The sequence below is a fragment of the Kitasatospora sp. NPDC001539 genome (genome assembly GCF_040298565.1).
Taxonomy (GTDB): domain Bacteria; phylum Actinomycetota; class Actinomycetes; order Streptomycetales; family Streptomycetaceae; genus Kitasatospora.
Genome location: NZ_JBEPAK010000003.1, coordinates 56,917 through 102,702 on the forward strand (window position 1 = coordinate 56,917; position 45,786 = coordinate 102,702).

The 45,786-nt window shown below is 72.8% G+C and carries 41 protein-coding genes and 1 pseudogene (1 of these 42 only partly in view); 25 read left to right on the forward strand and 17 right to left on the reverse strand.

Annotation, left to right across the window (positions count from 1 at the left end; genetic code table 11):
• On the forward strand, positions 1-377 hold the 3' portion of the coding sequence (locus ABT247_RS01500; protein WP_350736170.1) for a TetR/AcrR family transcriptional regulator C-terminal domain-containing protein. Its footprint begins 352 nt before the window's first position; the window shows 377 of its 729 coding nt (coding positions 353-729); its start codon lies beyond the left edge, outside the window; the stop codon is at positions 375-377.
• 199 nt (positions 378-576) lie between these two features.
• On the opposite strand, the gene ABT247_RS01505 is transcribed toward ABT247_RS01500, so the two are convergent.
• Both ABT247_RS01505 and ABT247_RS01510 read right to left on the reverse strand, forming a co-directional pair.
• Complete coding sequence (locus tag ABT247_RS01505; protein WP_350736173.1) at positions 577-1,209, reverse strand: MBL fold metallo-hydrolase; 633 nt, start codon at positions 1,207-1,209, stop codon at positions 577-579.
• A gap of 314 nt (positions 1,210-1,523) precedes the next feature.
• Positions 1,524-2,087, reverse strand: coding sequence for a hypothetical protein (locus ABT247_RS01510; RefSeq protein ID WP_350736175.1), 564 nt, complete (start codon positions 2,085-2,087; stop codon positions 1,524-1,526).
• A gap of 317 nt (positions 2,088-2,404) precedes the next feature.
• On the opposite strand from ABT247_RS01510, the gene ABT247_RS01515 reads away from it, so the two are divergent.
• Both ABT247_RS01515 and ABT247_RS01520 read left to right on the forward strand, forming a co-directional pair.
• Positions 2,405-2,764, forward strand: a complete 360-nt coding sequence (locus ABT247_RS01515; protein ID WP_350736178.1) for a hypothetical protein — start codon at positions 2,405-2,407, stop codon at positions 2,762-2,764.
• Between the two features lie 54 nt (positions 2,765-2,818).
• Positions 2,819-3,314: pseudogene (locus tag ABT247_RS01520) on the forward strand (helix-turn-helix domain-containing protein); the annotation flags it as partial.
• A gap of 66 nt (positions 3,315-3,380) precedes the next feature.
• Here the strand turns inward: ABT247_RS01520 and ABT247_RS01525 are convergent.
• A complete protein-coding gene (locus tag ABT247_RS01525; protein WP_350736181.1) occupies positions 3,381-4,025 on the reverse strand; it encodes a TetR/AcrR family transcriptional regulator in 645 nt (214 codons plus the stop codon).
• Between the two features lie 333 nt (positions 4,026-4,358).
• Between ABT247_RS01525 and ABT247_RS01530 the strand changes: the two genes are divergently transcribed.
• From ABT247_RS01530 to ABT247_RS01555, 6 genes are all read left to right on the forward strand, one after another.
• A complete protein-coding gene (locus ABT247_RS01530; RefSeq protein WP_350736184.1) occupies positions 4,359-5,654 on the forward strand; it encodes an FAD-dependent monooxygenase in 1,296 nt (431 codons plus the stop codon).
• A gap of 428 nt (positions 5,655-6,082) precedes the next feature.
• A complete protein-coding gene (locus tag ABT247_RS01535; RefSeq protein WP_350736187.1) occupies positions 6,083-10,105 on the forward strand; it encodes a Pls/PosA family non-ribosomal peptide synthetase in 4,023 nt (1,340 codons plus the stop codon).
• Positions 10,106-10,254: 149 nt separating this feature from the next.
• Positions 10,255-11,664 (forward strand): M1 family metallopeptidase, encoded by a 1,410-nt coding sequence (locus ABT247_RS01540; protein ID WP_350736190.1) that lies wholly within the window; start codon positions 10,255-10,257, stop codon positions 11,662-11,664.
• 142 nt (positions 11,665-11,806) lie between these two features.
• Positions 11,807-13,228: a serine hydrolase domain-containing protein gene (locus ABT247_RS01545; RefSeq protein WP_350736277.1), complete on the forward strand. Its 1,422-nt coding sequence runs from the start codon at positions 11,807-11,809 to the stop codon at positions 13,226-13,228.
• Between the two features lie 346 nt (positions 13,229-13,574).
• The gene (locus tag ABT247_RS01550; protein ID WP_350736193.1) at positions 13,575-14,405 is read left to right on the forward strand and encodes a GNAT family N-acetyltransferase; all 831 of its coding nucleotides are present in this window, start codon (positions 13,575-13,577) and stop codon (positions 14,403-14,405) included.
• The gene (locus ABT247_RS01555; RefSeq protein WP_350736196.1) at positions 14,402-15,409 is read left to right on the forward strand and encodes a lysophospholipid acyltransferase family protein; all 1,008 of its coding nucleotides are present in this window, start codon (positions 14,402-14,404) and stop codon (positions 15,407-15,409) included. Before ABT247_RS01550 ends, ABT247_RS01555 begins: the two co-directional genes overlap by 4 nt.
• Positions 15,410-15,645: 236 nt before the next feature.
• On the opposite strand, the gene ABT247_RS01560 is transcribed toward ABT247_RS01555, so the two are convergent.
• On the reverse strand, positions 15,646-16,425 hold the full coding sequence (locus ABT247_RS01560; protein WP_350736199.1) for an SDR family oxidoreductase: 780 nt from the start codon (positions 16,423-16,425) through the stop codon (positions 15,646-15,648).
• Between the two features lie 336 nt (positions 16,426-16,761).
• The gene (locus ABT247_RS01565; RefSeq protein ID WP_350736279.1) at positions 16,762-17,682 is read right to left on the reverse strand and encodes an NADP-dependent oxidoreductase; all 921 of its coding nucleotides are present in this window, start codon (positions 17,680-17,682) and stop codon (positions 16,762-16,764) included.
• 82 nt (positions 17,683-17,764) lie between these two features.
• Between ABT247_RS01565 and ABT247_RS01570 the strand changes: the two genes are divergently transcribed.
• From ABT247_RS01570 to ABT247_RS01580, 3 genes are all read left to right on the forward strand, one after another.
• Positions 17,765-18,334, forward strand: a complete 570-nt coding sequence (locus tag ABT247_RS01570) for a TetR family transcriptional regulator (protein WP_350736203.1) — start codon at positions 17,765-17,767, stop codon at positions 18,332-18,334.
• Positions 18,335-18,551: 217 nt separating this feature from the next.
• On the forward strand, positions 18,552-19,139 hold the full coding sequence (locus ABT247_RS01575; RefSeq protein WP_350736205.1) for a ribosome-inactivating family protein: 588 nt from the start codon (positions 18,552-18,554) through the stop codon (positions 19,137-19,139).
• The gene (locus ABT247_RS01580; RefSeq protein ID WP_350736208.1) at positions 19,082-19,402 is read left to right on the forward strand and encodes a ribosome-inactivating family protein; all 321 of its coding nucleotides are present in this window, start codon (positions 19,082-19,084) and stop codon (positions 19,400-19,402) included. The genes ABT247_RS01575 and ABT247_RS01580 overlap by 58 nt, the downstream gene beginning before the upstream one ends.
• Positions 19,403-19,778: 376 nt before the next feature.
• On the opposite strand, the gene ABT247_RS01585 is transcribed toward ABT247_RS01580, so the two are convergent.
• Positions 19,779-20,525 (reverse strand): MBL fold metallo-hydrolase, encoded by a 747-nt coding sequence (locus tag ABT247_RS01585; RefSeq protein WP_350736211.1) that lies wholly within the window; start codon positions 20,523-20,525, stop codon positions 19,779-19,781.
• Entirely contained in the window at positions 20,522-21,487 is a 966-nt protein-coding gene (locus tag ABT247_RS01590; RefSeq protein ID WP_350736213.1) for a saccharopine dehydrogenase NADP-binding domain-containing protein, read from the reverse strand. The genes ABT247_RS01585 and ABT247_RS01590 overlap by 4 nt, the downstream gene beginning before the upstream one ends.
• 243 nt (positions 21,488-21,730) lie before the next feature.
• Between ABT247_RS01590 and ABT247_RS01595 the strand changes: the two genes are divergently transcribed.
• A complete protein-coding gene (locus ABT247_RS01595) occupies positions 21,731-22,210 on the forward strand; it encodes a MarR family winged helix-turn-helix transcriptional regulator (RefSeq protein WP_350736216.1) in 480 nt (159 codons plus the stop codon).
• Between the two features lie 409 nt (positions 22,211-22,619).
• Here the strand turns inward: ABT247_RS01595 and ABT247_RS01600 are convergent, their stop codons facing one another.
• Together ABT247_RS01600 and ABT247_RS01605 are read right to left on the reverse strand one after the other, a co-directional pair.
• On the reverse strand, positions 22,620-23,120 hold the full coding sequence (locus ABT247_RS01600) for a hypothetical protein (RefSeq protein ID WP_350736218.1): 501 nt from the start codon (positions 23,118-23,120) through the stop codon (positions 22,620-22,622).
• 580 nt (positions 23,121-23,700) lie between these two features.
• Entirely contained in the window at positions 23,701-23,922 is a 222-nt protein-coding gene (locus tag ABT247_RS01605; protein ID WP_350736220.1) for a hypothetical protein, read from the reverse strand.
• A 336-nt stretch (positions 23,923-24,258) separates the two neighbouring features.
• On the opposite strand from ABT247_RS01605, the gene pip reads away from it, so the two are divergent.
• Positions 24,259-25,221 (forward strand): prolyl aminopeptidase, encoded by a 963-nt coding sequence (pip, locus tag ABT247_RS01610; protein WP_350736223.1) that lies wholly within the window; start codon positions 24,259-24,261, stop codon positions 25,219-25,221.
• Between the two features lie 160 nt (positions 25,222-25,381).
• Here the strand turns inward: pip and ABT247_RS01615 are convergent, their stop codons facing one another.
• The 3 genes from ABT247_RS01615 to ABT247_RS01625 form a co-directional block, all read right to left on the reverse strand.
• The gene (locus ABT247_RS01615) at positions 25,382-25,930 is read right to left on the reverse strand and encodes a PaaI family thioesterase (protein WP_350736226.1); all 549 of its coding nucleotides are present in this window, start codon (positions 25,928-25,930) and stop codon (positions 25,382-25,384) included.
• A gap of 77 nt (positions 25,931-26,007) precedes the next feature.
• Positions 26,008-26,901, reverse strand: coding sequence for a mycothiol conjugate amidase Mca (gene mca, locus ABT247_RS01620; RefSeq protein WP_350736228.1), 894 nt, complete (start codon positions 26,899-26,901; stop codon positions 26,008-26,010).
• A 114-nt stretch (positions 26,902-27,015) separates the two neighbouring features.
• Entirely contained in the window at positions 27,016-28,389 is a 1,374-nt protein-coding gene (locus tag ABT247_RS01625) for an MDR family MFS transporter (RefSeq protein ID WP_350736231.1), read from the reverse strand.
• A 288-nt stretch (positions 28,390-28,677) separates the two neighbouring features.
• On the opposite strand from ABT247_RS01625, the gene ABT247_RS01630 reads away from it, so the two are divergent.
• From ABT247_RS01630 to ABT247_RS01645, 4 genes are all read left to right on the forward strand, one after another.
• Entirely contained in the window at positions 28,678-29,325 is a 648-nt protein-coding gene (locus ABT247_RS01630; protein ID WP_350736234.1) for a TetR/AcrR family transcriptional regulator, read from the forward strand.
• A gap of 146 nt (positions 29,326-29,471) precedes the next feature.
• Positions 29,472-30,152, forward strand: coding sequence for a DUF6445 family protein (locus tag ABT247_RS01635; RefSeq protein ID WP_350736237.1), 681 nt, complete (start codon positions 29,472-29,474; stop codon positions 30,150-30,152).
• 124 nt (positions 30,153-30,276) lie between these two features.
• A complete protein-coding gene (murQ, locus tag ABT247_RS01640) occupies positions 30,277-31,251 on the forward strand; it encodes an N-acetylmuramic acid 6-phosphate etherase (protein ID WP_350736240.1) in 975 nt (324 codons plus the stop codon).
• Between the two features lie 239 nt (positions 31,252-31,490).
• Entirely contained in the window at positions 31,491-32,369 is an 879-nt protein-coding gene (locus ABT247_RS01645) for an MBL fold metallo-hydrolase (RefSeq protein WP_502892360.1), read from the forward strand.
• A gap of 232 nt (positions 32,370-32,601) precedes the next feature.
• Here the strand turns inward: ABT247_RS01645 and ABT247_RS01650 are convergent, their stop codons facing one another.
• Together ABT247_RS01650 and ABT247_RS01655 are read right to left on the reverse strand one after the other, a co-directional pair.
• Positions 32,602-33,114: an isochorismatase family protein gene (locus tag ABT247_RS01650; protein ID WP_350736243.1), complete on the reverse strand. Its 513-nt coding sequence runs from the start codon at positions 33,112-33,114 to the stop codon at positions 32,602-32,604.
• Between the two features lie 5 nt (positions 33,115-33,119).
• A complete protein-coding gene (locus tag ABT247_RS01655) occupies positions 33,120-33,806 on the reverse strand; it encodes a TetR/AcrR family transcriptional regulator C-terminal domain-containing protein (protein ID WP_350736246.1) in 687 nt (228 codons plus the stop codon).
• Positions 33,807-33,996: 190 nt separating this feature from the next.
• Here ABT247_RS01655 and ABT247_RS01660 point away from each other — a divergent pair, with 190 nt between their 5' ends.
• Positions 33,997-35,292 (forward strand): MFS transporter, encoded by a 1,296-nt coding sequence (locus ABT247_RS01660; RefSeq protein WP_350736249.1) that lies wholly within the window; start codon positions 33,997-33,999, stop codon positions 35,290-35,292.
• Between the two features lie 330 nt (positions 35,293-35,622).
• On the opposite strand, the gene ABT247_RS01665 is transcribed toward ABT247_RS01660, so the two are convergent.
• Positions 35,623-36,318 (reverse strand): NADPH-dependent F420 reductase, encoded by a 696-nt coding sequence (locus ABT247_RS01665; protein WP_350736252.1) that lies wholly within the window; start codon positions 36,316-36,318, stop codon positions 35,623-35,625.
• A gap of 74 nt (positions 36,319-36,392) precedes the next feature.
• Here ABT247_RS01665 and ABT247_RS01670 point away from each other — a divergent pair, with 74 nt between their 5' ends.
• On the forward strand, positions 36,393-36,773 hold the full coding sequence (locus tag ABT247_RS01670) for a winged helix-turn-helix transcriptional regulator (RefSeq protein WP_350736255.1): 381 nt from the start codon (positions 36,393-36,395) through the stop codon (positions 36,771-36,773).
• A gap of 111 nt (positions 36,774-36,884) precedes the next feature.
• Here the strand turns inward: ABT247_RS01670 and ABT247_RS01675 are convergent, their stop codons facing one another.
• Entirely contained in the window at positions 36,885-37,649 is a 765-nt protein-coding gene (locus tag ABT247_RS01675; RefSeq protein WP_350736257.1) for a class I SAM-dependent methyltransferase, read from the reverse strand.
• A 447-nt stretch (positions 37,650-38,096) separates the two neighbouring features.
• Between ABT247_RS01675 and ABT247_RS01680 the strand changes: the two genes are divergently transcribed.
• From ABT247_RS01680 to ABT247_RS01690, 3 genes are all read left to right on the forward strand, one after another.
• Complete coding sequence (locus ABT247_RS01680; RefSeq protein ID WP_350736260.1) at positions 38,097-38,861, forward strand: ASCH domain-containing protein; 765 nt, start codon at positions 38,097-38,099, stop codon at positions 38,859-38,861.
• 302 nt (positions 38,862-39,163) lie between these two features.
• Positions 39,164-40,834, forward strand: coding sequence for a hypothetical protein (locus ABT247_RS01685; RefSeq protein ID WP_350736263.1), 1,671 nt, complete (start codon positions 39,164-39,166; stop codon positions 40,832-40,834).
• 228 nt (positions 40,835-41,062) lie between these two features.
• Positions 41,063-41,653 carry a hypothetical protein gene (locus tag ABT247_RS01690; RefSeq protein WP_350736266.1) on the forward strand — a complete coding sequence of 197 codons (591 nt, stop codon included), beginning with the start codon at positions 41,063-41,065 and terminating at the stop codon, positions 41,651-41,653.
• A 33-nt stretch (positions 41,654-41,686) separates the two neighbouring features.
• Here the strand turns inward: ABT247_RS01690 and gltD are convergent, their stop codons facing one another.
• On the reverse strand, positions 41,687-43,339 hold the full coding sequence (gene gltD / locus ABT247_RS01695; RefSeq protein WP_350736269.1) for a glutamate synthase small subunit: 1,653 nt from the start codon (positions 43,337-43,339) through the stop codon (positions 41,687-41,689).
• Positions 43,340-43,504: 165 nt separating this feature from the next.
• On the opposite strand from gltD, the gene ABT247_RS01700 reads away from it, so the two are divergent.
• Positions 43,505-44,185, forward strand: a complete 681-nt coding sequence (locus ABT247_RS01700; RefSeq protein WP_350736272.1) for a response regulator transcription factor — start codon at positions 43,505-43,507, stop codon at positions 44,183-44,185.
• Positions 44,182-45,567 (forward strand): sensor histidine kinase, encoded by a 1,386-nt coding sequence (locus ABT247_RS01705; protein WP_350736275.1) that lies wholly within the window; start codon positions 44,182-44,184, stop codon positions 45,565-45,567. The genes ABT247_RS01700 and ABT247_RS01705 overlap by 4 nt, the downstream gene beginning before the upstream one ends.
• Positions 45,568-45,786 lie beyond the last annotated feature (219 nt).

Here is a 45,786-nt window from a genome sequence, read left to right on the forward strand (position 1 = left end):
CACTGGCCCTGCTCGAACGCGGCATCACCGTGCTGCGCGACGACGGCGTTCCCCTGGCCGACGCTCTCGACGTGCTGAACTCCGTGGTCCGCTGGACCCTCGGACACGCCCTGGCCGAGGTCGGCGAGACACCCCATCACGAGGGCACCGAGCCCCAACCCGAAGAGTTCGCAGCCCTGGACCGCGACACCTATCCTCACCTGGCGCGGGCCTTCGCCACCGGCGAGGGCCTCGACTCCGAACAGTGCTTCCACCGCACCCTCCGCATCCTGCTCGCGGGCTACGCCGCCGAGTTGGAGCGCGCGAAGCAGGGACTCGCCGAATCGGAGTTCACGAAGGGACCGCACCCACGACCAGCTGGGAGCGCGGGTCAATAGCGAGCAGGCGACCCTGCTCCGGGACAGCGGCCCCTGCCTCCCCCGGCGCGGCGGAAGACCTGGCGGAGACGATGGCAGGCGCCGGCAGGGCCGGGAGCGCAGTTCATGTGCCCTGCACTCCGCGCGCGTGCCGGTCACCGGTTGCTGCTTGCCGCTTGCCGCTTGCCGCTTGCCGCTTGCCGCTTGCCGGGACACGCTCCTATCGGATTGCCACAGACTCCCCGACCGGGATGCGCGCGTACGCGGTGCCGCCCTTGAAGTCCAGCCAGCCGTCGAAATACTCCTGGCCGAGCTCGTTGAGCGTGGCGTCGTGGACCGGGAACGCCTGCTCCGGCCGCACCGCCCGCACGAAGTCCAGCGCCTCGGAGAGCTTGAGCCAAGGTGCGGCGGCCGGCACGAGCAGCGTCTCCACCGGCGACGGCGGGACGAACAGCGAGTCGCCCGGGTGGTAGAGCGTGCCGTCGATGACGAACCCGACGTTGGCGCAGCCGGGCAGCCCGTCGTAGATCTCGGCGTGCGTCCCGCCCACGACGTCGACGGCGAACCCGGCCGCCGTGAACCGCTGCCCCACCTCGACCGCGACCGCCGTGCCACCCAGCTCGGGGGCCGACTCGATCGCTGCCGACGGCAGGTACACCCGGAACGCGGAGTTGCGCCGACCCGCCGCCACGAGCTTGGCGGCGTCGAGGTGGTCGGGGTGCTCATGGGTCACCAACACCTCGTCGACGCCGTCGAGCGCTTCGGCCTCCGAGAACGTCCCCGGGTCGATCACCAGAACCCGGTTGTCCGCCTCCAGGCGCACACAGGCGTGGCCGTACTTGGTCAAACGCATGCGCCCACTATCGCAGGGACAGCCGAAGGCGAGGCCCCGTTCGACGAAGTCCGCCGCGAAGAGATCAGGCCCTCCCGCAGCGTGACAACCAGCTCGAACCGCTTGCTTCCCACCATGGATATCGGTCCTGCCATGGCATCCCATGGCAGGACCTGTCGGGGCGCTACGGGCCATGGGGGACGGCCGACCGGGCTTGACGCTCTGAGGCAGCAGCGCTTCCAGCACGGCCCATGGGGTGGCCGTCAGATCTCCTCGGGCCAAGGGGCACGATCATCGCATGACCTTGATCCACTTCTGGCGGCGGGCAGCTTCCCTCAGCCGCTCGTCGGCGACGGCTCCGCCGGTGGCGGCTCAGGTGAGTAGCGAGCGCCACGGGCGTTGAAATGCGCCAGGTAGTAGGTGACACCGTCGAGGCGCAGTTCCATGGGCGGAGGATCGGTAACCAGGTGGGTCCGACCGCCCTGGCCGTCCACCTGAGCCGCCATCTTCGGCGTGTTCCAGGAGCGCGCCCAGTTCTCTGCCTGTTCCGGTGACCACAGGAAGCGGGTGCCGAACTCCTTCTCGTCACCCGGTTCCGCTGCCGTCAACACCCTTACCAGCGCGGGGCTGTAGACGGCGCGGACCCGGAAGTTCACGAGAAATCGACTTTTGATCACGATTCGCATGTAGCGACGGCTGTTGCCTCGACGGCGTCCAGCCACGATGACGCTCTCGCCACCGTCTCCCCAGGCCGGCGGTGCGATCCACACCTTCGCCCCCGGCGCGAAGTGCCGGATCCCCCTGCGAATCTCGAGCCCGCCTTCACCGTGGCTGGTCTCCGGGGCGACATTTGCCACAACGCACACGCCCAGCGGCTCGGGTCCGGTTCCATCCGTCATGGTTGCCATCATCGCCCAGCGCACGCGTAGTGGCGTGACCATTTCTGTGGGCCGGGTTCGCGGCACAAGGTCATCACGATACTGGGACCGTGCTGGTCACGGCCATCAACGAGTAGCTTTGACCGGCACTTTTCAAACGCGCCCCAGGTGCGGGCGAGCTGTCCTGCCTGGCATCATGGATCCCATGATCATGTGTCGAAAGGCCGATGCCGCGTAGACGGCCACGCGCGCTGCGCGCTGAACGACCGGTCGCCCGCGTCTGGGGGCCGGCTCCTCCGCTCCGGATTCACGGACTCTCCGCCGAGGCGAGCTTGGCTGTGCACCGGGTCGAGTACCTGAGCAACAGCTTCTACCTACACCTGGGCGCCACCGACCGGGCATTGCGGCGATACCGCATGTTCCTGCACCCGCCGGGACGACGTCCTCTGTACCCGCAGGAGTCGCATTGCTCGTGCCCGTCGTGTTCCTTCGACGATGTCCGGCATGCGCGCGACGTGCTGGAGGAGATCCTGGAGAGACTACCGAAGCGGGCTCACGCCGAACTCGGCCTGCTTGTGGAGCCTCTGGATACGGTGTTCTTGCGCCGCACCCTGCCCGACCCGTTCGCCTACCAGCGTGAGTGGCGCACGGAGTTCTGGTGGTACCGTCGCCTGGCTGACACGTCGGAGTGGGGATGAGCGGACCCTCGATCGGCCCCGTACCGAAATGGGGTGATCACGGCCACGGCTGTTGTGATCACGGCGTCGCACCTGTTCCTTGATAGCCCCTTCGCGCGGGGCCAAGCCCGCGCGAATTTCCACAAGCTAGTGACAGTCCTCCCCGGGGACGGCGCTGACACCGCGTGGCTGGGCGGCCCTGGAGTCTTCCGCTGAAGGATCGGGTCCTGCTGGTAGCGGCATACCGGCGGACCAACCTGACGCTACGACCGCTCCTGCCACTCTTCGGCGTGTCCAAGTCGGCGGCCGACCACATCATCAACCACGTCGACCCCTGCTGGCACTCAAGCCCCGACGCCGGTTCCCCACGGACGCAGTCCTGATCGTCGAGGGCACTCCCGCCCCCACCCCCGACCACGCCATCGCGAAGAAGTCGAAGAACTACGGGTCCTCCACCCACCACCGCGTCGTCACCGACGCCCACACCCGGCTGGTCGTCGCGGTCGGCACACGGTTGCCGTTTTCGGGCAGCCGGAACAGCCGTAGAGCATGGGCCGAGTCCGGCGCCAAGGCCTTCTCCAGGCCGCACAGTCCAGGTCTGCCGCGATGGGCGAGACTGCTCAGCCACTGCCGAAGATCAACTGCGGAGCAGCCCTTGGCCTCCGGTCGCGCCCCGCAGGGCCGCCGCCACCAGTCCGTGGATCTCGTCCGCCCCGGTCTCCCCGCCGCCCATCAGGCGGTCGAAGACCAGGCCGTCGATGCAGGCCAGCAGCGTGGTGGTCCGTCCGTCGGGGTCGGCGACTCCCTGGTCCGCGAGGAAGGTGCGGACGACGGCCCGGCCCGCGTTCTCGCGCGGCACGAGGATCTCCCGCAGTTCGGGGTCGCGTACGCTCTCCACCGCGCAGGCGTACCGCGCGAGCGAGCGCCGGCGGCCCTCGCCGGTCAGCCGGTGGCGCATCAACTCAAGGATGCCGCTGACCAGTTCGTCCGTGGTGCGGATCACCACCCGCTCCCCCATGGCCTGCAGCTCACCCTGGTCCAGTTCGACCAGCCGCCGCACCAGGGCGGTGAGCAGCGCCTGTCTGGTCCGCAGATAGGCGGAGGTGGTGCCGACCGGCAGTCCGGCCGCCGCATCCACCGCCCGGTGGGTCAGTCCTCGCACACCCGCGTCCGCCAGCACGGCGATCGCCGCGTCCGCCAGCGCGGTCCGGCGGTCCGGGCGACCAGCCCGACCCGCGGCACCCCGACGCTGCCCGCGCTCCTGCTCCTCATCTCGCCGCATCCCTCCTTTCTACCGGGTCCGGCCAGGGCATCGCCCTTCCCGGTGCCGGCGGGGCCGTCGGGAGACCTGTCGCTCGGCCGCACGGGGGCGGTCGACGCCGCGGCCTCGAGAAGGTCCACCGGTGGACCGGCGGCTCGAGGGGCCGGGGAGCCCTGTCATTCGGGGTGTTCGGGCGGACGAACGGCTACCGCGCAGCCCTTCTCCGCGACCGGTTGCCGGTACCGGCCGAGCCCCGCCCGGTCCAGCCAACCCCCGCCCGGCCGTCGGACGAGCCCGTAGTACGCTCCTTCTACAGGTGTAGAAAACACTGCGACGACACGGGAGGGACCGGGCATGGGCAGCAGCAACGCGGTGGTGGTCGGCGGCGGGATCGGCGGGCTGGCGGCCGCGATCGGGCTCCGACTCGCGGGGTGGGACGTGACCGTGATCGAGCGGGCCGCCGTTCTGGACGACGCCGGCGCCGGGATCTCCCTCCACGCCAACGGCATGCGGGCACTGGCGCTCCTCGGCGTGGACAAGGCCGTCGAGGCGGCCTCACGGCGCCAGTACACCGGCGGGACCCGGACGCCGGACGGCCGTCGGCTCGCCGTGATGGACGGCAGGGCGCTGGAACGGGAGCTGGGGTCACCGATCGTCGGCATCCCGCGCGCCGACCTGCACCGCATCCTGCGCGAGGCCCTTCCCGCCGAGTCCCTGCTCATCGGCGCCGAGGTGACCGAGGTCGACACCTCCCGGCCCGGCCGGGTCGCAGTGACCTCCACCCGCACCGCCTCGGCGGCCGGCTCCGCGAGCACCGACCCCCTGAACGCCGACCCCCTGAACGCCGACTCCCTGAACGCCGACCCCGCGAACGCCGGCTCCCCGAACACCGGCCATCCGGCTGCCGATGTCCTGGAAGCCGACCTCCTGGTGGCCGCCGACGGCATCAACAGCCGGATCCGGCGCCGCCTCTTCCCCTCCCACCCCGGCCCGGTGTACAGCGGCTCGACGGTGCTGCGGGCGATCACCGAGCGCCCGGTCGACGGGTTGTCCGCCGACTTCGAGCTGACCTGGGGCCACGGCGCCGAGTTCGGCCACATCGCCTTCCCGGACGGCCGGGCGGAGTGGCACGCCGTGCTCAACGCCCCGGCCGGGGTCCGCTACCGGGATCCGCTGGCGGAGGTGCGCCGCCGCTTCGCCGGCTGGCACGCCCCGATCTCCGATCTGCTGGCCGCGACCCGCCCGGAGGACGTGCTCCATCACGACGTCAACGAACTGGTCACCCCGTTGCCCTCGTACGTCTCGGGCCGGATCGCCCTGCTGGGCGACGCCGCGCATGCCATGACCCCGCATCTCGGACAGGGCGCCTGCCAGGCCCTGGAGGACGCGGTGACGCTCGCGGCGGCGGTCGCCGAGGGGCCGACGGTCGAGGGCGCGCTCGCCCGCTACGACGCGGTGCGCCGCCCGCGCAGCCAGGCCGTGGCCCGCGACGCCCGCCGGGCCGGTCGGATGGGTCAGCAGCTGGCCAATCCGCTGGCGGTCGGCCTGCGCAACGCCGCGATCCGGCTCACCCCGCCCGGGGTAATGGTCCGAACCGTCCTGAAGCACGCCGACTGGACGCCGCCCCGGATCGCTCCCCGCGCCGCCTAGCCACGGCATCGCGCCGCACCGCAACGCGCCGCACCACCCCGTACGGCGAGGCACGCTGCACCCCCCTCCGACAAGGCGGGCCCGGGAAATGGCCGAAATGCCGGGCCCGCCACTCGAAGGGAGCAGCATTCCCTGTGGCATGAATCACGCACCGAAACGCGACCTGACTGTCCGTCAATATCGCTGACGCCTCGTCACATCAGGCCCTGTGTGCCGAACTTGGATGCTGACGACTCGTCAGATCGAGCCACTGCGAGCCCAGTTGGACCGAAGCGGCGTTCCTGCCGGACCGGATGGGCGGAGCTACCATCGGTCGGGTTGTCCGCTCCGGCCCCGGAGTGGGGTCACCCGGCCGAGCGGTGCTCCCACCGCCCCAGGGGCCGGGCATCGGTCGGAACGGGGCGAGGACGAGGAGCGCACGGGCTGCCATGACCGCTGAACCGATCCATCTGGAGCAGTACACCGGGCCACCGCAGGCCGAGCCGACGCGCGCGCTGTTCCCCGGGCGTCCGGCCGCCGCGCCGCGCACCCTGGTCGACGTCCTGGACGCCACCGTGCGCGCCCACCCCGACGAACCGGCCCTGGACGACGGCCGCACCGTGCTGAGCTACCGCGCCCTGGCCGCCGAGGTGGAGCAGCTGCGCCGCCGACTGGCCGCCGCCGGAATCGGGCCGGGAGACCGGGTGGGCGTGCGGGTGCCCTCCGGCACCAACGACCTGTACGTCTCGATCCTCGCCGTGCTGGCCGCCGGGGCCGCCTACGTCCCGGTGGACGCGGAGGACCCGGACGAGCGCGCCCACCTGGTCTTCGGCGAGGCGAAGGTCGCCGCCGTCCTCGGCGCCGAGCGCGCCATCAGCATCGCGCGCACCTCGAACGACGCCATCGGCGTCACGAGCACCCCGAGCGACGCCATCGGCGTCACGGGCACCCCGAGCGACGCCACCGGCGTCACGAGCACCCCGACCGCCGCCAGGAGCACCCCGGCCACCACCGGTTCCCGGGAGCCCCTGGCGCCCGCGCGCCGCCCCACCCCGGACGACGACGCCTGGATCATCTTCACCTCCGGCTCGACCGGGAAGCCCAAGGGCGTCGCCGCCACCCACCGCAACGCCGCCGCCTTCGTCGACGCCGAGGCCGCGCTCTTCCTCCAGGAGGAGCCGATCGGCCCCGGCGACCGGGTGATGGCCGGCCTGTCGGTCGCCTTCGACGCCTCCTGCGAGGAGATGTGGCTGGCCTGGCGGCACGGCGCCTGCCTGGTGCCCGTGCCCCGGTCCCAGGTGCGCAGCGGCGCGGACCTCGGCCCCTGGCTGGCCGAGCAGGAGATCACCGTGGTCTCCACCGTCCCCACCCTCGCCGCGCTGTGGCCCGCCGAGGCGCTCAACGAGGTCCGGCTGCTGATCTTCGGCGGCGAGGCCTGCCCGCCCGAGCTGGTGCAGCGGCTGGTCACCGAGGGCCGGGAGGTGTGGAACACCTACGGCCCGACCGAGGCCACCGTGGTGGCCTGCGCCGCGCTGCTGACCGGCGAGGGCCCGGTGCGGATCGGCCTGCCGCTGGACGGCTGGGACCTCGCGGTCGTGGACGAGGCCGGCGAGCCGGTCCCCGTCGGCGGCACCGGGCAGCTGGTGATCGGCGGGGCCGGCCTGGCCCGCTACCTGGATCCGGAGAAGGACGCCGAGAAGTACGCGCCGCTGGCCTCGCTCGGCTGGGAGCGGGCCTACCGCAGCGGCGACCTGGTCCAGGCCGATCCGGCCGGCCTGCTGTTCCTCGGCCGCACCGACGAGCAGATCAAGCTCGGCGGCCGCCGGATCGAGCTCGGCGAGGTGGACGCGGCGCTGCAGGCGCTGCCGGGCGTGGCGGGCGCCGCCGCGGCCGTCCGGACCGCACGCGGAGGCAATCAGCTGCTGGTCGGCTACCTGGTGGTCCAGGACGGCTTCGACCGGGAGCGGGCGGTCGAGCGGCTGCGCGCGGAACTGCCCGCCGCCCTGGTCCCGCTGCTCGCCCCGGTGGACGCCCTGCCCACCCGTACCTCCGGCAAGGTCGACCGGAACGCGCTGCCGTGGCCACTGCCCGATCTGGAGGCCGCCGGGCCGAGCGAGCAGCTGTACGGCACCGAGGCGTGGCTCGCCGAGCAGTGGGCCGAGATCCTCGGGGTGCAGGTCGCCAGTGCGCGGGACGACTTCTTCGCGATCGGCGGCAGCAGTCTGGCCGCCGCCCGGCTGACCACCCTGCTGCGCTCCCGCTACCCGAGCGCCGCCGTGCTGGACATCTACCAGCACCCCACGCTGCGCAAGCTCGCCCGGCACCTGGAGCGTACGGCCCCCGAGGGCGGCGAGGCCCGTACCGTCACCCTGGTGCCCACCCGGGCCAAGCTGCTGCAGCTGCTCCTGCTCGTCCCGCTGTTCACGGTGGTCGGCCTGCGCTGGACGGTCGCCCTGCTGGCCGCCGGGAACCTGCTCTCCCACCTGGGCGACTACCCGTGGGCGCCCACCGCCTCCTGGTGGGCGGTCAGCGCGGGTGTGCTCGCGCTGTACACCCCGCCGGGGCGCCTCGCGATCGCGGCCGGCGGCGCCCGGCTGCTGTTGCGCGGTCTGCGCCCCGGCCGGTACCCGCGCGGCGGCGCGGTGCACCTGCGGCTCTGGGCGGCCGAGCGGCTGGCCGAGCTGAGCGGTGCGACCTCGCTGTCCGGCGCCTGGCTGGTGCGCTACGCCCGCGCGCTGGGTGCCAAGGTCGCGCCCGAGGTGGACCTGCACTCGCTGCCGCCGGTCACCGGGATGCTCAAGCTGGGCCGGGGCTGCGCCGTCGAGGCCGAGGTGGACCTGTCCGGCTACTGGCTGGACGGCGACCGGTTGGAGGTCGGCCCGGTCAAGGTCGGGTCCGGCGCCGTGGTCGGCACCCGCTCGACCCTGCTGCCGGGTGCCCGGATCGGCAAGCGCGCCCAGGTGGTGGCCGGCTCCAGCGTCACCGGCCAGGTGCCGACCGGGCAGCGCTGGGGCGGGGCGCCCGCGGTCAAGCTGGGCCGGGCGGAGCGCACCTGGCCCAAGGAGCGTCCGTCGCGCCGGGCCCACTGGGCCGCCCTGTACGGCGCGGGCGGCGCGGTGCTCAGCCTGCTCCCGGTGCTGCCGGCCGTGGCCGCGCTGGCGGTGCTCTCGTGCTTCGTCGACCAGGGCGCGGACCTCGGCCGGGCACTCGGCGGCGCGCTGCTCGGGCTGCTGCCGGCCACCCTGGCCTTCGGTGCCGGGTACGCCGCGCAGCTGGTGGTGCTCGTACGGCTGCTGAGCATCGGGCTCGTGCCGGGGGTGCACCCGCTGCACGGCCGGGTCGGCTGGCAGGCGTGGGTGGTCACCCAGCTGATGGACCGGGCCCGCGAGGTGCTGTTCCCGCTGTACGCCGGGCTGGTCACCCCGCTGTGGCTGCGCGCGCTGGGGATGCGGGTCGGCCGGGGCGCCGAGGTGTCCACGGTGCTGGCGCTGCCCAGTCTGACCACGGTCGGCGACGGCGCGTTCCTCGCCGACGACACCCTGATGGCGCCGTACGAGCTGGGCGGCGGCTGGATGCGGCTCGGCGAGGCGAAGGTCGGCGAGCGGGCCTTCCTCGGGAACTCGGGGATGACCGCCCCGGGCCGCTCGGTGCCCAAGCGGGGCCTGGTGGGCGTGCTGTCCGCGACGCCGGAGAAGGCGAAGAAGGGCGGTTCTTACCTGGGCATGCCGCCGATGCGACTGCCGCGCGCGGCGGACGAGGCGGACCAGAGCCTGACCTACGAGCCGCCGGCCCGGCTGCTCTGGGCGCGCGGGCTGGTCGAGCTGGGCCGGCTGGTGCCGGTGCTGGCCTCGGGCGCGTTGGGCTTGCTGACGGCGGCGACGCTGGCCCGGCTGACGGCGGCCTGGTCGCCGCTCGGCGCGGCCGTCGTCTCGGGGCCGGTGCTGCTGGCGGCGGGCGGCATGGCCTGCCTGGTCGCGGTGGCGGCGAAGTGGCTGCTGGTCGGGCGGTTCCGCGCGGTGGAGCACCCGCTGTGGAGCGGCTTCGTGTGGCGCAACGAGCTCGCCGACACCTTCGTGGAGGTGCTGGCGGTGCCGTGGCTGGTCGGCGCGGTGCCCGGCACCCCGGTGCTGAACCTTTGGCTGCGGGCGCTCGGCGCAAAGGTCGGCCACGGCGTGTGGTGCGAGAGCTACTGGCTGCCGGAGGCCGACCTCGTCACCCTCGGGGACGGAGTGAGCGTCAACCGGGGCTGCGTGCTGCAGACACACCTCTTCCACGACCGGATCATGCGGATGGATACTGTGGACCTCCGCGAGGGCGCCACCCTGGGCCCGGGCGGGATCGTGCTGCCCGGCAGCACGGTCGGCGCGCGCAGCACGCTGGGCCCGGCGTCGCTGGTGATGCGCGCCGAGTCCGTCCCCGCGGACACGCGGTGGCTGGGCAACCCGATCGAGGCGTGGCAGGCCACGTCGTGACGGCCCCTCCGCCCCCGGCCGGCCCGACCACCGCGGCGTGGGCCACCCGCACGACCACGTCGACGACCACCTCGACGACGACTTCGACCACAACTCCTCCGACCACTCCACCGACCACCCGTCCCGGCCCGCAGGGAGCGCCCGTCCCCGTGAAGTCCAAGCACGTCCCGCCGGCCGTCGGCGGCCCGGACCCGTACTTCCCCACCAGCGGCGACCACCGCTACCGGGTGCACCGCTACGAACTCGCACTGGACTACCGGCCCGGGCCCAACCGGCTGGCCGGCTCGGCCCGGCTGAGCGCGGTGGCGAACACGGCGCTGGCCGAGTTCGCGCTCGACCTGGCCGAGTTCCGGATCGGGCGGGTGCTGGTGGACGGCAAGGCCGCCCGCTACACCCACCGCGGCGGCAAGCTGCGGATCCGCCCGGCGAAGGCGCTCGGGGCAGGCGCCGTCTTCACGGTCGAGGTGCACTACACCGGCAACCCCCGGCCGGTGCGCAGCCCGTGGGGCGGCCTCGGCTGGGAGGAGCTGACCGAGGGCGCGCTCGTGGCCAGCCAGCCGGTCGGCTCGCCGTCGTGGTTCCCGTGCAACGACCGGCCAGCGGACAAGGCGACCTACCAGATAGCGGTCACCACGCCGTCCCCGTTCACCGTGGTGGCGAGCGGACGGCTGCTCACCCGGACCACCCGAGCCTCCAGCACCACCTGGGTGTACGAGCAGAGCGCGCCGACCTCGCCGTACCTGGTGACGGTCTCGATCGGGCACTACGTGCCGGTGCCGCTGACCGCGCGCCCGGCGCAGCCCGGCACCGGGCAGCACCCGCACGCCGGCGCCGGGCAGCACTTGCAGGCCGGCGCCGGGCACCTCCCGCAGGCCGGGCACGTGTCCCAGTCCGGCTACGTGCCGCGGCCACTGGTCGAGGCCTTCACCCGGGACTTCGCCCGGCAGCCGGAGATGATGGCCTACTTCGCCCAGGCCTTCGGGCCGTACCCGTTCGGCGAGTACGCGGTCGTGGTCGCCGACGAGGAACTGGACGTCCCGGTCGAGGCCCAGGGCGTGGCCACCTTCGGCACCAACCACCTCGGCGGCGGCTGGGACCGCGAGCGGCTGATCGCCCACGAGCTGGCCCACCAGTGGTTCGGCAACAGCGTCTCGATCGCCGACTGGCGGCACATCTGGCTCAACGAGGGCTTCGCCAAGTACGCGGAGTGGCTCTGGTCGGAGCACGTCGGCGGTCCGGCCGCGGCCGTGCACGCCGCTGCCGCGCACCGGTTGCTGGCCGGGCTGCCGCAGGACCTCCGGCTCGGTGACCCGGGCCGCAAGCTGATGTTCGACGACCGGCTGTACCAGCGCGGCGGCCTGGCGGTGCACGCCCTGCGGCGGGCACTCGGCGAGGACGCCTTCTTCGCGATGCTGCGGGACTGGACGGGAGCCAATCGACACGGTGTGGTCGCCACCGCCGACCTCCTCGCGCACGCCTCCCGCTACACCGCGGCTCCGCTCGGCCCGCTGTTCGAGGCCTGGCTGGAGCGGCCCGAGCTCCCGGCCCTGCCCGCCTGAACCTGAAGCGGCGTCCGCTCCTGTGGCCTTCCCGGCTCCTCCTGCTGCTCCGGGGCTCCGCGGCTCCGGGGCTCCGGGCTCTGCGGCTCCAGGGCACCGCGGCTTCGAAGCTCCGGGGCTGGGCTACTGTCCGTCCATGTCGATGACCTCAGACGATCAGACGGCCGACCAGCCCGCTGTCCAGCTGGACGATCAGCTCGACGAGCTGCTGCCCGCCACCCGCCGTGCCCTGCTGCACCGCATCGCCGTCGCCCAGCGCGAAGGCCGTACGCCCTCCCTGGTCGCCGGGGTGGTCCGGGACGGGCGGCTGGTGTGGAGCGGCGCCCGGAGCATGGTCGACGGGCACGCGCCGACCCCGGACGTCCAGTACCGGATCGGTTCCCTCACCAAGACCTTCGTCGCCGTGCTGGTGCTGCGGCTGCGCGACGAGGGCCGGCTCGGCCTCGACGACCCGCTGGGCCGCCACCTGCCCGGCACCGCGGCTGACGGCGTGACCATCGCCCAGTTGCTCGCCCACTCTGCCGGGCTGGCCGCCGAGACGCCCGGCCCCTGGTGGGAACGGACCGAGGGCACGCTGCGGCCCGAACTCGCCGACCTGCTGGAGCCGGAAGGCTCGCTCAAGCACCCGGCCGGCCGGCGCCACCACTACTCCAACCCCGGCTACGCCCTGCTCGGCGCCCTGGTGGAGGAACTGCGCGGCGAGCCCTGGGGCGAGGTACTGCGCCGGGAAGTGCTGGCGCCGCTGCGCATGGACCGCACCACGCTGCTGCCCCGGCACCCGCACGCCGGCGGCTTCGCCGTCCACCCGTGGGCCGACGTCATGCTGCCCGAACCGCTCACCGACACCGGCCGGATGGGACCCGCCGGCCAGCTCTGGTCCACCGGTGCCGACCTGGCCCGCTGGGCCGCATTCCTCGCCGGCGGCGACGACAAGGTGCTGGGCGCCGAGTCCCTCGCCGAGATGCGCCGACCCGCCGTCGGGCCGGACGACGCCGCCTGGACCTCCTGTTACGGCTTCGGTCTGCAACTGCGCCGCGAGGGCGGCCGGTTGCTGTACGGCCACTCCGGCTCGATGCCCGGCTTCACGGCGGGCCTGTGGGTCAGCGAGGACGACGGCCTGGCCGGCTTCGCCCTGTCCAACGCCACCAGCGGCGCCAACGCCCCGCAACTGGCCGCCCAGCTGATCAGCATCACCGCGGAGCACGAACCGCGGCTGCCCGAACCCTGGCGGCCGCTGCCCGACGTGGACGACGAACTGCTCGCCCTCACCGGCCCCTGGTACTGGGGCGCCGCGCCCCACCTCCTGCGGCTGAAGGCCGACCGCGTCCTCGAGCTCACCGAACTCACGGGCGGCCGCCGGGGCTCGCGGTTCCGGCCGCGGCCGGACGGCACCTGGATCGGGCTGGACAACTACCACGCGGGCGAGACCCTGCGGGTGGTCCGGCGCGCCGACGGCACGGCCGGCCACCTGGACGTCGGCTCCTTCGTCTACACCCGCGAGCCCTACGGACCGGCCGAGGCCGTCCCGGGCGGCGTCGACCCCCAGGGTTGGCAGGCGTTCTGAGCCCACCGGGCGCCGCTGGGACGGCTCCCCGACGGCTCCGCGACGGCTCCCCGACGGTGGTGACGGCGGGGGTGGCGCTGACGGCGGGGACGTGCGATGCAGGTGTGCGCCCCCGTTGTCCACCTCGCGCCAACGACCAGCCGGTGCCCGGCAGATGACCGGCAGGCCAAGGGTGGTCCCATTCAACAGGTGCACATCTGCGCTCCGCCGGGCCGCAACGTGAATGCCAACCGGCTCGGAGAGACATACGGTGACCGGTTCGCGTCCATGCCCAACCCCTGCGGGCCGGGACGGTGCCCTGGTACATCCACGGCACCGCCGACCGTGCTGCCCTGGAGGGTCCGCCATGACCACCGTCCCCACGTACGCTCCGTCCGCAGTCGCCCCCGCCCACGACGCCCCGGCGGTCCCCGCGCCTCGCCGCCGGCCCACCACGGCCGCCTACACCGTCGGTCTCGCCCGCGACGAGGACGACGTGCGCGCCGCCCAGCGGCTCCGTCACCAGGTCTTCGCCGCCGAACTCGGCGCCGTCCTGCACAGCCCGGTCGCCGGGCTCGACGTCGACCCCTTCGACGAGTACTGCGACCACCTGCTGGTCCGCGAGGGCGACACCGGCGCCGTGGTCGGCACCTACCGGCTGCTGCGCCCGGAGGCCGCCCGACGTGCCGGGCGGCTCTACTCCGACGGCGAGTTCGACCTCTCCGCGCTCGCACCGGTGCGCCCCGGCCTGGTCGAGCTCGGCCGCTCCTGCATCCGCCCCGACCACCGGGGCAACGGCGCGGTCATCAACCTGATGTGGGGCGGCATCGCCCGCTACCTCGCCGACACCGGCAACACCTGGGTCGGCGGCTGCTGCTCGATCGACCTGGAGGACGGCGGTGCCACCGCGGCCCGGGTCTGGGACACCGTCCGCACCAAGCACCTCGCCCCCGAGCAGTACCGGGTCACCCCGCACCGCCGCTGGGACGCCGAGGGTGTTCCGCGTGCCGAGCGCGGCGCCCTGCCCGCCCTGCTCCGCGGCTACCTGCGACTCGGCGCCTGGGTCTGCGGCGAGCCCGCGTACGACCCGGACTTCGGCTGCGCCGACCTCTACGTGCTGCTGTCGCTGGAGCGCACCGACCCCCGCTACCTGCGGCACTTCCTCTCCGGAGCCCCCGCGTCGGGCGTCTCGTCATGAGCGTGTGGCTGCCGACCGCCCCCTGCCGGCCGGAGACCTGCCTGAGCGAGCGGGCACCGGAGGTCTCCCACCTCCGCCGAGTGCTGCGGCTGGCCGCCTGCCTGACCGCGGTACTGGCCGGGCTGGTGCTCAGCCTGCCGGTACGGCTGATGCCGTACGGCGCCCGGGAGGGGCTGATCCGGTTCTGGGCGCGGGTACTGCTGCGCACCCTCGGCGTGACCGTCCACCTGAGCTCGTCCGGCGCTCACGGTTCCGCCGGTTCCGCTCATTCCGCTGATTCCGTCGGATCCGCCGGTCCGGTCGGATCCGCGTGGTCCGTCGGATCCGCCGGTCCGGTCGGATCCGCCTGGTCCGTCGGATCCGCCGGTTCCCTCGGATCTCCCGCGCCAGGCGGAGCGGGCATCAGCGGGCGCACGGCCCGCGGCGCGGCCAGCGGCACGGTCGGCGGCGGCGGAGCGCTGGTGGTGGCCAACCACGTGTCGTGGCTGGACATACCCCTGCTCGCGGCCGGGCGGCCCGGTCGGTCGCTGGCCAAGACCGAGGTCCGGCAGTGGCCGGTCCTCGGCCACCTGGTCGCCTGGGGCGGCACCGTGTTCCTGGAACGCGACCGGCTGCGGACCCTCCCGGACACGGTGGCTGCGGTGGCCGAGGTGCTGCGCTCGGGGCATTCCGTGATCGTCTTCCCGGAGGGCTCGACCTGGTGCGGCCGGGAGAGCGGACGGTTCCGGCCGGCCCTGTTCCAGGCCGCGGTGGACGCGGGTGCGTTCGTCCAACCGGTGACGATCCGGTACCGGCTGGCGGACGGACAGCCCACCAGCGCGCCCGCCTTCGTCGGCGACGACGGACTGCTCACCTCCCTCGCCCGGGTGGTCGCCGTGCGCGGCCTGGTCGCGGACGTCACGTTCCTGCCGCCGATCCCGCCGCCCCGGCCGCATTCCACCCGGGCGGGAGCCCGACGGGAACTGGCCCGCGCGGCCCAGGCGGCCGTGGAGGGCATCCGGTGACGGTGTTCCGCCGGGTCCCCGCAGGCTGGTGACGGTCGCCCGGGCCGTTCCGGTCCGCGCCGGGCGCGAGGCCGGACCGGTCCCGCCCGGCGGTCGACCCGGTCAGCATGCCCACCCTGAAGGGGGCAGCTGACCGGACCGGTGCCGACCGACGGTGGCGGGAAGCGATCGCGGACACCACCTGGTCCGCGGCCCGACGGAATACCGCACGCGGGAGGCAGCTCCCGAGCGGCGGATCAGCCGCGCGCGATGGGCCCGAGGTAGGTGCCGCCCGAGACGTCGATGATCTGGCCGGTCACCCACCGGCCCTGCGGACCCGCCAGGAAGCCCACCACGTCCGCGATGTCCTCCGGCTCGCCGAGCCGTCCGAGCGCGGTGAGCGACTCGAGTCCGGCCACCGCCTCGGGAGCGTTGGTCCACCCGGCGGTCATGTCGGTCCGGACCACCCCGGGGTTGACCGTGTTCACGGTGATCCCGCGTCGACCGAGCTCGTTGGCGAGTGGTGCGCCAAGAGCTGCCAGCGCCGCCTTGGTGACGGTGTAGCCGATCTGGACGGGGGCCGCGATCCGGGTCGCCGCTGAGGCCATGTTGATGATCCGCCCGCCGTCCCGCAGCAGTGGCAGCGCCCGCTGGATCACGAAGACCGGCGTTCGCACGTTGACCGAGAGCAGCCGTTCGAACTCCTCCTCGGTGAGCTGCCCGATCGAACCGACCGAGTGGATGCCCGCGTTGTTGACCAGGATGTCCAGGCCGTCCGCGCCGTGGTCCGCCAGGCCGGCGGCGAGCGCCTCGAACAACCGATCCACCGCGCCGCTGTCGCCGAACCTGGCCTGCACCGCGAACGCCCGTCCGCCGCCCTTCGCGATCAGCTCCACGGTCTCCGCGGCGGCCGCTTCGTTGCCGCCGTAGTGGACCGCGACCAGCGCCCCCTCGGCGGCGAGCCGCAGGGCGACCGCGCGCCCGATCCCGCGCGAGCCGCCCGTCACCAATGCGGTCCTGCCGTCCAGTTCCCCCACGATCGTCTCTCCCTTCGTCTCGCCCGGGTCGAATCCGGGACCGACCTCGAGTAGATCCGAAGTTCCGCCCCGGCAAAAGAGAGGAGGACGTACAGGATCAGTTTGTGACGATCGAGCTGAACACCTTCTCGACGCACGGTACGTGACGAGACGATCGACGGCGAGATCGGAAGAACGGGACGGCTGGGCCGCCCACCTCCGCTCATCTCGGCACCCGGCACCCGGCCCCCGGCAGCCGGCAGCCGGCACCGCGACGAGATCCGACGCACCATCCCGCCACCCAGGGCTGCTGCGAGCCGCGTCACGCCGGGCAAGTCACCGGACCGGTAGGCCGGTTCACAGCGTGATCACGATCTTCCCGTGAACGTGCCGCGCGGCCTGGGTCGTCACGGCTTCGCGAATCCGCTCGACCGGGAAGGTCGCCGCGATCGGCACCGCGATCGCGCCGGAGCCGATCGCGTCGGCGATCCGCTCCAGGGAGCCCGGGTCCACATCGAGGGCGCCCGTCCTGCGCACGCCGGGCGGCGGGGCGGGGCCGTCGGCGACGACGGAGATCCGCTCGGGTGCCACCCCGAGCTCGAGCGCGGTCTCGACCGCCTCCCGCCCGAACAGGTCGGTTGCGGCGGTGATCCCCTCGGGCGCCAGGGCCCGCACCCGGTCCGCCAGGCCAGGGCCGTACGCCACGGGTTCGGCGCCCAGCTCGCGCAGGAATCCGAACGTGCCCGCGGAGGCGGTACCGATCACCCGGGCACCCGCAAGCTTCGCCAACTGCACGGCGAAGACGCCGACGCCACCCGCCGCACCCCCGATCAGAACGGTGTCCCCGGCGCGGAGCCCGACCGCCTCGAGCGCCGCGACGGCCGTCAGGCCGGACACCGGAAGCGTGCACGCCACCTCGTCCCCGACCCCCTGCGGGGTGCGCCACAGGTGCGCCGCAGGCGTCTTGACCAGAACGAACTCGGCGACCGAGCGGCCGATCGCGGCCCCGTACACCCGGTCGCCGATCGAGAACCCGGTGGCCTGGGCGCCCACTTCGTCCACCACTCCGGCGAAGTCGCTGCCGAAGCCGGCGGGCAGGGTGATGCCGAACCGCGCAGCCATGTCGGGCTGAGTGGTGATCTGCCAATCCATCGGATTCAGCCCGGCGGCCGTGACACGGACGCGAACCTCACCCGGCGCGACGTGCGGCTCCGGTATCTCCTGCAGCTCGAGCACCTCAGGACCGCCGAATCGCCGGTAGCGGACAGCTTTACTCATCGTTGGCCTCCCTGGCCAGTGATGGGACTTGGTCTCATCGACCGTACACCAGTGATGGGACGAAGTCCCGTACACTGCTCGCATGGCTCGCTGGCAACCCGACGCACCCGGACGACTCGCCGCCGCCGCCCTCGACCTCTTCGAGGAGCACGGCTACGAGAACACGACCGTGATCGAGATCGCCGAACGTGCGGGGCTCACCAAGAGCACGTTCTTCCGATACTTCCCGGACAAGCGCGAAGTGCTCTTCGGCGGGGGCACGGTGGCCGGTCTGCTCGTCGAAGCGATCGCCTCGGCGCCCCCGGAGGCCGGGCCGCTCGACGCGGTGGCACACGCCCTCGACGCGCTCGGCCGGACCTTCTTCACCGCCGACCGCCGGGAGTTCAGCCGCCGGCGCCAGGCCGTACTGAACGCCAACACGGAACTGCGTGAACGCGAAGCACTGAAGAGGATCGACCTCACCACCTCGATGATCGAGGCCCTCGACCGCCGCGGAGTGCCGGTCCTGACCGCGCGCGTGGCCGCACAACTCGGCACGCTCGCCTGGGAGATGGCCTACGACCAGTGGATCGGCACCGACAGCACGGAGGGCTTCGGCCCGCTGGCACGGAAAGCGCTCGCCGGGGTGCGCGCAGTCGGAGCCATGGGGTAGGCGCAACCCGGTAGGCGCACCGGTCACGCGGGTCGGTGACGGGGGTTCACGGCCCGTCCGCGCACCGCACCGGGCAAGCCCGTCCACCGTGCACGGACAGGCGCTGACGTGTGCGCGATCGGAATGATGGGGCGGGGACGGGGTTCCTAGGCTGAGCCGACCTCACCGAACGGGCCGTCACCAGGTTCGGCCCTCCTGACGGGAGCCCCTGAATCCTGTGAACCCCCTGAAGAAGCTGCACTCCGCGCTGATCTGCGTCGCCCTGGCCCTCGGGCTGGTGACCGGTCTCAGCGGCACCGCATCGGCCACCAACTACCGGATCGTCGACTGGGACATCTCCCGGATCACCGACGGCGGCCAGGAGCACGCCGCGCGGTACTACCACGCGGTCGACGGGCTGCACCAGAACACCTACGGGAACGCCACCCACGAGAACGCGGTCATGCAGACCACGACCGACCGCTCCCGGATCGTCCAGATTCGCATCCGCGACACCGGCGGCAACGAGCTCGTCTCGCTCTACTTCTGGGCCGACAACCTCTACCTGGCCGGCTTCTACGCCCCGTACGGCGGCGACGCCGGCTCCGGCCGGCACCACTTCTCCTTCGCCGACGGCCGCGACATGGCGGCCTCACTCGGCGTCGGCACCCGCAGCCTGGTCCGGACCGGCAACTACACCAGCCTGCCCGGCGGCAACAACCGGGAGAACCTCCGATCACCCCGGCCACCCTCTACAACGCGGCCTACGTGCTCGGCCACGCCACCGGCTACAACGACAGCGTCGGCGCGTCCCTGCTGCTCATGATCCAGGCGTTCTCCGAGGCGGCCCGCTTCCGCCCGATCTTCTCCCAGGTCTACAACAACATCTACAACCACAACGAGACCCCGCTCGGCCGGGACCTCGCCGGGCTGGAGAACCAGTGGGACGAGATCTCCCGGTTCGCCCACGACGTCCGTCGCAACGGTTCGTCCTACCTCGACCTCTTCGGACACACCGTCCGCAATTTCAACGACCTGCGCACCCGGCTCTCCTTCGTCGAGGTGATGGGTTCGGTCGCCCAACTCTGATCCCCCACGAGGGATCTGAGGCCTGACTATCCCGAGGGGCCGGCGCCACCACGGCGCCGGTCCCTTGCCGCCCCTGCACGGCCACCCGCCCCGGCCCGGTGCGGCCAGGGCAGCCGCGGGCTACCGGCGCACCGCGGTCCGCCGACCCGCCGGCTCCTGGCCGGAGCCGGTCCGGGCGGTGGTCGTCGAGGTCGGCGTCGGTGGTCGCGGCAGTCCCGGTGCAGGTGACCGGGAGTGGTTCCCGACCACTGTCGTTCGCCGGGAGGACCGGACACGCCTCCGCGTCCAGGCGCGGATCCGCGGTGGCAGCGTGTCCCCTCGCGTGGCACCCCGCATGTACCCTCGCGTGGGCACCCGGAGCCGCACGACCGGCGCTCTAGCGGATGCCGCCCGCCACCGCCTGCCGTGCGGCCTGCGTCAAACCGTCCGTCCAGGGCTCCCCATGCCCCGGCAGTACGGTGGTGAGCTCGTGTTCGGCGATCTTCTCCAGCGACGCCAGCGCGGCCTGACTGTCCTGGGTGAAGGCCCGGCAGATGACGCACGGTCCGACCCGGCCGGCCACCGAGTCGTGGGTGACCAGGGCGTCGCCGGTGAAGGCGATCGAGGCGTCCGGGAAGAGGTAGCTGCTGCTGCCGTGCGTGTGGCCGGGCGTGTGAACCGCCAACGGAGCTCCGGGCAGGTCGAGTTGCTGGTCACTGCCGAAGGTGCGGACGGAGCGCACGGCCGGGACGCGCAGGGCACCGCCGCGGACCAGGTGCAGCGGCGCGCGCAGGCCACTCGGACGGCGGGCCGCGTAGCCGAGCAGCGAACGCTCCGGCGTCCAGAGCTCGTTCAGCCGCCGCGGCTCGGTGAGGATCGGCGCATCGGACTCGTGCACCCAGACCTCGACGCCGGAGGCCGCGCGGACCCGCTCGGCGACGCCCGTGTGGTCGGGGTGGCCATGGGTGACGAGGACCGCCGCGATGTCGGTGACCGGGCGGTCGAGGTCGCGCAGTGCGGTTCGGAGGGCGTCCCAGTGCCGGGGCAGCCCGGCGTCGACCAGCACCAGGGCCGGTCCCGTGTCGACCAGGTAGAAGTTCACCAGGTGGTCGCCCAGACGGTGCACGGTGATCACGGCGCTCACCGGCCCAGCTGGATCTTGGTGCCGGGCAGGGATGCGATCAGGTCGGCCCCGAGCAGCCGCGCCGCCGTGAAGGCGCCGGGCGGAGGGCTCGTCAGCAACCGGGCGGCGGACGCGGCGGCCACGGCCGTGGTGAACGCGAACCCCTCGCCGGTACTCAGCTCCGCGGTGCGCACCTGACCGTCCGCGCTGATGAGCTCCGCGTAGGCGTAGGAGCCGGCGTCGCCCGCCCCGCCGCTGTCGACCCCGCCGCCGCGCGGCACCGCGTACGCGGTGACCTCCGGTGCACCGGTGGCCTCCCGCGCCGCCTCCAGGTCGCCGACCGGCACCGGGATCACGGGACGGGCCGCGCCACCGAAGGTGAGGACGGTCGCGCCCTCACCGAGCGGCGCGCGCACCAGCTCACCCGCCCGGTAGCTGGTGGCGCCCTCGGCCATGGCCTCGGCGACGGTGCCGCGCACGCCGTCGGTGTCGTAGGCGCTGTGCGCGGCGGCGGCGATCTTCACCGAGGCCGCGTCGGCGCCCGTCTCGAGCAGGGCGAGCACCAGGGCCTCGGTGGCGGCCGGGCCGAACCCGGCGCCGGTCACCAGGGTGGCGCCGCGTTCCCGCGCCTCGGCATCCCGGTCGAGCAGGGCGCGCACGGCGGCCCGCTCGTTGGCGAGGTCGAGGTAGGCGGTGCCTGCCTCCAGGCAAGCCGCCACCACCGGCGCGGCGAGCCGGGCGAACGGACCGACCGTGTTGACCAGCACCTTGCCCGCGCCGGCCGCCGCGGCCAGCGACGCGGGGTCCGCGAGGTCCACGGCCAGGACCGAAACCGCCCCGCCCTCGAACCGGGCCGCTGCCCGCGCCAGCCGCGCGGCGTCCCGGCCGGCCAGCACGACGCGGCCGCCCTGCCGGACGAGCTCCTCGGCGATCAGGCCGCCGGTGGTGCCGGAGGCACCGAGGACTACGAAGTCACTGCGCATGACCATGCCCCTTCCCGCTGGCGGGGCGTTCCCGTCAGCCAGGAACATCATGACACAACATCGATGTCACGTCATCAATGCTTCGTCATCGATGTTGAGACATCGATGACGCAACATCGATGACGCCCCATTGATGTCGATGCATCAATGCCGGATCATCGATGTTGCGTCATTGATATGCTCGCTCCAAGCGCCCGGGTCGGACAAGCCGAGACCTGGGCCCGCCGAAGCGAAGGAGTGCACGTGACCGCCGACCGCAGCCGCTCACCCCGGGCAGCCCACGACGAACTGCGCTACCTGCTGCTGGCCGCCCAGCGCGAGGGAAGCCGCCGGCTCGGCGAGGCCCTGCGCCCCCTGGGCCTGACCCCGGCCCAGGCCGAGGTGCTCGAAGTCCTGGCGGACCACCAGCCGGTCACCCTGGCTGCGCTGGGGCGCCTGCTGGTCTGCGAGCAGGGCAGTCCGAGCCGACTGGTCGAGTCCCTGGTCCAGCGCGACCTGGTCAGCCGCGTCCCGCACGAGCAGGACAAGCGCGCCGTCCTGCTCGAGCTCACCCCCGCCGGCCAGTCCCTGGCCGCCCAGCTCGGCGAGACGATCGGTCGGCTCACCAGCGCGATGGCCGAACCGCTCTCGGCGGCCGACATCACGACCCTCTCCGGCCTGTTGTACAGCCTGCTCGAAGGCACCGACGCCGAGCAGACCCTGCGCAACCGCTTCCCCCGGTAGCCGCCCGGCTTGCCCCGTGGCGTCCCGCACCACGGACCGGGCCCGCCACATGGTCCGCCGCAGGCTGGACCGGGTCCTTCTTGGGGCCTGCCCGGGCACCGGCACCGGTCGCCGAGCCGACCGGACGGCCAATCTCCGTAGACCCACGGGTGAGCCGGGTCAGCGGTTCCGGCGCGAGCGCACAGCGGTGTCCGGCGGCGGTCCGGAGGACGGCCCCGGCACCCTCGCCCCGGTGATCCGGTCCGTTCAAGTCACAGACGCTGCCCCGGCCGACGCCGTGGGCCGGCGCTGCGGCGCGGAGTCCGCCGCAGTGACGTCGACGGGTGGTTGGCGAGTCCGGCATCTGCAAAATGTCCCCGGCGACCGTCAGGACGCCGGGGACATCGTGAACGCGGTGACGCTTTCATGCTCATGGTGCCGCGCGGGTCTTGGCGGCAGCCACGCACTCGTGTTGGTGGGGCTGCGGTCCCGCGATGTTGAGGACGGGGTCTTCTCCTTCGGGAATTTCGAAAACGAAGACGACACCGGAGGAGATGGCCTGTATGGCGCATTGGTTGTCGAACGTCAGGGGCGTGTAGGGCTCCCAGGCGCAACCGGCGTCGTCGAGAGCTGCAATCACGTCCGCGTACTTGGGGTGGCCGGGGAACGTCTGCTCGGTAGCCAGGCCCGCGGGGAGCTCGACGACGTCCCGCCAGGTCTGGAGGCAGATCAAGATGATCTTCTGGCAGCGGCAGACGCTGAGCTCAAGGTCGCCAAAAGCGAGCAGCGACGGCCAGGATCGCCGCTTCCCGACGACCACCTCGAAGGGCTCGCCGAGCACCTCGGTCACCGCATTCCAGTCGGCGCCGTTCGCGACCGGGCCCAGCTGTCCCGAGCGGGCAAGTTCCGTCAGAACGTCGAGTAGCTCCATGAGGCGGGAGCCTGTCACCTGCGAGATGGGCTGTCCAACGGCTTCGGATGGCTGCTGGTGCCCGCCCCCGGCAACGGCCGATGGCTACTCGCTCGCGTGGGTCTCGGTGATGGCCGGTCGAGCGGAGGACTTGTCGACGATGCCCTTCTCCTGGGTGAAGGGCCACGATCAGGTACTGCCAGGCGATGTTGTTGACCGAGCGGGCGAGTGAGGGCCGGTGCCAGATTCTGAGCCGAGCGCGCTGGGGTCACCGATGGCAGCCTGTCAGCAGTTTGCCCGCATGGTGGCCAGCACTGGCACGACGAACGAGCAGGGCGAGCGGGCTTGCGTCGTCTGAGTCGGTTGGCGAGACCTCGAAGCGTTCGGCGGCCCTGCGCAGGGACCAGCGTCCTCCACCACGCAGCGGGCAGGCGCGAGTGTCCGGTCTCGGTCAGCGGTGCTTATGGCGTGGCATGAGGGCTTTGGAAGCCGGTGCAGATGTCGCGATCCACACCGAGCCAGAAGGCCCTCACTCATTTCAAGATCGCTAGGCTGTGTACCCCCGTCACAACTTTCGTGGTCGAAACAGCTAGAGCCACGCTCAGTCGCCTTCGGGCAGGTGGAAGTAGACCGTGCCCGACCGCCAAGGTCCGTGCTCAGTCATCTCCGACTCGATGACGACATCTTGAACTTCAACAGCTCCCAATGCTTCGATCGAGTTGGCCAGCCTTCGCAAGAGCGCAGGCACGCTGTCACAGCCTGGACCTGCAGGATTGGCCTGAGAGAAGTGGCGAATTGTCCAGGACGCCGTAGTGCTCGTCATGGGACTGATCGTAAGACCCGCCCAGGCCCCGCCAGAGCTGGTGGGGGGCCGGGCGCGGCCGGGGTGCTTGCTCAGGGATTTGAGATCGGGTGACGGATCACCGCGCTCGGGGCCAACCGGAGGCTGGCCGGGGACCACCGAGGGTGTCGCCGCACTTTCGAATTTCGCCGTACCACTGCCTCCTCTTCCGGTCGCCCCGTGGTATCAGGCTGACCCGCTGCCTCTTGGTACGCCTTCTTCGAGGCTGTCATCGGGCTGGAATTCCGAATCCGACGGAACCAACCGCGGGTAGGCTCGCGCGGCGACCCATCCGAACGTCGGCGGAGGAGTTCTCCCGTGCTCGAGCTGTACACCCACGACAGCCCCTACGAAGACGGCCTGTTGGACGTCGGCGACGGGCAGCGGATCCACTGGAACTCCTCCGGCAATCCGGCGGGCACGCCGGCCGTCGTGGTGCACGGCGGGCCGGGCTCCGGCCACCATCCCGGGTCCCGGCGGTACTTCGACCCCGAGCGCTTCCGCGTGGTGCAGTACGACCAGCGCGGCTGCGGACGCAGCCTGCCGCATGCCGCCTACCCGTCGACCGGGCTGGAGCACAACACCACCGCGCATCTGGTTGCAGACCTGGAGCGGCTGCGCGAGCACTTGGGCATCGACAAGTGGATGCTGTACGGCGGCTCGTGGGGCTCCACGCTGATCCTCGCCTACGCACAGGCCCACCCGGAGCGGGTCTCCGCGATCGTGATCTGCGGGGTGACCATGACGAGCCCCGAGGAAATCGACTGGCTCTACCGGGGTGTCGGCCGCTTCCTTCCCGGCCCGTGGGAGGCGTTCCGGACCTTCCCTCCGGGCACCGACCCGGACGGTGACGTGTTCGACCTCCTCGCTGCCTACAACCGGCTGCTCAACGACCCCGAGGAGACCGTCCGTCGGGCCGCCGCCCGGGCCTGGGCCACCTGGGAGGACGCCGTCATCTCGCACGAGGTGCTGGGGAAGCCGAACGCGTACACCGACCGGCCCTCCGATGCCCTGATGGCCTTCACCCGGATCACGGCGCACTACTTCTCGCACCAGGCCTTCCTCCAGGACGGCCAACTGCTGCGCGACGCCGACCGACTGGCCGGCATCCCGGGCGAGCTCATCCACGGGCGGCTCGACCTCGGTAGTCCGCTGCGCACCGCCTGGCGGCTCGCCCAGGCCTGGCCCGACGCCAACCTGACGGTCGTCGACGAAGCCGGGCACACCGGCAGCCCGCGGATGACGGAGGCGGTCCTCGCGGCCGTCGAACGGTTCGCCTGAGAACAGATGTCCCGAGTGCGCCTGTGTCGTCCAGGCCGGCCAATCGGTGGAGCCGTCGCGGCAGACCGGCACGCCCGGCGCGCCCGGCAGGCCCCGCAGTCGCCACCGAACGACCGAACGACCGGAGCGCCGACCGTTCGGCGGCGGACCGGGTGACCGGTCAGACCGCCGGGCGGGGCGCGAGGATCGCGCAGGTGGTCGTGGCATGGGCGTAGAGCTTTCCGTTCTCTGCGCCGACCACCCTGGCCTCCGCGGTCGCCATCGTCCGGCCCAGGTGCAGCACCACGCCCTCACATCGCAGCAGACCCGAGTCCGCGAACAGCGGGCGCAGCATGTGGACGTTCAACTGGGTGGTCGTGTAGCCGGTCCCGGCCGGCAGCTTGCTCAGCACGGCACTGCCGAGCGCCGAATCGAGCAGGGTGGCCAGGTACCCGCCGTGCACGGTGTTCATCGGGTTGAAGAGGTGGTCACCCGGCTCTCCCTCGAACACCGCCGTGCCCTGCTTCACCTCGACCAGGCGGAAGCCCATGGTGCTGCAGATCGACGGCTCCGGGATCCGACCCGCGATCCATTCCAGCAGGATCTCCTCGCCCGTGAGGTGCGGGTACTCGGCGATCGGCGAACCGACCGTCCAGGTGTGGGTACGGGACCGCAGCTCCTGACCGGACGGTGACCCCTGCTCCGAGTAGGTGCGCTGATGATTCGTCATGGGATCAACGTGCCCTGTCTGGTCCCATGGCTCAAGCTCTGGCCGTTGAGAGGGCCCGCCCCTTGTCAACTCCTGGCTCATTTCCTCCCCTCTGCCCCGCGCAGCCCGGCGAACAAGTCGGTCTCGACCGCGCCCGGAGCGGGGCCGCCCACGAAGCTCCGGGCCAGGTGGTAGTCCTCCGTGGGCCAGACCTGGCGCTCGATGTCCCGGGGGTGGGCCATGAAGGCGACGCCCGCTTCGACTTGGGTGGCGTGCGCCAGCATCGCCGCGTCCCGTAGGGCGAAGTATTCCGAGCAGGCGATTCGGGTGGTCGTCGCGAGCGCCGGCGGGGTGTCGGGCCAGTCGGCGAGCAGTTCGCCCATGGCCGATGGGACTCCGCGCGCCGTCATGGCGTCGTACATGGTCTGGAACCAGGACCGGGAGAGCGCCAGGTGGTAGTAGAGCTTGGCCGCCTGCCAGGGCTCGCCCGCCTCCTGGTGACGGTCGGGGTCGGCGGCTGCCTCGAAAGCCGCCACGGTGACCCGGTGGGTCATCACGTGGTCGGGGTGCGGGTACCCGCCGGTCTCGTCGTAGGTGATCACCACATGCGGGCGGAACTTCCGGATCAGGGCGACCAACGGGACCGCAGCAACCTCCACCGGCTGGGCGGCGAAGCAGCCCTCCGGCAGCGGCTCACCTGGACCCGGCATCCCCGAGTCGATGAAGCCGAGGAACTGCTGCCGCACGCCGAGGATTTCACGGGCGGCCTCCATCTCCCGACGCCGGATCCGGGCGAGATCGTCCCGCACCTCGGGCCGGTCCATCGCCGGATTGAGCACCGAACCGCGCTCGCCGCCGGTACAGGTGGCGACCAGGACGTCCACGCCCTCGGCCGCGTAGCGGGCGAGAGTGGCCGCGCCCTTGCTCGATTCGTCGTCGGGGTGAGCGTGAACGGTGAGCAGGCGCAGGCCGCCCGGGTGCTTGGTGAACATGAGTGCCTCCGTGGTGTGTGGGAGTCGATAAGCAGGTGATTCGCGATCAGGTGGCCAGCGTCCAGCGTTCAGCGGCCGGCGGCAGGCGGCAGGCGGCAGGCGGCAGGCGGCCGGTCAATCTGCCTTACGGGCAGTGCCCGGGTAGAGCAGGGCCGGTGCGATGGCGAGTGCTGACAGCGCCAGCACCCACCAGAAAGTCGCCCCGAAGGCGGTGCCCGGGCGCCCAGGGTGCCCCGCCTGCGCATGTTGGAGGACCAGTGTCAGCACCGCCGTACCGAGCGCCCCGCCGAGCCGGTTGAGGACGTTGATCGCACCTGCGGCCGCAGGAACCCGTGACTTCTCGACGCTCCCGTACAGCGCCGCCATGCCGGGGATCATGACGATCCCCATACCTGCCCCTCGCAGCGCCAAGGAGGCGGCGAGCAGCCAGTCCGCCGGGCCGGAGCCCGTTCCCAGCCGGGTGAACGCGAGCGTCCCGAGCAGCGAGCAACCGATGCCGAGCAGGATCAGCGGCCGCGGCGCGACGCGGTCGGCTATTCGGCCGGCCAACAGCGAGGTGACCGCCGTGCCGAGCGCCTGGGGTGCGAGCAGCAAGCCCGCCTCCACCGCCCCGGCGTGCTCCACCTGCTGGTAGTAGAGGGGCACCAGGAACATCGAGCCGTAGAGCACGGCGCCCTGGAGGAAGCTGTTCGCCGTCGCCACCGCGAAGCCGCGCCGCCCGAACAGCCTCAGGTCGATCAGCGGCGGGCGAGCCGCGTCCCGCCCCACTCGCAACGCGTGCCGTCCGTACGCCGCCAGCAGCAGCACACCCGCCGCGATCGCCGCCGGTCCGACCGAACCGCCCTCCCCGATCGTGGAGAGCCCGTAGACCAGCGCCGTCAGGCTCGGGGACAGTTGCACCAGCCCGGTCACGTCCAGCCGGGGCCCGGGACGTCGGGACCGCTCCGGCGCCGGGAGCCACCGAAGCGCCAGGAGCAGGGTGAGCAGCCCCACCGGGACGTTCAGCAGGAACATCCAGCGCCACCCCAGGTGGTCCAGCACCAGCCCGCCGAGGACCGGCCCGAGGACTGGCGCCAGGCTGATCGGAAGCAGCATGGTCCCCATGACCCGGGCGATCCGGGACCGACCGGCCGCCTGCACCATGATCGTCTGCCCCAGCGGCTGGATCATGGCACCGCCGACCCCCTGCAGGACCCGGAAGCCGATCAGGCTGCCCGTGGACCAGGCCAGGCCGCACAGCGCGGAACCCAACACGAACAGGACGACTGATCCGAGCCAGGCGCGCCGGGCACCGAACCGGCCGGCGGCCCAAGCGGAGAGCGGCATGGTCAGCGCGATCGCCAGCAGGTACCCGGTGGCCACCCACTGCACTGCCGCCATCGAGCTGTGCAGATCTCGGGCGACGGAGTCGACGCCGACGTTGACGATCGTGGTGTCCAGCAGGGCCAGGATCGGCCCCAGCGCGAGCACCGTGGCCGTCTTCCACAAGCCGGGTGGCAAGGGCTCCGGCCACTTCGGTCCTGCCGCCCGACACCAGCCCCGCGCCTCGCTCTTCCCCTGGCCGCCGTTCAGGGCCCCTTTCCCCTCGTCGTTCTCACCGCTCAACTCCACCGCGCTCACCGCGGCCTGCGTTCCGACCGATGCGGTCATGAACCCTCCCCGGACCGTCCCTCTGCCGACCGCTCCGGCCGACGCGACAAACTTAGGACGGACCCAGTGAATAGGTCAAGCATAATTTCTATGCTCGACCCAAGGATCTGCGCTAAGCTCGCCACCATGACCGAGACCGGGACCCCGCCGAACCTGCGCGAGCTCAACAAACGCCGCACCCGCGAGGCGATCTCACATGCCGCGACCAGGCTCTTCATCGAGCGCGGCTTCGACCGGACGACGATCGCCGAGGTCGCGGCCGCCGCAGGCGTCGCCAAAATGACCGTCACCAACCACTTCCCGCGCAAGGAGGACCTCTTCTTCGACATCCACGAGGAACTCGTCGGCCGGCTGGCCCGCACCGTCACCGAGCGCGAGCCCGGCGAGTCCGCCCTCGCCGCACTGCGCCGCGACTGTCTGACCGGGCTCGACCGGCACGACCCCTGGCTCGGCTTCTCAGGCGCCGACTTCGCCCGCACGATCGCCGACAGCCCGGCCCTCGGCGCCCGACTGCGCGAGTTGAACGAACAGGCCGAGGCCGCGCTGGCCGAGGCACTGGCCGACGCCGTGCACGCGATACCCGTCGACTTCGAGAGCCGGGTCGCCGCCGCCCTGCTCGCCGCCGTCGACCGGGCGGTGTCCACCGAGGTGTTCCGCCGCACGCTGGCCGGTGAGGACCACGCCGCGATCACCGCCGCGGTACGCCCGTGGGCCACCCAGGCCTTCGACCGATTGGAGGGCGCCCTCGGCAACTACGCCGTCCGCGAGGGTTGAACCTCACCCCGAGGACCCCCTGGGGCCGGGCCTCGCACCGGGCTCTGCCATCCGCTGGAAGAAGAACACTGCCCCCGACCGCCCTTGACGAAAGGTTGACCCGTTCACGGCAGAAGGTTGACGATCCCCGCCCCTATGGTCGGCCCATGCCCTCACAGCCCATCAGGCCCACCGCCCTGCCGGTGCTGCCATACCGCAAGCCCACCCGCGGCAGGGACTACTGGGTCCTGGACAACGTCCTGCCCGATCCGGACGCCGTCCGCGAGCGTGTCCTGGCACGCGGCGACTGGACCGAGGGCTACCCGTACCGCCCCGAGACCTGGCCGGGCCTGCGCACCATGCCGGGTCTGGAGCCGGACGAGCTGTCCCGGGTCGAGTCCCTGGTCCGCAAGGCCACCGGCGCCTCCCGGCTGTGGGTGCAGAGCACCCCGGGCGGTGGCACGCTCAACCACAACTGCGTCCAAGTCGTCGGGGCCGGGGAGTCGGAGTCCCGCCCACACACCGACTCCCGTGCGCTCTGCCGCTACGCCGCCGTGCTCTACCTCAGCCCGGGTGCGCCCAAGGACGCCGGCACCAGCTTCTACCGGCAGCAGTTCCCCGGCGGCCGCCTCGGCGGAAACCTGGTCAGCGCTCCGCACAACAACCTGGTCGAAGCGCTCGGCACCCGCCACGTGCCCGCCGACCACTTCACCGAGGACGTCCGCGTCCCCAACCGCTACAACCAGTTGCTCCTCTACCACGCCAACCTGATCCACAGCGCCACCGGCTACTACGGGGGCGAGCTGGCGGACCGCCGGATGACCGCCGTCTTCTTCTGGATGGCCTGACGACCCGTCCGTCGGCTGTCGGGCGGATACAGCGGACACAGAAACGCCGAGCGTCGCCGCCGCATTCGCCCGACCACGTCACCGCCCCTGGTTCAGGCCGCCCGCACGTGGGGACGCTCGCCGCATGAACCCCGACGCTTCGCCCGCACCGCCCCCGCCGCCCCTGTCTCCCTCACCCCTGTCACCACCGACACCCACCACGACCACCACACCCACGACCGAGACGATCCGCCCCGAGTGGGCTGGAATCGACCGGCTGACCACCGTCGACCTGCTCCGCCTCATCAACACCGAGGACCGCTCCGTCCCTATCGCCGTCGCCGGCGAACTGGAGCGGATCGCCACCGCCGTCGACGCCGTGGCCGCCCGGATGGCGCGAGGCGGACGGCTGGTCTACGCCGGGGCGGGCACCGCCGGGCGGCTCGGGGTGCTGGACGCCGCCGAGTGCCCGCCCACCTTCGGGACCGATCCCGGCCTGGTCGTCGGCTTGATCGCCGGCGGCCGGACGGCCGTGACGGAGGCCGCCGAGGGAGCCGAGGACCGGACGGACCTCGCCGAGGCCGACGTCGCCGCGCTCAACCTCACCCCGGCCGACGCCCTGGTCGGAATCTCCGCCTCCGGCCGTACGCCGTACCCCCTCGCGGCCATCCGCGCCGCGCGGGCGGCCGGAGCGCTGACCATCGGGCTGGCGTGCAACCGGGGCTCGGCGCTGGCGGCTGCGGCGGAGCTGGGCATCGAGGTGGAGGTCGGCCCCGAGGTGCTGGCCGGGTCCACCCGGCTGAAGGCGGGTACGGCCCAGAAGCTGGTGCTCAACATGCTGTCCACGGCCGTGATGATCCGTCTCGGCCGGACGTACGGGAACCTGATGGTCGACCTCCGGGCCACCAACGCCAAGCTCCGCGAGCGCGCCCGGCGGATCGTCGCCGAGGCCACCGGCGCCGAGGCGAAGGCGGTTGACCAGGCCCTGGCCGCGACGGACGGCCGGACGAAGGACGCGATCCTGTCCCTGCTCGCCGACGTGGACGCGCCCACCGCCGCCCGCCTGCTCGCCGCTTCGGCCGGACGGCTGCGCGAGGCGTTGGAGCTCGCCAGGCGCTAGGAACACGTCCCCGTCCAGTCCGCCCGCGCCGACCCGGCCCCCGTCCAGCCTGCCCGCACCGCCGCGCCCTCGCGCCCGGCCCGCCCCGCGCCGCAGCCCGCCACCCCGCCGCCCGGCCCGGCTCGCCGCACCGCCGCACCGCGTCGCCGCCCACCCGGAGAACGCCCCGGGGTTCGCCAACCAGCGGAAAGGAAGAAGCTGCCGCAGAGCACTGGGCCGGTCGCGACCGTGCGTCTACAGTGGATTTCGACGGCTGCGAGCGATCCCACTCTGGAGGGAGAGCACCCATGTCCGTCCACCGAGTCCGACCCGATGTCAGCGTCCTCAGCGACAGCCTCGAGGTCCCGGGGATCGGCCACATTCCCGTCAACGCCTTCGTGCTCCACGCGGAGCAACCCGTCGTCGTCGACACCGGCCTCGGGTTGCCGGACCGCAGCTTCTTGTCCACGCTCGCCGAGGCGCTCGATCCGGCAGATGTGCGCTGGATCTGGCTCACCCACCCCGACCGCGACCACACCGGCGGAATCCACACGCTCCTGGAGGCGGCGCCGAACGCGAAGGTGGTGACCACCTTCATCGCGGTGGGGATCATGTCCTGTGAGCGTCCGCTTCCGCTGAACCGGGTGCATCTGCTCAACCCCGGCCAGTCACTCGACGTCGGCGACCGCACGCTCAGCGCGTTCCGGCCGCCCCTGTTCGACAATCCCGCCACCGTCGGGTTCTTCGACGACCTCACCGGCGTCTGCTTCAGCTCGGACTGCTTCGGCGCCCCGATGCCCACCGCGGACACCGCGGAGGGACCGGACCTCGCCGGTGTCCCAGCGGAGGACCTCCGGGCGGCGCAGCTGTTGTGGGCCAGTGTGGACAGCCCCTGGGTCGAGAACGTCGATCCGAAGAGATTCCTCGACACCTTCCGCCTGCTGCGGGACCGCGAACCCGAGCTCGTCCTGTCGACCCACCTGCCGGCTGCGGTCGGGATGACCGAGCGGATGATCGACACGCTCGGGTCCGCAGCGGGAGCATCGCCCTTCGTGGGCCCTGACCAGGCGGCACTGGCACAGATGCTGGCCGGTTTCGAACCTCCCGCGGCCGCTGATCCGGGCCTCCCGGTCACCTAGCATCCGACCGGATCAGCGCCGTTCTCACCAGCGGGCGCCCTCAGTCCGCCGACCTCCAGCCAACCGACCCGGTGAGCCGCCCGCCTCACCGGGTCGCTCCACCGGGTCGCCGCACCCGGGTCGCTTCACCGGATCGGCCAGCACACGCCCGCCAGCCGAGCTACGCCACCCCAACTGAGATCGACCGTCAGCTCAACCAGCCCGTTCGGGCCCGGACCCGCCCGGAACGCCTCTAGCCCAGGCGCAGGTCGGCCGCCGCCACGACCTCGCCCAGGCGCGGGAAGTCGAGTTCCACGGAGGCCTTGTGCTCCGCCTCCGTCAGGGCGGTCATCGCGTCCTCGACGAACACCAGCCGGTACCCGTGGTCGGCCGCCGCCCGGGCGCTGGACTCCACGCCCAGGTTGGTGGCGATTCCGGTGAACACCAGCGTCTCCACGCCCCGGGCCTGGAGGAGTTCGTGCAGCCCGGTGCCCTGGAAAGCGCCGATGGTGCGCTTCACCACCACCTCGTCGGCAGCCGCCGCGACCTCGGCCAGCAGTTCGCTGCCGGGCGGCTGCTCAGCGACACCGGGCCGCTCGACCCGCACGGCGATGACGGGGGCACCGGCCGCGCGGAAGGCCCGGGCGAGGTCCAGCGAGGAGACCACCACCTCCGGACCGGTGCGGGGTGCGAGCGGGTTGGCGACGATCCGGTCCATCAGGTCGATCAGGACCAGAGCCGTGCTGCGGGGATCGAGGGTGGTCATGGCGCTCACGCTAGCTCATGCCCGTCAGCGCCGGCCGCCGCTGCACCGGGTTCCGCCTGCCCCTCCCCGGCCTCGCGCGCGATCTCGACCCGGAAGCCCTCGATCAGCACGCGCAGCCCGTACTCGAAGTCGGCGTCGTGGTCGGTCATCCGCAGTACGTCGACCGCCTCGCTCAGCAGCGGCAGCTCGCGCAACGCCTCGTCAGGGAAGGGCGGTCGGGCGCGGTCGGCGGCGTCCTGCCGCCAGGCCTGCTCCTCGGTGACCCAGCCCATGATGTACCGATCGACGGTCAGCAGCAGCCGCAGTGCGGTGCGCGGTCTCAGCCCGGCTTTGCACAGCGCACTCAACTGCGCTTCGACGGCCGGGAGTTCGTCGTCCGTCGGCAGGGTCCCGGCGTGCACCCGGGCGCCGTCGCGGTAGGCCAGCAGGGCGCGGCGCTTGGCCCGGGCGTCGGCGGCGATCCAGTCGGGCCAGTGCTCCGCTTCGGGAGTGCGATCGGCCGGGAGCGCCTCGGCGAGCATCGCCTCGGCCATCAGGTCGAGCAACTCCCGCTTGTTCTTGAAGTGCCAGTAGAGCGCGGGTGATTGCACACCGATCTCGCGGGCCAGCCGGCGGGTGGTGAGCCCGTCGATGCCCTCCTCGTTGAGCACGCGCAGCGCGGTGCGCACCACGTCCTCGCGTCGCAGCGCCATCGATCGGCCTCCCGGAATTCGCTTGCGAGGCCCACCTTATCGCCGATAAGTTCCGAACCCGCCGCTTATCAGCGATAAGGACGAACACGGACGCCCGCCCCGCACCCCACCCCGGGCCCACGGCCCCCGCCCCCCGCCCCCCGCCCAAGGACGCCGACGACGCGACCGCCACGAAGGGACCACCCCTTTCATGACCTCAGGAACGGACCGACTCCGGTCCCGACTGCTGCCGAACACCGCCCCCTGGCGATCGTCCCGGGACTTCCGGTTGACCTGGACCTCCGGTGCGGTCACCCTGCTCGGCTCGATCTTCACCATGACGGCGATCCCCTTGCAGATCGCGGAGCTCACCCACTCGCCGCTCGCCGTGGGCGCGGTCGGCGCGGTCGAGCTCGTGCCCACCGTCCTCTTCGGCCTCTACGGCGGCGTACTCGCCGACCGCGCCGACCGCCGCACCGTCGTCCTGCTGACCGAAGTCGCACTGGCCGGGCTCAGCGCCCTGCTGCTGGTCAACGCGCTGCTCGGCGCGCCCGCCGTCTGGCCGCTCTACCTCGCCGCAGGGCTGACAGCGGCGGTCCACGGCCTGCAACAGCCCTCGGTCGAGGCGATGGTCCCCCGGTTGGTGCCGCACGACCAGTTGGTCGCGGCCGGGGTGCTGCTCTCGCTGCGCTGGAGCATCGGCGGTGTCGCCGGGCCGGCCGCCGCCGGACTGCTGATCGCGACCGCCGGGGTGCCGGCGGCGTACCTGCTCGACCTCGCCACCTTCCTGCTGTCGATCGCCCTGCTCGCCCAGGTCCGGCCGGTCCCCTCGGAGCGCGACGCCGAGACTCCCCGTCTGCGGGAGTTCACCGACGGCGTCCGGTACGCGGCGCGGCGCCCCGACCTGGTCGGCACCTACCTGGCCGACCTGGCGGCCACCGTGTTCGCCCTGCCGACCGCACTCTTCCCCTTCCTGGCGCAGAAGCTGGACTCGCTCTGGGCGCTCGGGCCGCTCTACTCGGCCACCGCCACCGGCAGCCTGATCGCGGCTGCCACCGGCGGCTGGACCGAGCGGGTGCACCGGCACGGACGGCTGGTCCTGCTCTCCGCAGCCGTGGTCGGCGCGGCCACCGCTGCGGCCGCCTTCGCGCCAGGCCTGTGGGCCGTGTTGCTCTGCCTGGTCCTCACGGGCGCCGCCCACTGGGTCGGCGACACCTTCCGCGGCGCCATCTGGAACCAGTCCATTCCGGACGAACTCCGAGGCCGCGCCGCCGGGCTGGAGATGCTGATCGGCTCCGCCGGACCCGCGCTCGGCGACCTGCGGGCGGGCGGACTCGCCGCCCGCCAGGGCGTCCGGGCCGCGCTGCGCACCGGCGGCCTGCTCTGCCTGGGCAGCAGCGCCGTCCTGTCCGCCGCACTCCCGGCGCTCTGGCGCTACGACCGACGCGACCACCGGTCGAACGAAGGGCACGGCCGACAGACGCCGGCCCAGGACGCCACCGCATGAACCGCGGAAGCACCCCCGCTCCCCCTGCCCCACCACCCCTGCCGGATGCGCCCCGCCCACGCGCGGGCCGCCACCTGCCGCCGCGACCGCCCTAAAGCGCGCCTCCCCACGGCGCCGAGCCGTTGATCGGACGCGTCGGGCTCAGTTGGCGATCAGTGACGCGACGCAGGACCGGATCGGCCGGCATCAACGGCTCGACCCGGACCGCGCGCGCCAGCGAGCGGACCACCGAGAACCCGGGACCGTTCCGGACCGCGCACAAGCGGTCGTCGCGCTGCGCAGTAGAGGACGGGGCCGCCTGCCGGTGCTACTGCTCAATGGCATGCGAGTTCAACCTGAGGAGCGGGAAGACCCCGCCCCGCCTTCTGCCTCCCCGTGGCTCGGTCCGGCCGCATAGGCCAGCGGAGGTGCGATCGCCTGCGCGTCCGCTCCCTCGCCGACCCACAGGGCGATGAACAGCGCGGCGGTCGCTTCCAGAAGTCCCGCACGTTCGAGACCGCCGCCGGCCACGGGCTCGCAGCCCACGTCGCGCACCAACTCCCGTACCCGCGCGAGGGCAGTCGCGTCGTCCCCGCAGACCGGCACGGCCAGTGGGCGCCCGTCGAAGACCGGCGGCCGCATGCGCCACACGTCCTCGTGGCAGAGGTTGAACGCCTTGACCACGTGGGCTCCCGGCGCCGCCGCAGCCAGTTGCTGCGCGGCCGAGGGGCCCCCTTCCGTCAGCAGCCGGAAGCCCGGTCCGACCGGGTTCGAGCAGTCGATCAGCACCTTGCCCTCCAGGGCCTCGTGCAGATCCCGCGCCACCTCCACCCCCACCCCGAAGGGCAGCGCGGCCAACACCACCTCCTGACCGAACTCCGCCGCCGCGCGCAGGCCGGCGGGCTTCACGCCACCTCCGATGCGCGCCGCGAGCCGCTCCGCCTTGTGAGCGTCCCGCCCCCCGATGGTCACCTGGTGCCCGGCCCGCACCCAGTGGGTGGCGAGCGCGTCAGCCATGTTGCCCGTCCCCAGCACGCCGATCCTCATCACACGTTCCCTCTCCGCGCCTGTTCCGATCGTTCACACCGACGCTAGACGGCGGTTCGGGCACCATGTGGTACGTGACGACAGACACCTTCCTCGCCGACTGCCGCGCCCGCCTCGCCTTCGACCTGCTCTCCAACACCTGGAACGCCGTGGTGCTCTGGGCACTGCGCGACGGCCCGAGGCGCCCGGTCGAGCTACGGGAGCGGATCGGTGGCATCAGCTCCAAGGTCCTCACCGAGACCCTGCGCCGACTGCAGTTCAACGGACTGGTCGACCGGCTGGCGGACCCCGAAGCACCCACACGGGTCGAGTACCGACTCACCGCTCTGGGCCGGACGTTGCTGGCACCCATCGACGCCGTCGGCGCCTGGGCCTTCGAGTACGGCGACGAGGTGATGGCCGCCCAGGAAGCAGCAGGCACTCCTGACCCGAAGTCGCCTCGGCCGACCAGCTAGACGGGTCAACCGCGCGAGCTCAGTGACCGCTCTGCTCTTCCGATCTTGAGTGTCACTCGAACGGGAGTGACAGTCTCGGCTGACTGCGGTGAGTGCCAGGCTGAAGTCACCCTACTCGGGTCGCCGGCGTGCGAGATGGACAGTGATGTCGGCAGCGACCTCGACTGTCTCGGGCAGGACCCGCGTGATCGCGTCATACGCCTGCTGGCGCGTCGATTGCGGCAGCTGGAGATAGGCCGAGACGGTCGACAGGTAACCAAGGTAGTCAGCAGAGCGCATCGCCAAGCGCCGCTCGATGACGACCTGCTGAACGTCACGGAACAGCTGAGACCGTTGCAGTTCCGTACCCGGCCACTGCATCTCCTCGTCCGGACCGGTTCCGTCGGGAGAGGGGAACTCCTCGCTTTCCAGGAACGGCGCCCGGGCAGCACGCACCGCCTCCTCGAGAGCTGGGTCAGCCAGCTGGACCGGCCCACCGCATGAAGCGAACACACCCTCCGGTTCAAGGAGCGCCGCCACCCTGGACCATCGCCCCTCCGGGCGTGTCCAATGCAGGGCAGCCGCCGCATAGACCAACCCGTATGGTTCGCTTGGCCGCAGGTCTTCGAACACGGCCCGCACGGTCGTCACGTTCGCAGGCACGGTCTTGCTCAGTTCGGCAAGCATGGCAGCGTCCGGGTCCGTAGCTGTCACCATGACCCCGTGCGCCGCGAACAGACGGGTAGCTTTGCCTGTCCCTGCACCGATCTCCAAGGCGGTCCGAACCGGTCGGCCCGCATACGCCATCACCAAGTCGAAGAGCTCATCGGGGTACCCCGGCCGGAACCTTTCGTAGGCTTCGGCGATCGCGCCGAAGCTCAGTGCACGAGCAGACATGTCGAGCATCCTGGCACGACCGGGACAGGCCCCAGCAATAGCCAGTGACCCTCGGCCTTCCGAGCTGAGGCGCATCACACGCTGGCCCTGGTCGGGCCGACGGCGGCTACACCGGCAGCCTTGTCGAGTACTACTCCGCCGTCCTCGCGCTGATCCGCGCGATCGTCCGCCGCAGCGACGACATGCGTGCCGTCGTCGCGCCTCCCGAGCGCTGGAACGTGGGGGGTACTTCGCCCACCGATCGCCATTCGTGACCACGGCCAGCCGCCGCGGTGCGCCACTCCGCCCGCCCGACCACTGCGTGCGTCCGGGCGCGGCGAGCCGAAATCCCATGGAGCCCACCTGCGCAGCATGGAATGATCTTGGGCGACTGCTGACGGAAGGGAAGGTCGCAAGGTGTACGTCCCGCCATCTGCTCGAGCCCTCGATGACGACGAGCGTGAGCTCGTGGAACTGGCGCGCCGCACCATCGACGCGCACACGGACGCGGGGCCCGACGAAGACGGGGTCCACACGGTGGGCGCCGCGGTCATGGGCGCCGACTACCGGATGTTCGCCGGCGTGAATCTCCACCACTTCACCGGCGGACCCTGCGCCGAACTCGTGGCTCTGGGAGCCGCGCGAGCCCAGGGCATGCGCCAGCCGCGCTGCATCGTTGCCGTGGGCAACCACGGGCGCGGGGTCATCGGCCCGTGCGGGCGCGATCGACAGGTCTTCGTCGACTACTACCCCACGATGCGTGTCATCGTGCCCACGCCCGAGGGGCTGCGGTCCGTACTCGCCGCCGACCTGATGCCGCTGGCTCAGCGATGGACCGCGGAGGCGGGCATGAACGGTCTCGACCCCTCGCTCTACCAGGACCCGGAGACAGCCGGCCCGCCGATCATCCGGTTCAACCCCCGCTACCTCGAGGCCGTCCGCTCCGGCGCCAAGACCGGAACCACCCGCTTCCGGGACCCGGCACGACTCGGGCCGGCACGGTTGGTGTTCGAGAGCGACCCCGAGGTCGTCCTGTCGGCGGAGGTGACCGGCATCAGGCATTGCCTGGTCGACGACCTCACCGACGACGACGCCCGAGCCGAGGGGCTGACGACCGCAGCCGAGCTCAGGGAAGGCCTCAAGGGCCACTACCCGGATCTGGCGGGGACCGACGAGGTCGACGTCGTCTCCTTCCGGATCAACGACGGGACGGACGCCTCCGAGGAGAGCTGACGCGCGGTTCGGACGCGTCGGCGCGTCGACACGGCGGCCGACCGAGCCTCCGAAGCCGCTGCCGCCGCACGGGTAGCGGCGGCTCGGTCCAGCGCCCCACCGTCGCCCGGCACCGACCACGGCGGCCCGCTCCGTCTTCCCCTGACGCGAAACCGCCCCTCCCAGCCAACCGCCATTGACCGCCCGCCCCGCCCGGCGGTTGGCTCGTTCCGAGCCGGCTGCCGGGGAGTGCGACGAACCGTCACTCGACGCCACGAGGCGTCACCGTCGGGGCGGTCCGGCCGTTCCCAGGGGAGGGACCGATGACCCGCACGTCCACCACCGCCCACCCGTCCGGTCGCCCCGCCCGGCGCCCCGAGCGGCAGTCAGAACGACAGCCAGCGTGGCAGTCGGAACGACAGCCGGCGTGGCAGTCGGAACGGCAGCCCGCACGGCAGCCGGAACGGCGCCCCGCTCCGAGCCCCGCACGCCTGCTGCGCGCCGTCTGTGCGCTCGGCGCGGCCGCCGCGCTCGCGCTCACCACCACGCAGTCGGCCCAGGCGGACCCGCACCGTGGCCCGGGCACCGAGCGGGTGTCCTCCGGCATCGGCGGGTCGCAGCCCGACGGCGCCTCGTTCGCCGGCGGTCTGAGCGCCGACGGCCGCTACGCCGTCTTCACCTCCAGCGCCACCAACCTGGTGCCCGGCGACACCAACGGCAAGTCCGACGTCTTCGTCCGCGACCTCTGGTCCGGCCGCACCGAGCGGGTCGACACCGGGCCGGACGGCGCCCAGGCGAACGGGGACTCCTTCGAGGCCGCGATCAGTGGCAACGGCCGCTACGTCGCCTTCAGTTCCGGCGCCACCAACCTGGTGCCGGGCGCGAACCTGGGCTTCGAGGACGTCTACGTCCACGACCGCTGGACGGGCAGGACCACGCTCGTCTCCGTCGGCCAGGACCCCGACAGGCCGGGCAACCAGGCCCCGGGACGTCCGCACGGCCGGACCCCTGACACGCCGCAGGGCCGACCGGCCTCCGGCACTCCGCAGACCGACCGGCTCTCCGGCCACCCGTCGCTCAGCCGGGACGGCCGCTACATCGCCTTCCAGTCCAACCGCACCGACCTGGCCCCCGGCACGGTCACCTGGCAGGGCGGCAACATCTACGTCCACGACCTCTGGACCGGCGGGAACAGCCTGGTGAGCATCGGCGCGGACGGCAAGGAGGCGAACGGTTCGTCCGCCTCGCCCGTGATCAGCGCCGACGGCGGCTCCGTCGCCTTCGTCTCCAAGGCGACCAACCTTACCGCCCCGGACCAGCCCGGCGCCCTCTCCCCGGAGGCCGCCGCCGAGCTGACCGCCGAGGCCGGCCGGGAGTCGGACGAGCAGTTCTTCCGGGACTCGTTCCGAGCCGATGCCCGGCCCCGGATCCTGAAACCGCGCCTGTACCCGCTGTACGTCCGGGACCTGCGCGCCGAGGAGACGAGGGTGGCCAGCACCGACGACAAGGGCGGCGCCCGAGGGGCGGACTACCCGTCGCTCGGTCCGGACGGCCGGTACGTCGTCTACTCCGCCTTGGTCCAGCACGGCGACAGCGGGTGGGACCGGCACTTCGAGGTGTACCTCCGCGATCTGGAGGAGGGCACCGAGACCCTGGTGAGCGCCGGCCTGCCGGGGACGAAGACCACCGGCGACTCCTCCGACGGCCGGCTGACCGCGGACGGCCGCTGGCTGTACTTCGACTCCACGGCCGAGAACCTGGTGCCCGGCGACACCAACGGCGTCTCCGACGTGTTCCGGCGCGACCTGCGGACCGGCCGCACCGAGCGCGTCAGCCTCTCGGACGACGGCTCGCAGAGCCCCGGCGCCTCGTTCGGTCCGTACGTCGACGCCCACGGCACGACGGCGGTGTTCAGCTCGGAGGACGGCACCCTCACCCCCGGGGACACCAACACGGCCACGGACGTGTTCCTCCGCCGCTCCACGCGCCGCTGACGAGGCCCCGGCACCATCCGCCCGCACGCTGTCGCCGTGCTCCCACCCGGAGCCGTCACCACCGTCACCGTCATCCGTCGCGGCGTCAAGCGAACACTTTCCCCATTAAGGGGACTGACGCTTCGGCAGCTGTTCACCGAACCCGGTCTACTCGCATAGACCCGCCGGTGGTGACATGGACACACCGCCCCGGCACGCCCGTGCCGGGCCCGTGCCAGGGAGCTCCCCATGCTTCGCGCCCACCGCATCGCCCCCGCCCTCGCGACCGCCGTGCTCACCGCGGCGGCGCTCACCACCGCCGGCACCGCACACGCCGCCACCGCCACCGCCGGCGCGCACGCCGCCACGGCCCCGCACACCCGCGCCGCCCTCGCCGCGACCTGCTCGCAGTCCTACCTCCCGCTGCCCGACCCGGTCTGCACCCCCGGCGCCACCAACCCGGACGTCACCCAGGACACCATCGACGACACCATCTGCGTCGGCGGGTACAGCACCTCGATCCGCCCGTCCACCAGCTACACCAACCGCCTGAAGGTCCAGCAGATCGCCCAGTACGGCTACGCCGACACCAACACGGCGGACTACGAGGAGGACCACTTCATCCCGCTGTCGCTCGGCGGTCACCCCACCGACCCGCGCAACCTCTGGCCCGAGCCCCGCTACGCCGTCGGCCCGGACAGCCAGGCCTCCACCGACAAGGACAGCGTCGAATACAAGCTCTACCGGGCCGTCTGCAACCACCAGGTGGACCTGGTGCCCGCCCAGCGGGCCATCGCGACCGACTGGACCACCGCGCTCTCCGTCCTCGGCCTCGGCTGAGCACCCGGCCGTCCGGCGCCGGCGCCCGCGCCCTCACAGCGTGAGCGCCCGCGCCGAGGCGCTGACCGGCGACGGGAGTTCGGTGCTCCCGCGCAGGTAGCGGTCCACCGCCGCGGCCGCCGACCGGCCCTCCGCGATCGCCCAGACGATCAACGACTGGCCGCGCCCGGCGTCCCCGGCGACGAACACGCCCTCCACCGCGGTGCGGTACCCGTCGTCCCGCTCCAGCGTGCCGTCCAGGCCGACGGTGAGCCCGAGTTGGGGGAACAGGGGCTGGTCCGGCTCCGGCCCGGCGAAGCCCAGGGCGAGCAGCGCGAGCTGCGCCCGTACGGTCCGCTCGGTGCCGGGCACGGTCGGCTCGGTACCGGGCACGGTCCGCGAGGCGCCGGGCACGGTCCGCGAGGCGCCGGGCACAGTCCGCTCGGTGCCGGGCACGGTCGGCTCGGTGCTGGGCACGGTCCGCGAGGCGCCGGCCCCGGACGGCGAGGCGCCCGACGCACCCCGCCCAGCACCCGGCGAGCTCCGCCCACCACCCGGCCGGACCCCGCGCTCCCCCGGCACGGCCTCGGCGAAGCGCACGCCCGCCAGCCGCCCTTCCGGACCCGGCTCGAAGCCGACGGTGGCCGCCCCGAACACCCGGCAGTCCGCCCCCGCTTCCTCGTGCGAGGTGGTCTCCCGGTACACCTTGGGGTGGACCGGCCAGGGCTGCCCGGCCGCACGGCGCTCCGGCGGACGCGGGTTGATGTCCAGCTGGGTGACGGAGGCCGCGCGCTGACGCAGCGCCGTCCCGAGGCAGTCGGCCGCGGTGTCCCCGCCACCGACGATCACCACCTCGCTCCCCTCGGCGGTCAACGGCGGGTCCGTGCAGTCGCCCTCGTCCACCCGGTTCGCCCAGGTCAGGTACTCCATCGCGGAGTGCACCCCGGGCAGCCGGGCGCCGGGCACCGCCAGCTCCCGGGCCGCCGTCGCGCCCACCGCGACCACCACCGCGTCGTACCGGGCCCGCAGTTCCTCACCGGTGACGTCCGATCCCACCCGCACCCCGGTGCGGAACTCCGTCCCCTCGGCCCGCAGTTGGCCCAGCCGCCGCTCCAGCCGGTGCTTCTCCAGCCGGAACGGCGGGATCCCGTAGCGCAGCAGCCCGCCCGGGCGGTCGGCCCGCTCGAACACGGTCGTGGCGTACCCGGCGCGGGTCAGCTGCTGGGCGGCGGCCAGGCCGGCCGGGCCCGAGCCGACCACCGCGACGCGCAGTTCCCGGCCGCGCCGCTCCGGCGGGTGCGGCCGGTCCCAGCCCTCCTCCCAGGCCCGGTCGGCGATCGCCAGCTCGATGTTCTTGATCGTCACCGCGGCCCCGTCGATCGCCAGCACGCAGGCGCTCTCGCACGGTGCCGGGCAGAGCCGTCCGGTGAACTCCGGGAAGTTGTTGGTCGCCAGCAGCCGCGCGGCCGCCGCCTGCCAGTCCCCGGCCGCCACCAGCGCGTTCCAGTCGGGAACCAGGTTCCCGAGCGGACAGGCGGCGTGGCAGAACGGCAGCCCGCAGTCCATGCACCGCCCGGCCTGTCCGCCCACGACCGGCAGCAGCGCCCCCGGCCGGTACACCTCCCGCCGGTCCGCCAGCCGTTCCCGTGCGTCCCGCCGCGCCCGCTCCGCGCGCGGGGTGGTGAGGAAAGCCATCCGGTCTGCCATCTCGGCCTCCGGCGGGGCGTGCCGACACGGATCCGGCGGCCCACCCGGCGGCGCGCCACCGTGTGGCCACCGTACGCCCACGAAGCAGCGCGCGGAACCCACCCGGTCCGGGAAATCCCGCGCCCCGCCCTCCCCTGCCGTGGGCACGCCAGGGAGAATCCCCGCATGACTCACACCGTGCTGATCGCCGAGGACGACCGCGCCATCCGCGACTCGCTCTCCCGCGCCCTGACACTGGAGGGCTACCGGGTGCGGATCGCGGCGGACGGCACCCAGACCCTCGCGGTGCTCGCGGAGCAGCGCCCGGACGTCCTGGTGCTCGACGTGATGATGCCCCAGCCCGACGGCCTGGAGGTCTGCCGCCGACTGCGCGCGACCGGCGACCGCACCCCGGTGCTGATGCTCACCGCCAGGGTCGAGGTGCCCGACCGCATCGCCGGACTGGACGCCGGGGCCGACGACTACCTGGTCAAACCCTTCGACGTGGACGAGCTGTTCGCCCGCCTGCGCGCCCTGCTGCGCCGCCGCCCGCCCGGGCCGGCCGAGGACGTGCTGACCGTCGCCGACCTGCGGGTCGAGCCGGCCGCCCGGCGGGCCTGGCGCGCCGGGGAGGAACTGGAGCTGTCCCGCACCGAGTTCGACCTGCTGGAGCTGCTGACCCGGCACGCCGGTGCGGTGCTCGACCAGACCACCCTGTACGAGCGGATCTGGGGCTACGACTTCGGCCCCGGGTCGAAGAACCTCGCGGTGTTCATCGGCTACCTGCGCCGCAAGCTCGACCGCCCGGGCCTGGTCCCGCTGATCCACACCGTCCGCGGCGTCGGCTACACGCTGCGCGAGCCGTGACCGGCCCCGCGCGGCTGAGCGACCGGCTGCCCCGCCCGGGTCTGCGCACCACCTTGTCGCTCGCGTTCGCCGCGATGGCCGCCCTGGTCGCGGTGGTGATCGGCACGCTCGGCTACCACGCCGCCGCCCGCCTGATCCTCGACGACGAGGCGGACGACTTCGGTTCGGCCGTGCGCGCGGTGAGCAGCCAGGTGCAGCGGGAGAAGCTGTTCCCGGGGGACTTCAACGGTCCCAGCGGGCTGAGCGAGCAGTTGCTGCACCCGATCCGGGTCACCGCCCAGGCCCTGGACTCCGACGGGGTCCCCCTCGCGGGCACCACCCGCCTCGATCTCCCGCCGACGGCGGAGGACCGCCAGCTCGCCCGGGCCGACGTCCCCGGCCGGACGGTGACCGAGGACCGGCGCCTCGACGGCGAGACCTGCCGGGTGGGCGTGGTCTCGCTGGGCGGGGGCCGGGGCGCCGTCCAGATCGTCCAGCGGCTCGGCGACATCGAGCAGTTGTTGGCGAAGCTGCGGCAGCAGATGGTGTCGGTGGTGCTGGCCGTCGTGCTGATCGCGGGGGCGGTCGGCTGGCTGCTCGCCCGGCGGATCACCGGTCGACTGGTGCGGCTCACCGAGGCGGCCGAACGGGTCGCCGCCAGCGGCCGGTTGGACGTGCCGGTGCCCGCCGCCGGATCGGACGAGGTGGGCCGGCTCGGCCGCGCCTTCCACCGGATGCTGGTGCGCCTCGCCACCGCGAAGGAGAACCAGCGCCGTCTGGTCCAGGACGCCGGGCACGAGCTGCGCACCCCGCTGACCAGCCTGCGCACCAACCTCTCGGTGCTGCCCAGCCTGGACCGGCTGCCGCCTGCCGAGCGCACCGCTCTGATGGCCGACCTCGCCGAGGAAGCAAGGGAGTTGACCCTGCTGGTGGACGAGCTGGTGGCACTCGCGGCGGACCGCAAGGCGGACGAGGAGCCCGTCGAGGTGGCGCTCGCGGAGCTGGTCCGGGAGGCCGCCGCCCAGGCCCGCAGGCGTAGCGACCGGGCGATCACGGTCGACGCGGACGACACGGTGGTGACCGCCCGCCCGGACGCGCTGGCCCGCGCGGTGGGCAATCTGCTGGACAACGCCGCCAAGTTCGACCCGGCCGGGACCTCCCCGATCGAGCTGGTGGTGCGCGGCCGGCGGGTCGAGGTGCGCGACCGGGGTCCTGGCATCGACACGGTCGATCTCGACCGGGTCTTCGACCGCTTCTACCGGGCCACGGCCGCACGCAGCCTGCCCGGTTCGGGCCTCGGTCTGGCCATCGTGGCCGAGGTGGCGCGCTCGCACGGCGGGGCCGCGTTCGCCGCGAACCGGGAGGGCGGCGGCGCGGTCATCGGTTTCACGCTGGGCTCCTGAGCCCGCCCCGCCCGGGGGGAGCCGACCACGGCCGGAACAACTGGCCACGGCCGACCAGCCGACCACGGCCGGAGCAGCCGACCAGGGACAGCCGGACACGGCCGGCCACGCCTGGTCGCAGCCGGAGCCGGAGCCGGCCGGGACGCCACCGACCGCGCCGAACGCGCCGTAGCCGGCCCGGTGGGACGGACGCGACGGCGGGCCGGTGCTCCCGGCACC

Bases quoted from the DNA above. Each gene is read 5' to 3' on its own strand.
- ABT247_RS01505 (WP_350736173.1), bottom strand. From the start codon at position 1,209: ATGCGTTTGACCAAGTACGGCCACGCCTGTGTGCGCCTGGAGGCGGAC.
- ABT247_RS01510 (WP_350736175.1), bottom strand. From the start codon at position 2,087: ATGACGGATGGAACCGGACCCGAGCCGCTGGGCGTGTGCGTTGTGGCA.
- ABT247_RS01525 (WP_350736181.1), bottom strand. From the start codon at position 4,025: ATGCGGCGAGATGAGGAGCAGGAGCGCGGGCAGCGTCGGGGTGCCGCG.
- ABT247_RS01530 (WP_350736184.1), top strand. From the start codon at position 4,359: ATGGGCAGCAGCAACGCGGTGGTGGTCGGCGGCGGGATCGGCGGGCTG.
- ABT247_RS01535 (WP_350736187.1), top strand. From the start codon at position 6,083: ATGACCGCTGAACCGATCCATCTGGAGCAGTACACCGGGCCACCGCAG.
- ABT247_RS01545 (WP_350736277.1), top strand. From the start codon at position 11,807: ATGACCTCAGACGATCAGACGGCCGACCAGCCCGCTGTCCAGCTGGAC.
- ABT247_RS01550 (WP_350736193.1), top strand. From the start codon at position 13,575: ATGACCACCGTCCCCACGTACGCTCCGTCCGCAGTCGCCCCCGCCCAC.
- ABT247_RS01555 (WP_350736196.1), top strand. From the start codon at position 14,402: ATGAGCGTGTGGCTGCCGACCGCCCCCTGCCGGCCGGAGACCTGCCTG.
- ABT247_RS01565 (WP_350736279.1), bottom strand. From the start codon at position 17,682: ATGAGTAAAGCTGTCCGCTACCGGCGATTCGGCGGTCCTGAGGTGCTC.
- ABT247_RS01570 (WP_350736203.1), top strand. From the start codon at position 17,765: ATGGCTCGCTGGCAACCCGACGCACCCGGACGACTCGCCGCCGCCGCC.
- ABT247_RS01590 (WP_350736213.1), bottom strand. From the start codon at position 21,487: ATGCGCAGTGACTTCGTAGTCCTCGGTGCCTCCGGCACCACCGGCGGC.
- ABT247_RS01600 (WP_350736218.1), bottom strand. From the start codon at position 23,120: ATGGAGCTACTCGACGTTCTGACGGAACTTGCCCGCTCGGGACAGCTG.
- ABT247_RS01605 (WP_350736220.1), bottom strand. From the start codon at position 23,922: ATGACGAGCACTACGGCGTCCTGGACAATTCGCCACTTCTCTCAGGCC.
- ABT247_RS01615 (WP_350736226.1), bottom strand. From the start codon at position 25,930: ATGACGAATCATCAGCGCACCTACTCGGAGCAGGGGTCACCGTCCGGT.
- mca (WP_350736228.1), bottom strand. From the start codon at position 26,901: ATGTTCACCAAGCACCCGGGCGGCCTGCGCCTGCTCACCGTTCACGCT.
- ABT247_RS01630 (WP_350736234.1), top strand. From the start codon at position 28,678: ATGACCGAGACCGGGACCCCGCCGAACCTGCGCGAGCTCAACAAACGC.
- ABT247_RS01635 (WP_350736237.1), top strand. From the start codon at position 29,472: ATGCCCTCACAGCCCATCAGGCCCACCGCCCTGCCGGTGCTGCCATAC.
- murQ (WP_350736240.1), top strand. From the start codon at position 30,277: ATGAACCCCGACGCTTCGCCCGCACCGCCCCCGCCGCCCCTGTCTCCC.
- ABT247_RS01650 (WP_350736243.1), bottom strand. From the start codon at position 33,114: ATGACCACCCTCGATCCCCGCAGCACGGCTCTGGTCCTGATCGACCTG.
- ABT247_RS01655 (WP_350736246.1), bottom strand. From the start codon at position 33,806: ATGGCGCTGCGACGCGAGGACGTGGTGCGCACCGCGCTGCGCGTGCTC.
- ABT247_RS01660 (WP_350736249.1), top strand. From the start codon at position 33,997: ATGACCTCAGGAACGGACCGACTCCGGTCCCGACTGCTGCCGAACACC.
- ABT247_RS01665 (WP_350736252.1), bottom strand. From the start codon at position 36,318: ATGAGGATCGGCGTGCTGGGGACGGGCAACATGGCTGACGCGCTCGCC.
- ABT247_RS01675 (WP_350736257.1), bottom strand. From the start codon at position 37,649: ATGTCTGCTCGTGCACTGAGCTTCGGCGCGATCGCCGAAGCCTACGAA.
- ABT247_RS01685 (WP_350736263.1), top strand. From the start codon at position 39,164: ATGACCCGCACGTCCACCACCGCCCACCCGTCCGGTCGCCCCGCCCGG.
- ABT247_RS01690 (WP_350736266.1), top strand. From the start codon at position 41,063: ATGCTTCGCGCCCACCGCATCGCCCCCGCCCTCGCGACCGCCGTGCTC.
- gltD (WP_350736269.1), bottom strand. From the start codon at position 43,339: ATGGCAGACCGGATGGCTTTCCTCACCACCCCGCGCGCGGAGCGGGCG.
- ABT247_RS01700 (WP_350736272.1), top strand. From the start codon at position 43,505: ATGACTCACACCGTGCTGATCGCCGAGGACGACCGCGCCATCCGCGAC.